54 protein-coding genes (1 of these 54 running past the window's edge) are annotated in these 55,041 nt (G+C 69.2%); 21 read left to right on the forward strand and 33 right to left on the reverse strand.

Translation table 11 applies throughout. The features are described from left to right. The 5 genes from ACFC14_RS03390 to ACFC14_RS03410 all read right to left on the reverse strand — a co-directional run. Positions 1-367, reverse strand: partial view of a VOC family protein gene (locus ACFC14_RS03390; RefSeq protein ID WP_376101218.1) — the 5' portion only. The gene continues 215 nt to the left of window position 1, outside the view; the window shows 367 of its 582 coding nt (coding positions 1-367); its start codon is at positions 365-367; its stop codon lies off the left edge, out of view. A 250-nt stretch (positions 368-617) separates the two neighbouring features. Continuing rightward, complete coding sequence (locus ACFC14_RS03395; RefSeq protein WP_136043261.1) at positions 618-1,619, reverse strand: ABC transporter substrate-binding protein; 1,002 nt, start codon at positions 1,617-1,619, stop codon at positions 618-620. A 157-nt stretch (positions 1,620-1,776) separates the two neighbouring features. After that, positions 1,777-2,811 (reverse strand): ABC transporter permease, encoded by a 1,035-nt coding sequence (locus tag ACFC14_RS03400; protein ID WP_205820392.1) that lies wholly within the window; start codon positions 2,809-2,811, stop codon positions 1,777-1,779. After that, positions 2,811-4,313 (reverse strand): sugar ABC transporter ATP-binding protein, encoded by a 1,503-nt coding sequence (locus ACFC14_RS03405; protein ID WP_376101219.1) that lies wholly within the window; start codon positions 4,311-4,313, stop codon positions 2,811-2,813. The genes ACFC14_RS03400 and ACFC14_RS03405 overlap by 1 nt, the downstream gene beginning before the upstream one ends. 200 nt (positions 4,314-4,513) lie before the next feature. Further along, positions 4,514-5,383, reverse strand: a complete 870-nt coding sequence (locus tag ACFC14_RS03410) for a sugar phosphate isomerase/epimerase family protein (RefSeq protein WP_376101220.1) — start codon at positions 5,381-5,383, stop codon at positions 4,514-4,516. Positions 5,384-5,577: 194 nt separating this feature from the next. Here ACFC14_RS03410 and ACFC14_RS03415 point away from each other — a divergent pair, with 194 nt between their 5' ends. Next, on the forward strand, positions 5,578-6,579 hold the full coding sequence (locus tag ACFC14_RS03415; protein ID WP_376101221.1) for a LacI family DNA-binding transcriptional regulator: 1,002 nt from the start codon (positions 5,578-5,580) through the stop codon (positions 6,577-6,579). 23 nt (positions 6,580-6,602) lie between these two features. Here ACFC14_RS03415 and ACFC14_RS03420 read toward each other — a convergent pair whose 3' ends face one another. The 3 genes from ACFC14_RS03420 to ACFC14_RS03430 are packed head-to-tail and all read right to left on the reverse strand — an operon-like array spanning position 6,603 to position 9,347. Further along, positions 6,603-7,022 carry an RbsD/FucU family protein gene (locus tag ACFC14_RS03420; RefSeq protein ID WP_376101222.1) on the reverse strand — a complete coding sequence of 140 codons (420 nt, stop codon included), beginning with the start codon at positions 7,020-7,022 and terminating at the stop codon, positions 6,603-6,605. A 44-nt stretch (positions 7,023-7,066) separates the two neighbouring features. Then, entirely contained in the window at positions 7,067-8,065 is a 999-nt protein-coding gene (locus ACFC14_RS03425; protein ID WP_376101223.1) for an aldo/keto reductase, read from the reverse strand. Beyond that, on the reverse strand, positions 8,052-9,347 hold the full coding sequence (locus ACFC14_RS03430; RefSeq protein WP_376101224.1) for an L-fuconate dehydratase: 1,296 nt from the start codon (positions 9,345-9,347) through the stop codon (positions 8,052-8,054). The genes ACFC14_RS03425 and ACFC14_RS03430 overlap by 14 nt, the downstream gene beginning before the upstream one ends. Before the next feature lie 124 nt (positions 9,348-9,471). Here ACFC14_RS03430 and ACFC14_RS03435 point away from each other — a divergent pair, with 124 nt between their 5' ends. The 3 genes from ACFC14_RS03435 to ACFC14_RS03445 all read left to right on the forward strand — a co-directional run bounded on the left by ACFC14_RS03435 (position 9,472) and on the right by ACFC14_RS03445 (position 12,315). After that, the gene (locus ACFC14_RS03435) at positions 9,472-10,332 is read left to right on the forward strand and encodes a fumarylacetoacetate hydrolase family protein (protein WP_376101225.1); all 861 of its coding nucleotides are present in this window, start codon (positions 9,472-9,474) and stop codon (positions 10,330-10,332) included. After that, positions 10,314-11,084 carry an SDR family NAD(P)-dependent oxidoreductase gene (locus ACFC14_RS03440; protein ID WP_376101226.1) on the forward strand — a complete coding sequence of 257 codons (771 nt, stop codon included), beginning with the start codon at positions 10,314-10,316 and terminating at the stop codon, positions 11,082-11,084. Before ACFC14_RS03435 ends, ACFC14_RS03440 begins: the two co-directional genes overlap by 19 nt. 232 nt (positions 11,085-11,316) lie before the next feature. After that, positions 11,317-12,315: a DUF559 domain-containing protein gene (locus tag ACFC14_RS03445; protein WP_376101227.1), complete on the forward strand. Its 999-nt coding sequence runs from the start codon at positions 11,317-11,319 to the stop codon at positions 12,313-12,315. Positions 12,316-12,429: 114 nt separating this feature from the next. Here the strand turns inward: ACFC14_RS03445 and ACFC14_RS03450 are convergent, their stop codons facing one another. Continuing rightward, the gene (locus ACFC14_RS03450; protein WP_376101228.1) at positions 12,430-13,404 is read right to left on the reverse strand and encodes an amidohydrolase family protein; all 975 of its coding nucleotides are present in this window, start codon (positions 13,402-13,404) and stop codon (positions 12,430-12,432) included. Between the two features lie 46 nt (positions 13,405-13,450). On the opposite strand from ACFC14_RS03450, the gene ACFC14_RS03455 reads away from it, so the two are divergent. Continuing rightward, complete coding sequence (locus tag ACFC14_RS03455) at positions 13,451-14,128, forward strand: FadR/GntR family transcriptional regulator (RefSeq protein WP_136043272.1); 678 nt, start codon at positions 13,451-13,453, stop codon at positions 14,126-14,128. A 72-nt stretch (positions 14,129-14,200) separates the two neighbouring features. On the opposite strand, the gene ACFC14_RS03460 is transcribed toward ACFC14_RS03455, so the two are convergent. After that, positions 14,201-14,863 (reverse strand): transaldolase family protein, encoded by a 663-nt coding sequence (locus ACFC14_RS03460; protein WP_376101229.1) that lies wholly within the window; start codon positions 14,861-14,863, stop codon positions 14,201-14,203. 118 nt (positions 14,864-14,981) lie between these two features. Here ACFC14_RS03460 and ACFC14_RS03465 point away from each other — a divergent pair, with 118 nt between their 5' ends. Genes ACFC14_RS03465 through ACFC14_RS03485 form a run of 5 tightly spaced genes read left to right on the forward strand, consistent with a single transcriptional unit; the run spans position 14,982 to position 18,818 of the window. Further along, positions 14,982-15,944: a ribokinase gene (locus tag ACFC14_RS03465; protein WP_376101230.1), complete on the forward strand. Its 963-nt coding sequence runs from the start codon at positions 14,982-14,984 to the stop codon at positions 15,942-15,944. A 38-nt stretch (positions 15,945-15,982) separates the two neighbouring features. Continuing rightward, entirely contained in the window at positions 15,983-16,387 is a 405-nt protein-coding gene (gene rbsD / locus ACFC14_RS03470; RefSeq protein ID WP_376101231.1) for a D-ribose pyranase, read from the forward strand. After that, a complete protein-coding gene (locus tag ACFC14_RS03475; protein WP_376101232.1) occupies positions 16,387-17,199 on the forward strand; it encodes a GntR family transcriptional regulator in 813 nt (270 codons plus the stop codon). The genes rbsD and ACFC14_RS03475 overlap by 1 nt, the downstream gene beginning before the upstream one ends. A gap of 21 nt (positions 17,200-17,220) precedes the next feature. Beyond that, positions 17,221-18,279, forward strand: coding sequence for a PLP-dependent cysteine synthase family protein (locus ACFC14_RS03480; protein WP_376101233.1), 1,059 nt, complete (start codon positions 17,221-17,223; stop codon positions 18,277-18,279). A 23-nt stretch (positions 18,280-18,302) separates the two neighbouring features. After that, positions 18,303-18,818 (forward strand): glycine cleavage system protein R, encoded by a 516-nt coding sequence (locus ACFC14_RS03485; protein WP_376101234.1) that lies wholly within the window; start codon positions 18,303-18,305, stop codon positions 18,816-18,818. Positions 18,819-18,837: 19 nt separating this feature from the next. Here ACFC14_RS03485 and ACFC14_RS03490 read toward each other — a convergent pair whose 3' ends face one another. Continuing rightward, a complete protein-coding gene (locus tag ACFC14_RS03490) occupies positions 18,838-19,521 on the reverse strand; it encodes a FadR/GntR family transcriptional regulator (RefSeq protein ID WP_376101235.1) in 684 nt (227 codons plus the stop codon). Between the two features lie 178 nt (positions 19,522-19,699). Here ACFC14_RS03490 and ACFC14_RS03495 point away from each other — a divergent pair, with 178 nt between their 5' ends. From ACFC14_RS03495 to ACFC14_RS03510, 4 genes are read left to right on the forward strand one after another with little or no spacing between them, the layout of a single operon-like run. After that, entirely contained in the window at positions 19,700-20,935 is a 1,236-nt protein-coding gene (locus tag ACFC14_RS03495) for an aminotransferase class V-fold PLP-dependent enzyme (protein ID WP_376101236.1), read from the forward strand. A 58-nt stretch (positions 20,936-20,993) separates the two neighbouring features. Further along, positions 20,994-22,304: an ABC transporter substrate-binding protein gene (locus tag ACFC14_RS03500; RefSeq protein WP_376101237.1), complete on the forward strand. Its 1,311-nt coding sequence runs from the start codon at positions 20,994-20,996 to the stop codon at positions 22,302-22,304. A gap of 3 nt (positions 22,305-22,307) precedes the next feature. Continuing rightward, on the forward strand, positions 22,308-23,270 hold the full coding sequence (locus tag ACFC14_RS03505; protein WP_376101238.1) for a carbohydrate ABC transporter permease: 963 nt from the start codon (positions 22,308-22,310) through the stop codon (positions 23,268-23,270). Beyond that, complete coding sequence (locus ACFC14_RS03510; protein ID WP_376101239.1) at positions 23,267-24,187, forward strand: carbohydrate ABC transporter permease; 921 nt, start codon at positions 23,267-23,269, stop codon at positions 24,185-24,187. Before ACFC14_RS03505 ends, ACFC14_RS03510 begins: the two co-directional genes overlap by 4 nt. Before the next feature lie 110 nt (positions 24,188-24,297). On the opposite strand, the gene ACFC14_RS03515 is transcribed toward ACFC14_RS03510, so the two are convergent. The 3 genes from ACFC14_RS03515 to ACFC14_RS03525 all read right to left on the reverse strand — a co-directional run bounded on the left by ACFC14_RS03515 (position 24,298) and on the right by ACFC14_RS03525 (position 27,406). Next, positions 24,298-25,311 (reverse strand): aldo/keto reductase family protein, encoded by a 1,014-nt coding sequence (locus ACFC14_RS03515; protein ID WP_376101240.1) that lies wholly within the window; start codon positions 25,309-25,311, stop codon positions 24,298-24,300. A gap of 75 nt (positions 25,312-25,386) precedes the next feature. Next, positions 25,387-25,896, reverse strand: a complete 510-nt coding sequence (locus tag ACFC14_RS03520; RefSeq protein WP_376101241.1) for a hypothetical protein — start codon at positions 25,894-25,896, stop codon at positions 25,387-25,389. A 10-nt stretch (positions 25,897-25,906) separates the two neighbouring features. Beyond that, positions 25,907-27,406 (reverse strand): PLP-dependent aminotransferase family protein, encoded by a 1,500-nt coding sequence (locus ACFC14_RS03525; RefSeq protein WP_376101242.1) that lies wholly within the window; start codon positions 27,404-27,406, stop codon positions 25,907-25,909. A gap of 19 nt (positions 27,407-27,425) precedes the next feature. Here ACFC14_RS03525 and ACFC14_RS03530 point away from each other — a divergent pair, with 19 nt between their 5' ends. After that, complete coding sequence (locus ACFC14_RS03530) at positions 27,426-27,764, forward strand: hypothetical protein (RefSeq protein ID WP_376101243.1); 339 nt, start codon at positions 27,426-27,428, stop codon at positions 27,762-27,764. On the opposite strand, the gene ACFC14_RS03535 is transcribed toward ACFC14_RS03530, so the two are convergent. Then, positions 27,752-29,290, reverse strand: coding sequence for a DUF4407 domain-containing protein (locus ACFC14_RS03535; protein ID WP_376101244.1), 1,539 nt, complete (start codon positions 29,288-29,290; stop codon positions 27,752-27,754). The genes ACFC14_RS03530 and ACFC14_RS03535 overlap by 13 nt on opposite strands. Before the next feature lie 83 nt (positions 29,291-29,373). Then, positions 29,374-29,946, reverse strand: coding sequence for a TetR/AcrR family transcriptional regulator (locus ACFC14_RS03540; protein ID WP_376101245.1), 573 nt, complete (start codon positions 29,944-29,946; stop codon positions 29,374-29,376). A 66-nt stretch (positions 29,947-30,012) separates the two neighbouring features. On the opposite strand from ACFC14_RS03540, the gene ACFC14_RS03545 reads away from it, so the two are divergent. Beyond that, positions 30,013-30,636 carry an NAD(P)H-dependent oxidoreductase gene (locus tag ACFC14_RS03545; RefSeq protein ID WP_376101246.1) on the forward strand — a complete coding sequence of 208 codons (624 nt, stop codon included), beginning with the start codon at positions 30,013-30,015 and terminating at the stop codon, positions 30,634-30,636. Here the strand turns inward: ACFC14_RS03545 and rlmN are convergent. The 15 genes from rlmN to ACFC14_RS03620 all read right to left on the reverse strand — a co-directional run bounded on the left by rlmN (position 30,585) and on the right by ACFC14_RS03620 (position 49,426). Continuing rightward, on the reverse strand, positions 30,585-31,874 hold the full coding sequence (gene rlmN / locus ACFC14_RS03550) for a 23S rRNA (adenine(2503)-C(2))-methyltransferase RlmN (protein WP_376101247.1): 1,290 nt from the start codon (positions 31,872-31,874) through the stop codon (positions 30,585-30,587). The genes ACFC14_RS03545 and rlmN overlap by 52 nt on opposite strands. A gap of 59 nt (positions 31,875-31,933) precedes the next feature. Beyond that, positions 31,934-33,844, reverse strand: a complete 1,911-nt coding sequence (gene iolD, locus ACFC14_RS03555) for a 3D-(3,5/4)-trihydroxycyclohexane-1,2-dione acylhydrolase (decyclizing) (protein ID WP_376101248.1) — start codon at positions 33,842-33,844, stop codon at positions 31,934-31,936. Further along, entirely contained in the window at positions 33,841-34,755 is a 915-nt protein-coding gene (gene iolB / locus ACFC14_RS03560) for a 5-deoxy-glucuronate isomerase (RefSeq protein WP_376101249.1), read from the reverse strand. The genes iolD and iolB overlap by 4 nt, the downstream gene beginning before the upstream one ends. A gap of 22 nt (positions 34,756-34,777) precedes the next feature. After that, positions 34,778-36,301, reverse strand: a complete 1,524-nt coding sequence (locus tag ACFC14_RS03565) for a CoA-acylating methylmalonate-semialdehyde dehydrogenase (RefSeq protein ID WP_376101250.1) — start codon at positions 36,299-36,301, stop codon at positions 34,778-34,780. A 33-nt stretch (positions 36,302-36,334) separates the two neighbouring features. After that, the gene (locus ACFC14_RS03570) at positions 36,335-37,225 is read right to left on the reverse strand and encodes a hypothetical protein (protein ID WP_376101251.1); all 891 of its coding nucleotides are present in this window, start codon (positions 37,223-37,225) and stop codon (positions 36,335-36,337) included. Between the two features lies 1 nt (position 37,226). Further along, a complete protein-coding gene (iolC, locus tag ACFC14_RS03575) occupies positions 37,227-38,183 on the reverse strand; it encodes a 5-dehydro-2-deoxygluconokinase (protein ID WP_376101252.1) in 957 nt (318 codons plus the stop codon). Positions 38,184-38,245: 62 nt separating this feature from the next. Then, positions 38,246-40,933 (reverse strand): hypothetical protein, encoded by a 2,688-nt coding sequence (locus ACFC14_RS03580; RefSeq protein WP_376101253.1) that lies wholly within the window; start codon positions 40,931-40,933, stop codon positions 38,246-38,248. Then, positions 40,923-42,239 (reverse strand): CehA/McbA family metallohydrolase, encoded by a 1,317-nt coding sequence (locus ACFC14_RS03585; RefSeq protein WP_376101254.1) that lies wholly within the window; start codon positions 42,237-42,239, stop codon positions 40,923-40,925. Before ACFC14_RS03585 ends, ACFC14_RS03580 begins: the two co-directional genes overlap by 11 nt. Beyond that, the gene (locus tag ACFC14_RS03590; protein WP_376101255.1) at positions 42,239-43,312 is read right to left on the reverse strand and encodes an ABC transporter ATP-binding protein; all 1,074 of its coding nucleotides are present in this window, start codon (positions 43,310-43,312) and stop codon (positions 42,239-42,241) included. Before ACFC14_RS03590 ends, ACFC14_RS03585 begins: the two co-directional genes overlap by 1 nt. Continuing rightward, positions 43,312-44,166 (reverse strand): carbohydrate ABC transporter permease, encoded by an 855-nt coding sequence (locus tag ACFC14_RS03595; RefSeq protein WP_197021025.1) that lies wholly within the window; start codon positions 44,164-44,166, stop codon positions 43,312-43,314. Before ACFC14_RS03595 ends, ACFC14_RS03590 begins: the two co-directional genes overlap by 1 nt. Next, positions 44,163-45,110, reverse strand: coding sequence for a carbohydrate ABC transporter permease (locus ACFC14_RS03600; RefSeq protein WP_376101256.1), 948 nt, complete (start codon positions 45,108-45,110; stop codon positions 44,163-44,165). Before ACFC14_RS03600 ends, ACFC14_RS03595 begins: the two co-directional genes overlap by 4 nt. Positions 45,111-45,112: 2 nt before the next feature. Beyond that, positions 45,113-46,522 (reverse strand): extracellular solute-binding protein, encoded by a 1,410-nt coding sequence (locus ACFC14_RS03605; RefSeq protein ID WP_376101257.1) that lies wholly within the window; start codon positions 46,520-46,522, stop codon positions 45,113-45,115. A gap of 62 nt (positions 46,523-46,584) precedes the next feature. Continuing rightward, the gene (locus ACFC14_RS03610) at positions 46,585-47,748 is read right to left on the reverse strand and encodes a Gfo/Idh/MocA family protein (protein WP_376101258.1); all 1,164 of its coding nucleotides are present in this window, start codon (positions 47,746-47,748) and stop codon (positions 46,585-46,587) included. Continuing rightward, positions 47,745-48,653, reverse strand: a complete 909-nt coding sequence (locus ACFC14_RS03615; RefSeq protein WP_376101259.1) for a sugar phosphate isomerase/epimerase family protein — start codon at positions 48,651-48,653, stop codon at positions 47,745-47,747. The genes ACFC14_RS03610 and ACFC14_RS03615 overlap by 4 nt, the downstream gene beginning before the upstream one ends. Positions 48,654-48,724: 71 nt before the next feature. Next, positions 48,725-49,426: an MgtC/SapB family protein gene (locus ACFC14_RS03620; protein WP_051662376.1), complete on the reverse strand. Its 702-nt coding sequence runs from the start codon at positions 49,424-49,426 to the stop codon at positions 48,725-48,727. Between the two features lie 172 nt (positions 49,427-49,598). Here ACFC14_RS03620 and ACFC14_RS03625 point away from each other — a divergent pair, with 172 nt between their 5' ends. The 5 genes from ACFC14_RS03625 to ACFC14_RS03645 all read left to right on the forward strand — a co-directional run bounded on the left by ACFC14_RS03625 (position 49,599) and on the right by ACFC14_RS03645 (position 53,178). Next, on the forward strand, positions 49,599-50,360 hold the full coding sequence (locus ACFC14_RS03625) for a GntR family transcriptional regulator (RefSeq protein ID WP_376101260.1): 762 nt from the start codon (positions 49,599-49,601) through the stop codon (positions 50,358-50,360). Positions 50,361-50,407: 47 nt separating this feature from the next. After that, positions 50,408-50,965 carry a hypothetical protein gene (locus tag ACFC14_RS03630; RefSeq protein ID WP_376101261.1) on the forward strand — a complete coding sequence of 186 codons (558 nt, stop codon included), beginning with the start codon at positions 50,408-50,410 and terminating at the stop codon, positions 50,963-50,965. Between the two features lie 84 nt (positions 50,966-51,049). Beyond that, positions 51,050-51,688, forward strand: a complete 639-nt coding sequence (locus ACFC14_RS03635; protein WP_376101262.1) for a bifunctional 4-hydroxy-2-oxoglutarate aldolase/2-dehydro-3-deoxy-phosphogluconate aldolase — start codon at positions 51,050-51,052, stop codon at positions 51,686-51,688. Positions 51,689-51,736: 48 nt separating this feature from the next. Then, positions 51,737-52,432 (forward strand): ankyrin repeat domain-containing protein, encoded by a 696-nt coding sequence (locus ACFC14_RS03640; RefSeq protein ID WP_376101263.1) that lies wholly within the window; start codon positions 51,737-51,739, stop codon positions 52,430-52,432. Beyond that, positions 52,429-53,178, forward strand: coding sequence for a sulfite exporter TauE/SafE family protein (locus ACFC14_RS03645; RefSeq protein WP_376101264.1), 750 nt, complete (start codon positions 52,429-52,431; stop codon positions 53,176-53,178). The genes ACFC14_RS03640 and ACFC14_RS03645 overlap by 4 nt, the downstream gene beginning before the upstream one ends. Positions 53,179-53,304: 126 nt before the next feature. On the opposite strand, the gene ACFC14_RS03650 is transcribed toward ACFC14_RS03645, so the two are convergent. Then, positions 53,305-54,135: an SDR family oxidoreductase gene (locus ACFC14_RS03650; RefSeq protein ID WP_376101265.1), complete on the reverse strand. Its 831-nt coding sequence runs from the start codon at positions 54,133-54,135 to the stop codon at positions 53,305-53,307. A 147-nt stretch (positions 54,136-54,282) separates the two neighbouring features. After that, the gene (locus tag ACFC14_RS03655) at positions 54,283-55,041 is read right to left on the reverse strand and encodes an SDR family NAD(P)-dependent oxidoreductase (protein WP_376101266.1); all 759 of its coding nucleotides are present in this window, start codon (positions 55,039-55,041) and stop codon (positions 54,283-54,285) included.

Below are 55,041 nucleotides of genomic sequence, written 5' to 3' on the forward strand. Positions count from 1 at the left end.
AGAGGTTTCCCGAAGGATCGGCGAAGCGCGAGAACGTGTCTCCGAAGAAGTCCGTCGGCCTCGTCACGATACGGGCGCCGAGTCCGACGGCTCGTGCGAGCGTTCCCTCGACGTCGTCGACGTACACCTGGATGAATCCCGGGGTGAAGGGCCAGTCGGGCTTTCGGTCGGCGACGGTGATGACGGAATCGCCGATGCGCAGCTCGGAGTGCAAGATCAGGCCGTCGGTGTCGACGGTGCGGGCCTCGGGGACGTCGGTCGCCTCGAAGACCTCGATCACGAAGTCGATGATGCGGGCGGCGTCATCGGTCATGAGGAAGGGGTTGACGGTGTTCGATCCGGCAGGGAGGGCGGGTGTGCTGCTCATGGTGGGTGTCCTTTCGTCGAGATCACTCTGACAGCCGCCCCGGACAGATCCTGACCTCGATTCCCGGACTCGATCGTCGAACTCCGACCACCGGCCCGTGCACCCGTCGGGAGAAAGCACACATATCGGGCGAATCGCCGGGGCCCCTTCCTGCATCCGGGAATCCTTCCGACATCCGTCCCCACACATCCACCCGGACGCGAAGAAGCCCCCCACCCGACGGTGAGGGGCTTCTTCGTTCAGCGGGGTGTCACTCGTAGAGCACCGCGGCGATCTTCTCGTCCTCGATGTTGCTCTTGTCGTACCAGTACGAACCGGTGTCGTAGAACTCCTCGACGTCGTCGCCGTTGGCCGCGTCGTATGCGGCCTGGACGACCTGCTCGCCGATGCCGATCGGGTCCTGCGTGATCGCGCCGGCCATGGTGCCGTCCTTGATGGCGTTGATCTGCGCGGCACCGGAGTCGAAGCCGACGATGGTGATCTTGCCCTTCTCCAGGCCCAACTCGTTGACGGCGTTCACGACGCCGATCGCGGAGCCCTCGTTGGTGCCGTAGATGCCCTTGAGGTCGGGGTGGGCGGCGATGATCGTCTTGGCGATGTCGGCCGACTTCAGGTGGTCGCCGTCGCCGTACTGGATGTCGACGATCTCGATGTCGGGGTAGTCCGCCTCGATCTTCTCGACGAAGCCGTCACGACGCTCGACTCCGGTCGAGTTGATCTGCGAGTGGCCCACGATGGCGACCTCGCCCTCGCCGCCGATCAGGTCGGCCATGTGCTCGGCGGCCAGCGCTCCGGCGACCTTGCTGTCTGTGGCTGCGAGGCTCAGGCCCACGTCGCCGTTGCAGGGTGCGTCGAAGTACACGACGGGGATGTCCTTCGACTTCGCCTGCTCGAGCGGAGCGACGCACGCCTCGGGGTCGAGTGCGGCGTAGGCGATGGCATCCGGGTTCTTGTCGATCGCGGCGGTCAGCATCTCGAGCTGCTGTGCGATCTCGGTCTCGGCGGCGGGGCCGTCGAAGGTGATCGTCACCCCGAGCTCCTCGGCCTTCTGCTCGGCGCCCTTCTTGACGGCCTGCCAGAACTGATGCTGGAAGCCCTTCGAGACGAGGGCGATGTACATCTCGCCGTCGCCGCTGCCGGTGTCGCCGCCGGAGCCCTCCTCGATCACGTCCCCGCCGCCGGCACAGCCGGCGAACACCAGCGCGGATGCGGCCACGAGGGCCGCGAATGCGGTCTTCTTCCCGAATTTCATGAGAACTCCATTGTTTGAATACGAGTCGGATGGTTCTGTGTGGTGCCGGCCAGGCCGACGTGATGGGACATTCCTGGTGCCTGTGCGGATCGCTCCGCGGTTCCGGACGGGTCCGGGTGGGACGGCAGCGGGCACGGGTTTCGCCGCCGCCCTGGTCTCAGGTGCGCTGCCGGTTGCGCAGCGAATCGAGGAAGACGGCGAGCAGGACGACGACGCCGACGACGATGTTCTGCCACTCGGGTTGGATCGACATGATCCGCAGGCCGTTGACGAGGACGCTCATGATCAGCGCGCCGATCACGGTGCCGAGGATCGAACCGCGTCCACCGAGCAGCGATGTGCCGCCGATGATCACGGCCGCGATGGCCTGCAGCTCGTACCCGGTGCCGATCTGCGGCTGGGCGGAGTCGAGGCGGGCCGCGATGACGATGCCCGCGATGCCGGTGAAGGCGCCGGCGAACATGTAGATGAGGATCGTCCAGCGGCGGGTGTTCACGCCGGAGAGGCGGGTGGCCTCCTCGTTCGATCCGATCGCGAAGGTGTAGCGGCCGAGGAGGGTCTTCGACAGCACGAGCCAGGCGACGATCGCGAGGGCGGCGGTGATGAGCACGGCGTTCGGGATGCCGGGGATGATCACGCCGAGGGCGATCTTCTTGAAGTCGGGAGCCGAGGTCGAGAAGTAGATCGGCGCGACGTTCGAGATCACGAGGGCGAGGCCGCCGGCGATCATCATCATGGCCAGCGTCGCGATGAACGGAGGCAGCCGCAGGAACGTGATGTTGACGCCGTTGATCAGCCCCATCAACACGCCGGTCGCGATACCGCCGATCACCCCGAGCCAGACCGGGAGGCCGAGGTTGGTGACGATGACCCCGGTCATCACGGCGCACAGCGCCATGCCCGTCCCGATCGACAGGTCGATTCCGCCGGTGATGATGACGAACGTGGTGCCGAGGGCGAGGATGCCGATGACGGCGGTCGACAGCAGCACGGTGGCGATGTTGCTGAAGGTGAAGAAGTTCGGGCTGGCGATCGAGAAGAAGATGACCAGCACGATGAGTGTGCCGAACGCGAGCGACTGCTGGAACTGCCGCTTCAGGAATGCTCCGACATCCCTCTTGTCCGTGTTCTCGTTCACGGCGGTCTGGATGATCGTCGTCGTCGACGATCCGGGCTGCTGCGGGGTGCTCATCAGTCTTCCTCCCCATGGGCTGCGAGTTGCATGATCTTCTCCTGGCTGGCTTCCTCGTTGCGGAGCGTCCCGGTGATGCGACCGTTCGCGAACACGGCGATGCGGTTCGCGACCCGGAGGATCTCGGGGAGCTCGGACGAGATGACGATGATGGACTTGCCCGCGTCGGCGAGCTGCTGCATGAGGCGGTAGATCTCCTCCTTCGCGCCGACGTCGATCCCTCGGGTCGGCTCGTCGAAGATGAGGATGTCGCAGTCGCGCATCAGCCACCGGGCGATGACGACCTTCTGCTGGTTGCCTCCGGAGAGGAGCTTGACGACCTGGTTCACCGACGGCGTCTTGATGCGCAGCTGCTGCACGTAGTCCTTGGTGCGGTTCTTGGCCTTGCTGTCGCCCATCCATCCGATGCCGTTGGCATAGGAGCCGAGCGAGGCGAGCACGGTGTTGAACGTCACGTCCTGCTCGAGCATGAGACCGAGCAGTTTGCGGTCCTCCGAGAGGTAGCCGACGCCGTGATGCACCGCATCCGCCGGCTGGGCGATCCGCACCGTGCGACCGTCGATGGAGATCGTGCCGCTGTCGCGGTGGTCGGCCCCGATCACGGCCCTGGCGGTCTCCGTGCGCCCCGCGCCCATCAGCCCGGCGAAGCCGAGGATCTCGCCCTTGTGGAGCTGGAACGAGACGTCCTTGAGGAGGGTCTTGGTCGACAGCCCCTGCACCTCGAGGACCACCGGATCGTTCGCGTGCTCGCGGGCCTGGGGGCGCGTTCCCTCGTCGATCACCCGTCCGACCATCATCTCGATGATCGTCGGGATGGTGATCTCGGCCCTGTCGAGTGATCCGATGTATGTGCCGTCGCGCAGGACGGTCACGCGGTCGGCCAGACGGCGCAGCTCGTCCATGCGGTGCGAGATGTAGACGATCCCGGTGCCCCGCGCCTTGAGCTGCTCGATCAGCACGAAGAGCGTCTCGACCTCGGTGTCGGTGAGGGCCGAGGTGGGCTCGTCCATGATCAGGACCTTGGCGTTGAAGGACAGAGCCTTGGCGATCTCGACCATCTGCTGCTCGGCCACCGTGAGCTCGCCGACCAGCTGCCGGGGATTCAGGTGGATGTCGAGGCGCTGCAGCAGCTCGGCCGTCTGCGCGTTCAGCTTGCGCTCCGACAGGAACGGCCCCGTGGTGGGCTCTCGGCCCACGTAGATGTTCTGCGCCACGGTCAGATCGGGCATCAGGTTGAGCTCCTGATGGATGATCGTGATGCCGAGCTCCTGCGCCTGGAGGGGGCTCGTGAGCTCGACTTCCTGGCCCTCGAACGTGATCGTGCCCTCGTCCTTGGTGTAGATCCCCGAGAGGATCTTCATCAGGGTCGACTTTCCCGCGCCGTTCTCGCCCACGAGCACCAGCACCTCGCCGGCGTGCACCTCGAGGTGCACGTCCTTCAGCGCCTGCACGCCGGGGAATCCTTTGCTGATCCCCTCGACCCGGAGGATGGGTCCACTCATGCGCTCACCTGCTTCCTTGAAGGTCATGCTTCGACGTCGACGGATCATTCCGTCGCAAACATCGGATCAATTCTGCTTCCTACGCTACGGGCAGCGCAAGTTGTATCTGAATGTATCTAAAGACGGCCGGATGCGGAAGACCTGTAATGACATCTTGATCTTCCGTCTGTCGCTTCGCTGTTCCGGCCCGGGAGTCCCGCTCAGTGGAGCCGGATCGAATCGACGGCCACGAGCTTGTCGCGGATATACGCGTTGGCATGGGCGCCGAGCTCGACGTTGTCGGTCCAGAGGTTCCGCCAGATGCCGAGCATGCGGCTGAGGTCGGGGGCGACGACCGCCGACGAGAACGATTCGAAGACGATCGGGCCGTCGTACCCGATACGACCGAGCGCCTTGAAGAAAGTGTCGAAGTCGACGGTCCCGGTACCGAGATAGCCCCGGTGGCTCTCGCCGATGTGCACGTAGCGCAGGGCGGGGGCGGCGTCGAGCACCGGCGCGAACATATCCGACTCCTCGATGTTCATGTGGTACGTGTCGAGATGGATTCCGAGGTTCGGGCGATCGACCTCGGCGACGTAAGCCAGGGCCTGACGCGCCGTGTTCAGCACGTTCGTCTCATAGCGATTCACGACCTCGAGCGAGACCGAGACGCCGCGCCCGGCGGCGTGGTCGGCGACCCGCGCGATCGCGGCGCGGCTGCTCGCGAGCCCCTCGGCGGTCACCGGCTCCATGTACTTCTTCATGGCGCTGTAGATCACGCCGCAGAAGTGCTGGCCGCCGAGATCCGCGAGCACGTCGACGGCCTTGATGAGCAGTGCTTCGCCGGCCGCGACGATCGCGGGGTCGACGCTTGTGACATCGGTCGCCTCGGAGAGCCCGAGTGATGCGCTGACGGCGAGGTCATGCTCCTCCAGCGCATCCTTCGCGACGGAGACGTCGAACGAGAACGGGTCCATCAGCGGGAACTCGATGAGATCGAAGCCCGCCTCCTTCGTCTTCCGCACCGCCAGTCGGATGCCCTCGGCATCGAAGTTCCCTGTCCAGACGAGCCCGTGGCAGCCGATGTTCATGAGGCCTCTCCCAGCGGGTGTGCGGCACCGTCGCCGTCCAGAGTTGGCACGTGCCAACTCCGGTGTGCGAGTCACGCTACGTCGGGCGGGAGAACCCTGTCAAGAACTTTCTTGGCACGTTGCAACTCCTCCGATATCCTGAGGCCGCCGGCCGGGCGGGAAGCCCGACCGACGCGGCCAGACGAAGGAGACCCATGCCCGCGAGCGTCAAGGACGTCGCCGCCCTCGCCGGGGTCTCCTCCTCCACCGTCTCGAACTACCTCAATCACCCGCACGTGCTCGGAGCGGCAAGCCGGGAGCGGGTGCGGGCGGCGATCGAGCAGCTCGGCTTCGTGCCGAACGAGTCCGCTCGGCAGCTGCGTGCGGGTGCGAGCAAGGCTCTCGCGCTCATCCTGCTCGACGCCTGGCTGCCGTACTTCCACGACCTCTCCCGCGGGGTCGAGGACGTGGCGCGCGAGGGCGGCTGGTCGCTGTTCTTCAGCAACAGCAACCGCGACGACGCGCAGGAGCGGCGCAACCTCGACATGTTCGAGGCGCACCGAGTGCAGGGCATCGTCATCTACCCGCTCGGCGACGTGGTGCCGCGTCTGGAAGCGCTCGCCGATCGCGGCATCCGCTCCGTCGTGGTCGGCCCGATCCCCGATTCGTCGAAGGTCGCGTCGGTGCTGTTCGACGATCGCGCGGGCGGGCGACTCGCAGGAGAGCATCTCGTGGAGCTCGGCCGGAGGCGCATCCTGTTCCTCGGCAGTCCCGCGGTGAGTCAGTCGAACGACCGCCTCGCCGGGCTTCGCGAGGCGGCGGCAGGGACCGACGCGATCGTGTCGACCCTCGACGTGCCGCACCTGGCGACCGAAGACGGCCTGCAGGCCGGGGCGCAGATCATCGCGATGCCCGCCGCCGAGCGGCCCGACGCCGTGTTCGCCGCGAACGACATGGTCGCGCTCGGCGTGCTGACCCAACTCCTGCGCCACGGCATCCCGGTGCCGGAAGACATCGCGCTCGTGGGGTTCGACGATGTCGCCCAGGCGCACCAGGGCGTCGTGCCTCTCACGAGCGTGCGGCAGCCCGGCTACGAGATCGGCCGCGCCGCCGGGGCCGCCCTCCTGCAGCAGCTCGCCGATCCCTCGGCTCCCCCACCCGCGACGACGCCGTTCCCCGCCGAGCTCATCGTGCGGGAGTCGACGATAGGTCGCTGAGGCGGGCCGTCCTCCCTCACGCCTCACGCGGAGGGGTGCCCGACGACCCCCTTGCGCAGCAGCGCGTTGCCGTACTTGCGGGTCTCGCCCGTGCGCACCAGCAGGTACGCGGCCTTCGCGACCTCGTAGTACGCGAACCGCTCGACGAAGGCCGTCGTGTCGACGGCTGTGCCCGCCGCCGCCATGAGCTCGTGCTGCACATCGAGCACCTCGCCGTCCGCTGAGGTCATGAGATCGATGCCCGGCGCGTCGTCGAGGGGCAGCACGGTGCGGATGGCCGCGACGACCTCGGGCGTCGTCGTGCCGGGGAGGTCGATCACCCGTGCGCCCAGGCCCCATGCGGGGAAGTGCGCATCAGCGACGACCACGGCGTCGGAGTGCCCCATGCGGTCGAGGTACAACAGCAGCTCTCCGGTCAGCAGGGGATGGATTCCTTCGAGCACGAGTGCTCCTTTCGTCGAGCCGACGGGGGGCTGCGGCGGGTGATTCAGGCGGCGGGCGGGTCAGCGGGGATGAGCCCCTCCGCTGCCAGGTTCTCCCACAGCGCCGTCGGGATCTCGAGCGCGGCGTACTCCGCATTCTGCCGCAGCTGCGCGGGGCGACTGCCACCCACCACGACCGAGCGCACGACGTCGGACTGCAGCGGGAACTGGATCGCCGCCGCGGGCAGCGGCACGTCGTGCTCGGCGCATACGGCGGCAATGCGCACGAGCCGGTCCCACAGCTCGTCGGGAAGCTGCCCGTACTCGTAGCGCCCGTCACGACGCGGCTCGCTCGATGCGAGCAGCCCGGAGTTGAAGACGGATGCCGCCACTACCCCGGTCCCGGTCTCCCGGCAGGCGGGCAGCACGTCGACCGCGGCCGGCTGCTCGAGCAGCGTGTACCGGCCGGCCACCATGATGAGGTCGAGGTCGGCCGAACGCACGGCGGCCGAGAGCGCGTCCGACACCATCGAACCGATGCCGATCGCGGTCACCTCACCGTCGGCGCGCAGCCGTTCCATCGCGGGCAGCGCCTCGGCGAGCGCGAGGTCGAGGTCATGCCGCTCGGGGTCGTGCAGGTAGAGCAGGTCGATGCGCTCGATGCCCAGGCGTTCGCGGGACTCCTCGATGCTGGTGCGGATGCCCGCGGCCGAGAAGTCCCACACGCGCTGCAGGTCGTCCGGCACGTGGAAGTCGTTCGCGGTGTCGAGGCCGCCGGTGCGGTCGGGGTTCGGTCGCAGCAGACGCCCGGCCTTGGTCGAGAGCACGTAGTCCTCTCGCGGCTTGGTCTGCAGGAAGGCCCCGAGCCGACGCTCCGAGAGCCCGAGTCCGTAGTGCGGCGCCGTGTCGTAGAAACGGATGCCGCTCTCCCACGCCGCATCCAGCACGGCCCACGCCTCGTCGTCGGTCAGCGGGCGGAACAGGTTGCCAACGTTCGCGGCTCCGTAGCCCAGCGGGGGAACCGACAGACGCTCGGGCACTCCGCTCCGATCAGGCGCCGACATGGGCACCCTTCCAGGTAAAGGTCGCGATGCTTTCGGCCTTCATCTCCATACCGTTGCCCGGCGCGGTCGGCGCCATGTACGAACCGCCCTGGATGTCGGTGGGCACGACGAAGTGCTCGTGTAGGTGGTCGACGAATTCGATCATGCGGCCCTCGCGGGTGCCGGTCACCGCGACGAAGTCGAACATCGACAGGTGCTGCACCGCCTCGCACAGACCCACCCCACCTGCGTGCGGGCAGACCGGCACGCCGAACTTCGCGGCGAGGAGCAGGTTCGCAATGTTCTCGTTGACGCCGGCCACGCGCACGGCGTCGATCTGCATGACGGAGATCGCCTCGGCCTGCAGCAGCTGCTTGAAGATCACTCGGTTCTGCGCGTGCTCGCCGGTGGCGACGCGGATCGGCGCCACACCGCGGGCGATCTCGGCGTGACCGAGCACGTCGTCGGGGCTGGTGGGCTCCTCGATCCACGCGGGGTGGAACTCGGCGAGCGCGTTCACCCACTCGATCGCCTCCGAGACCTCCCACCGCTGGTTGGCATCGATCGCGATCGGGAAGTCCGGCCCGCACACCTCCCGCGCCTTGCGGAAGCGACGGATGTCGTCGTCGAGGTCGGCGCCGACCTTGAGCTTGATCTGGGTGAAGCCGTCGGCCATGGCCTCGCGGGCGAGGCGCTCGAGCTTCTCGTCGGAGTAACCGAGCCAACCCGGGCTGGTCGTGTAGCCCGGATATCCGGTGTCGAGCAGCTGCCGCTCGCGCTCGGCGCGACCGGGCTCGGCGGCTCGCAGGATCGCGAGAGCATCCTCCCGTGTGAGGGCATTCGTCAGGTAGCGGAAGTCGACCAGGTCGACGAGCTCCTCCGGCGTCATGCGCGCGAGCAGCTGCCAGAGCGGGAGCCCGGCGCGCTTGGCCTTGATGTCCCACAGCGCGTTGATGACCGCGCCGATGGCCATGTGCATGACCCCCTTCTCGGGTCCCAGCCAGCGCAGCTGCGAGTCGCCGATGATGTCGCGGAACGTGCCGCCCATGTCGTCGAGCAAAGGCTCGATCTCCCGCCCCACGAGGTGCCCCGCGAGCGCATCGATGGCTGCGACCTGCACGTCGTTGCCGCGACCGATCGTGAAGACGAACGCGTGCCCCTCGTTGTCGTCGCCGGCGTCGGTGCGCACGATGACGTACGCGGCCGAGTAGTCGGGGTCGGGGTTCATCGCATCTGACCCGTCCAGGCTCAGGGACGTGGGGAAGCGGATGTCGGTGGTGTCGAGGGCGACGATACGGCTCACGGGATTCCTCTCCATGCACGGCCTGTTGCTTCCGTGCGGATCCCTTGGAGTGTAAACATCGGATGTCTATACTGTCAACGAGACCGGCCGCCTCATCGCGGCCTCCCGACCGATCAGGAGAAACATGAAGTTCGCGCGGCTCGGCACCCCCGGGAATGAGATCCCCGTCCTCGTGGAGGGCGACCGATACCTCGACCTCCGCTCCGTGACATCCGATGTGAACGGCGACTTCCTCGCGGGCGACTTCGCCTCCCGCGTGACGGCCGCCCGGGATGCCGGCGAGCTGCCCGAACTCGCTGATGCCGCGTCGATGCGCATCGGCGCCCCGATCGCCCGCCCGAGCGCGGTGATCTGCATCGGCATGAATTACGCGGCCCACGCGGCCGAGTCGGGTTCGGAGCCGCCCACCATCCCGATCCTCTTCCTCAAGACGCCCAACACGGTGGTCGGCCCGAACGATTCGGTCACGATCCCCCGCGGCAGCGAGAAGACCGACTGGGAGGTCGAACTCGGCATCGTGATCGGCGCCCGCGCCGCCTACCTCGACTCCCCCGAGGAGTCGCTCGCCCACGTGGCCGGGTTCGTCGCCGCGAACGATGTCTCCGAGCGGGCGTTCCAGATCGAGGTGTCGGGCGGTCAATGGTCCAAGGGCAAGATCGCGCCCGGGTTCAACCCCACCGGCCCCTGGCTGGTCACCCCCGACGAGGTCGACCACCACGCGCTCGGCCTTCGCAGTTTCGTGAACGGCGAGCCGCGCCAGGACTCGAACACGAGCGACATGATCTTCACGGTCGAGCACATCGTGCACCACCTGTCGCAGTACGTGACCCTCGAGCCGGGCGACCTGATCCTGACCGGCACTCCGCAGGGCGTCGCCCTCTCGGGCAAGTACCCCTACCTCGCCGCCGGCGACGTGGTCGAGATCGAGATCGACGGCCTCGGCCGTCAACGGCAGGAGTTCGTGGCATGGGAGGCCCGGAAGTGAGCGCGGATGGACTGAACGGGCTGGTGGCGATCGTCACCGGCGGAGCATCCGGAATCGGCGCGGCCATCGCCCAGCGTCTGCACGTCGGCGGCGCGATCATCGCCGTCCTCGACCGTGACATCGCCGCGGCCGACCCTGCCTTCGCTGCCTTCACCGCCGACGTCTCCGACCGCGCGAGCGTCGAGGCTGCGGTGGGCGCCGTCGCCGAGAGGTTCGGGCGCATCGACATCGTCGTCAACAACGCCGGCATCGGCGCGCAGGGCGACATCACCGCGAACGACGACGACGAATGGGCCCGCGTGCTCTCGGTCAACGTCACCGGCATCGCCCGCGTGACCGCTGCGGCGCTGCCCTGGCTGCGGAAGTCTCCGTCGGCGGCGGTGTGCAACACGGCATCCATCGCCTCGACCACCGGACTGCCGCAGCGGGCGCTCTACAGCGCATCGAAGGGAGCCGTCGCAGCCCTGACCCGCGCGATGGCCGCCGACCACCTCCGCGAGGGCATCCGCGTGAACGCGGTCAACCCCGGCACGGCCGATACCCCGTGGGTGGGACGCCTGCTCGACTCGGCAGCCGACCCCGCCGCCGAGCGTGCGGCCCTCGAAGCCCGCCAGCCGCACGGTCGCCTGGTCAGCCCCGACGAGGTCGCCGCCGCGGTCGCCTATCTCGTGGGCCCCGGTTCCGGCTCGACCACCGGCACCTTCATCGAGGTCGACGGCGGCATGGCTCAGCTGCGCCTGCGCGCGGAGTAGCCCCCTTCCGCCTTCCGCCTTCCGCGTTCCGCCTTCCCCCTTCCGCCTTCCGCCTTCCCCCTTCCGCCTTCCGGTCGCAGTTGACGCCGGTCAGCCCAGCTCACGCACGTTCCGGTCGCAGTTGACGCCGCGTCCACCGCGCGAGGACGGCAACAACTGCGACCGGAGCGCAGCACCGCCGCCCCTGTGGAAAGCCGCAGCAGCGTCCGAGCAACCCTGCAATCGTGGCGCGATGACTTCGTCTCGCCCACTTCCTGCGCATCTCGGCGCGTCGTTCTCCGTGCAACAGGCGCTGGATGCCGGGATCAACAAGGGCCGCCTGCGCCGACGCGACCTCGAGATCCCGTTCCGTGGAGTTCGGCGCCAGGTGCGCACCCCCGCCGATCGCGCCGATCTCGACCCGTTCGAGCGACAACAGGTCGAGAGACGCACCCGCGCCCACGAGTACGGCCCTCGGCTGCGCTCGGGTCAGTTCCTCAGTCACGAGAGCGCCGTCGCGATCTGGGGCGGTCCGATGCCTCTGGTGCTCACTGATGGACGGCCCGCCGACGGGCGCACACTCCCGGTGCACGTCACCACCCTCGGTTCGGGTTCACTCGTCCGCGCGGACGGAGTACGGGCTCATCGACTTCGTGCGCCTGTCGCCCGCATCCTCCGCCCATCTGGGCTGACGGTCGCCAGCCCGGAGCTGACGTTCGCCGGTCTCGGAACGTGGAGCCTGCTCGACCTCGTCGCCCTCGGTGACTACTTCTGTCGTGTCTGGCGAGTCGGATACGGCCGACCGCATGCGGGCAAGGCCTCCTACTCGACCGTCGATGGACTGCGCACCGCAGTCGAGCTCGGACGCCGTGTCGGCGCCACCCGCCTTCGACGGGCGATCGAACTCATCCGCGAGGACTCGTGGTCTGCGCGCGAGTCCACAGTGCGGTGTCGCATCGTGTGGGCAGGTCTCCCAGAACCGGAGCTCAACGTCGATGTCTATGACGACCACGGTCGGTTCCTCGCCTGCGTGGATCTCGCGTATCCGACCCGGAAGGTGGCGATCGAGTATCAGGGGCTCCGGCACGCCCAGCGCTACGCCGCCGATGTCGAGCGGATAGCCGCACTTCGGGCCGCGGGCTGGACGGTGATCGAGGTCACCAGCACCCTGTTCGCGCGCCCCGAGGAGCTGATCCTACGAATCCGACGTGCGCTCGTCGGGCACCCCGGCACCAGTTCCGGTCGCAGTTGACGCCGCTTCGGTCGCGCCAGCGCGGCAGCAACTGCGACCGGAACGCCGAGGCCGGCACCGCGCGGCAGCAACTGCGACCGGAACCACTGCGACCGGAACGCCGAAAGACGACCCTCAGCCGCGGTGGCCGCGGAGCCAGCCCCGGATGCCGGAGCGCGGAGCCTCGTCCGACGGGATATGCCGCGGTTGAGCGGTGCGATAGAACTGCTCGGCATTGCGCCACAGGAGCGCATCGAGGTCATGCCCTCGCGCATCCGCCCAGGCGACCACGGTGTCGGCCCAGCGCATGCGAGCCGTGGGCTGATAGGTCGGCGAGCCGTCGGCCGGCGCGTGCGGGTCGCCGACCTCGGCCGGTCCGATGACCGAGACCGGCCAATCGCTCCCCCACATCAGCCGCTCGATCCCGAACGCATCGGCCGCCACGTCGAGGAACGGTATGAGCTGCGCCGCGCTCCAGTCGCCGCCGGCCTCGCCGGGCAGCCCCGAGAGCTTGCAGAACGCGTTCGGGTGGCGCGACAGCTCGGTCAGGTCGCGCACCCATTCCGGGGTCGGAGCGAGCGGGGCGGCAGCCGTTCCCACCGCAGGCTTGCCGAGATGGTCGAGCACGATCTGCAGCTCCGGGATCGCACCGGCGAAGCGGGTGATGTCCGGGAGCTGGTCAGCGCGCACGCATGCGTCGAAGGTCAAGCCGCGCGCGGCGACCTCGCGCGCACCGGTCACGAACGCCGCCGACACCGCCAGTCCGTCCGGCTCTCCCTGCAGGTTGTGCCGGACACCCACGACGAGGGGCTCGGCCATGAGCCCCTCCAGGTGTGCGACCGTGTCGGTGCCGCGGTCGAGACGGATCCCGGCGACGATGCCGACGATGCCGAGCGCGGCGGCCCGGCCGGCGACCCACTTCACTTCGTCGAGGAAGTCCTCTGCGACGGTCTCGGCCTGCACGAAGACCGACTTCTCCGGCTGCGCCCCGGGTAGACGGGCGTGCTCGAGCTCCAGGTCGGCGAACCGGTACGCCATCGGCCCCTCGAGCCAGGTGTAGGTCAGAGCCTCCGGATCCCAGAGGTGCAGATGTGAATCGAGAACGCGCATGGCTCCATCCTGCCGGAGACATCCGATCAATCGCTAGGATGACGCCATGGCAGTCACCGACGAGGCGATCGAGAAGATCAAGGCGATGATCGTCGCGGGCGAGCTCGCCCCCGGTGATCGACTTCCCCCCGAGAAGGAGCTGTCCGAGCGACTCGGCCTCTCCCGCAGCTCGATGCGTGAGGCGGTCAAGGCGCTGGAGGTCATCCGGGTCCTCGACGTGCGACGCGGCGACGGCACCTACGTGACGAGCCTCGAACCGCATCTGCTGCTGGAGGCGATCTCGTTCGTCGTCGACATGCACGACGACGACTCCATGCTCGAGATCTTCGCGGTGCGTCGGATGCTGGAGTCGCAGGCGACAGGGCTCGCGGCCACACTCGGCACCGACGAACAGATCGCCGAGTTGCAGGACGAGGTCGATTCTGTCGATGCCGCCGTCACGATCGAGTCTCTGGTCGACCATGACATCCGCTTCCACCGCGAGATCGTCGCGATGTCCGGCAATGCATACCTCGCGAGCCTGATCGAGCACCTCAGCAGTCAGACCGTGCGCGCTCGCGTGTGGCGCGGCCTCACCGAGGGTGGCGCGGTCGAGCGCACCCTGTCGGAGCACCGGGCCATCGCCGACGCGATCGCCCAGCACGACTCGGCTCTCGCGATCTCCCTCGCCACCGCTCATATCGCGGGCGTGGAGCGCTGGCTGCGCCAGGCGGCGGCGAGCTGACCCCGCCCAACGGAGTTCAACAGAGCGGGTTCAACAGACGGGGTTCAGCAGACCGGGTTCAACAGACGGGGTTCACGCGCCCAGGCGCACCATCGCGGCGTCGAACTCCGCCGCTGAGCTGTCGCTCACCTCGTGGAAGAGCACCCGGTCGAGCACGTCGGGCGCGGCGGTGAAATAGGGCACTCCCGCCAGTCGCAGGCCGGTGATGTCATCCGGCGAGCGCAGGGATGCCGCGAGCACGTTCGAGTCGCTCCCTGCGCACACCGCCTGCATCCGGGCGATCGTCGCGTCGCCGTCGAGTCCCGCATCGCGCATCCGTCCGAGATACGGGGCGATGTACTGCGCGCCGATCGAGGCGCACGCCAGCGCCTGCGCGACCGAGTACACGGCCGTGACGAGCACCGTGGCGCCGTCGCGCACCAGAGCGGATGCCGCGGCGAAGCCTGCGGCCGTGGCCGGAACCTTCACGGCCACCCGGTCGCCCAGCGCACGGATGCCCTCGGCGTTGCGGAGGAACGAAGCGGTGTCGCCGCCCCAGGTCTGGAAGAAGATCTCACGCGCTCCCTCCGACTCCCACCGGGCGTAGAGCTCGGGGATCTCGGCGGCGGTGCGGCCTCCCCGTTCGAGGATGGTCGGGTTCGTGGTGACGCCGTGCACCACACCCGCAGCGAGCAGCGGGGAGACGCGGTCGACATCGGCGCTGTCGACATACAGGCGTGGCGCGATCGGGTTCATCGGGGTCTCCTCCCGGGCAACCTGTCGTTACAGGTGCGGATTCGGCTAATGTAATGACAGCCACCGCGGTCTGTCAAAGCGTCGGCTACGCCTGCCGTCGAGGAAGATCAGGAGCGAGATGACCCCCGCACACCCCGAGGACCGCACCGGCGTCGTCATCGTCGGCAGCGTCACCGCCGACGTGACCACTTTCTCCCGACGCCTGCCCGCCAGGGGCGAGACGATCCTGGGCGACGAGTTCACCCTCATGCTCGGCGGCAAGGGCGCGAACCAGGCCGTCGCCGCCGGACGCTCCGGTGCGCGCACGAGCTTCGTCGGCTGCGTGGGAGACGACCTGTTCCACGACCTCGTCGTGGACGGACTGACGGCCGCGGGAGTCGACCTCGCACACCTGCGCACGGTTCCGGGCCCCACCGGCGTCGCGCACATCCGCGTCGACTCGTCGGCGCAGAACGACATCGTGATGGTGCCGCTCGCGAACGCCGCGCTGAGCGCCGCGCAGATCGACGAGGCGCTGGCGGCCCTCGCCCCCTCGACCTCGGTGCTGCTCACCCAGCTCGAGACGCCGTCCGCGCTCACCGCCCACATCACCGCGCGCGGGCGCGAGCACGGCATGACCGTGATCCTCGACCCGGCTCCGGCCGCCGAGCTCGACGCCGAGATCTGGCGGAGCATCGACATCGTCACCCCCAACGAGACCGAGGCGACCCTGATCAGCGGCATCGAGGTGACGGATGCCGCGTCGGCCGAGCGCGCCGGACGCTGGTTCCTCGCCCAGGGGGTCGGTGCCGCCGTGATCACCCTGGCGGGCCAGGGCTCGTGCGTCGTGACGGCCGAGGGCGCATCCGTGATCCCGCCGTTCCCGGTGGAGGCGGTCGACACGACAGCGGCGGGCGACGCGTACGCCGGCTACCTCGGTGCCGCTCTCGCGAACGGCAGCACTCTGGCGGATGCCGTTCGCCTGGCCACCGCGGCCGGCGCGCTGACCGTCACGAAGCAGGGGGCCTCGCCGAGCCTGCCGCACCGCGCCGACGTCGACGCATTCCTGACGGCCCGCACGGCCGCCCCCGTCGCGAGCTGAACCAGCGAACCCGAGCACCCGGAGAACCGAGGAGACACATGCGCAAGACAGCCACCACGATCAATCCTGCGCTCTCCCGCGTGATCAGCGAGACCGGGCACACCGACATGATCGTCGTCACCGACGCGGGCCTGCCCATTCCTCCGGGTGCCGAACGCATCGACCTGGCCTATCGCCCCGGCGCTCCGGCATTCCTCGACGTGCTCGACACCGTGCTCGCCGAGCTGGTGGTCGAAGGAGCGACCGTCTCGGCCGAGGTCGCCCAGAAGAGCCCGGAAGTGCTGGAGGCGCTGCGGGAGAGGTTCGCCGGCACGGGGTTCGAGATCGAGCTCATCCCGCATGCGGAGTTCAAGAAACTCAGCCAGGGCGCCCGCGCGTTCGTGCGCTCCGGCGAGTTCACCCCCTACGCGAACGTGATCCTGCACGCGGGGGTGGCGTACTGATGGCCATCGTCGACGACGCGATCGATCGGCATTCCGCCGCACCCATGTACGACCAGCTGCGCCAGCTGATCATCGACGGCATCGCCCGCGACGGCCTGCAGCCCGGCGACCCGCTGCCCGGCGAGCACCGGCTGTGCGAGCGGTACGGCATCTCGCGCACGGTCGTGCGCCAGGCACTCGCCCAGCTTGAGCACGAGGGGCTGGTCGAGCGGGTGAAGGGCAAGGGCACGTTCGTCTCACGCCCCCGCACGAGCGAGAGCCTCGTGCACACGCTGGTCGGACTGTACGACGACGTCGAGCGCCGTGGCGGACATGTGCACAGCGACGTGCTGCGGCACGAGCAGGCCACAGCCGACGAGGAGGTCGCGCTCGCGCTCGAGGTGCCGGTCGGCTCTCCGGTCGTGCTCCTGGAACGTCTGCGCCACGTCGACGGCGAACCCTGGTCGCTCTCGACGACCTGGATGCCGGAGGCCGTCGGCTCCGTCACTCTCGGCGCCGACCTGACCGAGGGATCGCTCTACCGACTGCTCGCCGACAACGACATCGTCGCAACGCACGGCGTGCGCTCGGCGGAGGCGACCGTGGCCACACATGAGCAGGCGCAGCACCTGGGGGTCAGCGCCGGCTCGGCCCTGCTGCGACTGCGCAGCATCAGCCGCAGCTCCGACGGCACGCCCATCGAGTACTTCATCGCGTATCACCGCGGCGACCGCTCGCGCTTCGAGTTCCAGCTGCAGCAGGAACAGGGGCAGGCCTCTCTCCTGCACGTCGACGGCGACGGTGGCGCCTCGCCCGCCGGGACGGTCGGCTGACCGGCCGGTAGTCTCGAGGGCATGAGCGACTGGACCAGCACCGCGATCGCCCTGCTGGAAGCCGACGCCAACCGCAGCGCCGACACGCACCTGCACCTCTTCCCGCTGCCGCCCGAGTGGGGCATCGACCTCTACCTCAAAGACGAGTCCGTGCACCCGACCGGGTCGCTCAAGCACCGCCTGGCGCGCTCGCTCCTCCTCTACGGACTGGTCAACGGCCGCATCCGCGAGGACACCACCCTCGTCGAATCGTCGAGCGGGTCGACCGCGGTCTCCGAGGCGTACTTCGCCCGGATGCTGGGCCTGCCGTTCATCACCGTCGTGCCGCGCTCGACCGTGCAGGAGAAGATCGACCTCATCGAGTTCTACGGCGGCATCTGCCACTTCGTCGACCGCGCCGAGGACATGTCGCCCGAGGCGCAGCGCCTCGCCTCCGATTGCACGGGCCACTACCTCGACCAGTTCACGTTTGCCGAGCGCGCGACCGACTGGCGCGGCAACAACAACATCGCCGAGAGCGTGTTCAGCCAGCTCGCGCAGGAGCGGCATCCGATCCCCGCCTGGATCGTCACCGGCGCCGGCACGGGTGGCACGAGCGCGACCTTCGGGCGGTACGTGAAGTACCGCCGGCACGAGACCCGCATCGCCGTGGTCGACCCCGAGGGCTCGGCGTTCTACGACGGGTGGGCAGGCACTGTCGACCCGCCGGCCGGGCGCCCCAGCCGCATCGAGGGCATCGGCCGGCCGCGGGTCGAGGCCTCGTTCGTACCCACCGTGATCGACGAGATGATCCGCGTCCCCGATGCCGGCTCCATCGCCGCGATCCGGATGCTGCGCGAGCGCACCCTGCACTGGGCCGGCGGCTCGACCGGCACGAACCTGTACGGCGCGTTCCAGCTCATCGCCCGGATGCGGGACGCGGGCGAGACCGGCAGCGTCGTGACCCTGATCTGCGACAGCGGGGTCCGCTACGCCGGCACGTACTACTCCGACGAGTGGGTGGCGGCGCAGGGCTGGGACCTCGCCCCGCACCGCGCGCGGCTGGATCGGTTCCTCGAGACGGGCGTCTGGGTGGAGTGAGACCCTCGGGCTACGCTGGCCGCATGACAACTCTGATCCTCACCGTCGCGGGTGCAGACCGTCCCGGCCTCGTGGCCGCCGTCGCCGATGTCGTGGATGCACACGGCGGCAACTGGGAGAACAGCTCGCTGGCGGAGCTCGCCGGAACGTTCGCGGGTGTGATCGAGGTCTCGGTCGCCGAAGACCGGGCGCCGGAGCTGAGTTCCGCGCTGCGCGGACTCCAGGGGCAGGGACTGCTGACTCTCGCCGTGCTCACCGGGTCGCCGGACGCGGATGCCGCCGACGACCGGCTGCTCCAGATCCAGGTGCTGGGCAACGACCGGCCCGGCATCGTGCGCGAGGTCTCCGGCGTGCTGAGCGCCCATGCCCTGAGCATCGAGGAACTCGCCACCGAGACGCGGGATGCCGCGATGGCCGGCGGCCGCCTGTTCGAGGCATCCGTGGTGGCGAAGGTCCCCGCCTCGGTCGACCTCGATGCCCTGCGCGACGACCTCGAGCGCCTCGCCGCCGAGATCCAGGTCGACATCACCCTCGACTGACCGGACGGAAGACCCGGCGTCAGTCCTCGAGCCCCGAGTACCGCCGCACCCAGTACTCCGTGTAGGCCACATGGGCAGAGGCCGCAGCACTCGCGGCGACGGGGTCGGCCGCGGCGAGCCCCCGCAGGATCGCGCGGTGCCCGGCATCCGAGTGCACCTTGAGCTCGGCGGCGTCCCCGGGTTCGGAGATCCGGTAGGCCCGCGAGCGTGACCGCAGCACGTCGATCAGGCTGGTCAGGGCCTCGTTGCCGGCGACGCCGGAGATCGCCATGTGGAACTCGTGGTCCAGCCGCGACTGCGCCTCGAAGTCGGTGGTCGCCTCGATCTCGGCGAGCACGCGGTCCAGCGACTCGACGGTCTCCCGATCGATGCGCGCTGCGGCGAGGGCGGCAGCATGGGGTTCGAGCACGCGGCGCAGCTCGGTGAGTTCGAGCACGCCCGCCATCGGCAGCAGCCCGACCGTGAGCGACAGGCTGCCGATCAGGTCGGCCGCCCGCAGCTCGCTCACGTAGCTGCCCGAACCATGCCGCGTCTCGAGCACGCCGAGGGCGGCGAGCATCCGGATCGCCTCACGGAGGGATCCGCGAGAGACGCCGAGTCGTTCGCAGAGTTCGCCCTCGCTCGGCAGCCGATCCCCGGGCCGTAGCGCACCATCGGCGATCAGCGCCCGCAACCCGTGCAGCGCCGTGTCCAACGCACCCATCGTCATCCTCCCCGACGCCGTCGATCTGACACCGCCGACTCTTCTGCGAGTCTGTCGGAACCGTCACGGCCGACAAACTCGTATGACAAGTATGTTTCCGTTTTGGGTCTTCGTGGCGTATATCGACAGTCTGTGGCAAAGTTGTGCAACAACTCGCCCGACTCATCGATGAGGACTGATGCCCGCACCGCTGTTCCCCGCACCGCTCACGCTGAACTCCGGCATGCGAGCACGCGACGCCTGGCCCCTGGACCCGACAGTGATCCACCTCAACCACGGATCCTTCGGCGCGGTCCCGTCGGTCGTCGTCGCGCATCAGGACGCCTTGCGCCGTCGCGCAGACCTCAGCCCGGTCGAGTGGTTCCCGCGCATCGCCGAGCGCGTGCAGGAGGCCCGCGAGCGCACCGCCCCGTTCGTGGGAGCCCGGGCGGAAGACAGCGTCTTCGTGCCCAACGCCTCGGCCGCGGCGACTGTGGTCTACAACGCGCTGCAGCTCGAAGCCGGCGACGAGATCCTCGTGACCGATCAGGGCTACGGCGCCATCACGATGGGAGCCGAGCGTCTCGCCCGCCGGTTCGGCGCCGGCGTCCGCACCGTCGCCCTCCCGTTGCTGTCGTCCGACGACGAGATCGTGCAGCTCTTCGTCGACCAGCTCACGCCCCGCACCCGCCTGATCGTGGTCGACCAGATCACGTCGCCGACCGCCCGGGTGCTGCCGACTCGGCGCATCGCCGACGCGGCGGCCGAGCGCGGCGTGCGCACGCTCGTCGACGGCGCCCACGCTCCCGGTCTGATTCCGGATGCCGCTGCCGTGGCGGGCGGCGACTGGTGGTTCGGCAACCTGCACAAGTGGCCGTGCGCACCGCGCGGCTCCGCCCTGCTGGTCACGTCCGCCGCCGACCGCGACGAACTCTGGCCGCTCATCGACTCCTGGGCCGCGCGCGAGCCGTACCCGGAGCGCTTCGACACCCAGGGCACGATCGACGCCACGACCTACCTGGCCACACCCACCGCGATCGACTTCATCGAGAGCGAGTTCGGCTGGGCGGCCGCACGCACCGCGATGGCGGAGATCGCGGATGCCGGCGCCGAGCTGATCGCCGAGGCCCTGCGCCCGTACGGCGATGAGGACCCGCTCACCCCGCTCCCCTCGCCCGTGCCGTCGATGCGGCTCGTGCGTCTGCCGCTCGGACTCGGCGCGACCCGCGAGGAGGCCGACGCCCTGCGCATGGACCTGCTCGACGCGGTCGGGGTCGAGACGGCGTTCACGAGCTTCCGCGGCGTCGGGTACTTCCGACTCTCGGCACACCTCTACAACGAAGCCGCCGATTACGAGGCCTTCGTCGAGCGCTGCATCCCGCAGATCCTGAGCCGTGCCGGCATCCGCCCCGCCGACTCCCTCATCGTCCCCTGACCGCACCCTTCCCACCCGACCGCAACACCCACCCCCAACCCCCACCGAGAGGCACATCGTGAGGAACAAGATCTTGACGACCGCAGCGGGATTCGGCACCGTCGCCGTCCTCGCTCTCACCGGCTGTTCCGCGAGCTCCGGCCCGTCCGCCGACGGCAGCGTCACCCTGCAGATGGTCGAGAGCCTGACCAACCCCGCCCGCACCGAGCTCCTGCGCGGACTGCTCGACGACTTCGAGAAGGCGAACCCGAAGATCACGGTCAACCTCGTCTCGCCCCCCACCGAGCAGGCTGACGCGAAGATCCAGCAGATGCTGCAGTCCGGCAAGGGCGTCGACGTGCTGGAGGTACGCGACATCACGGTCGGGCCGTTCGCGAACAACGGCTGGCTGTACGACCTCGGCCCCGACCTCGAGAAGTGGGACGGATGGGATGCGCTGACCGACAACGCCCAGTCCGCCTCGGTGGCCGAAGACGGCAAGAGCTACTTCGTGCCCTACGGCTTCTACGGCCTGTCGCTTTTCTACCGCACCGACCTCGTGGAGGAAGCGGGCTTCGACGGCCCTCCGCACAGCTGGAAGGACCTGCTGGAGCAGGCATCCGCTATCCAGGACCCGTCGAACAACATCTACGGCTACGCCTTCCGCGGCGGCCAGAACGCCAACAGCAACGTCGTCGCGGCCATCGAGGCGTACACGATCGACGGACTCGACGTCGACGACGCGTTCCTGATGGAAGACGGCTCGACGATCTTCGCCGCCCCCGAGGCGCAGGAAGCCGTCGACGACTACTTCGACCTGTTCAAGGAGGCTTCCCCGCCCTCGGCCGTCTCGTGGGGCTACCCCGAGATGGTCGCCGGCTTCACGAACGGCACGACCGCGTTCCTGCTGCAGGACCCCGAGGTCATCGCGACCGTGCAGGACTCTTCGCTGACCGAGGACCAGTGGGACACCGCGCCGCTGCTGGTCGGCCCGTCGGGCAAGGCTGCCCAGCCGCTCGCCGTCGCGGGCTGGGGCGTCGCCGAGAACAGCGAGAACAAGGAGGCATCCGTCAAGCTGGTCGAGTTCCTCTCGTCCGCCGAGCCCGCCACCGAGTTCGCACAGGCCAACAGCCTGGTGCCGATCATCTCGGCCGCGGCCGATGACGAGTTCTACTCGTCGGGCCCGTGGACCAGCTACGTCACCATGACCGAAGACCCGGAGACCTACGTCAACGTGCGCCAGCCGCGCGGTGTCAGCTGGTGGACCGAGTGGATCCAGAAGTCCGACCAGGACGTGCAGAACGTGCTGCTGGGCAACATGTCGACCAGCGACCTGCTGGCATCGTGGGATGCGTTCTGGACCGAGAAGTACGCCGCGGAAAAGGACTGACCTGTGGCCCGCACCGCTCAGAAGGGAGGCTCCGTCGGCACTGCTTCGCAGCAGACCGCCGCCGGGGCCTCCCCGACATCCCGCCGCCGCCCGTTCCGCGGCCGCCAGGCGTGGACGCTGCTGGCCTTCCTCGCGCCGGCGATCGTCTTCGTCTGCTGGTTCACCTACTGGCCGATGCTGCAGGGCGCGCGCATGGCCTTCCACGACTGGAACCTGTGGGACCTCACGTCGACGCCGTTCGTGGGCTTCGACAACTTCCTCGCGGTGTTCCGCGATCCGGCCTTCCCGACGGTGGCGTGGAACTCGGTGCTCTGGGTCGTCGGCTCGCTCGTACCGCAGCTCGTGATCGGGTTCCTGATCGCGCTGGCCCTGCGCAAGAAGTTCCGCTTCCGCGGGCTCTACCAGGCGCTGGTGTTCTTCCCGTGGGCGGTGTCGGGCTTCCTGATCGGCATGCTGTTCCGCTGGATGTTCAACGCCGAGTTCGGCGTGGTCAACGACCTGCTCATGAAGGCGGGGCTGATCGACGCCCCGCTCCCCTGGCTGGCCGATCCGAAGCTCGCGATGTTCGCCGTGATCGTCGCCAACGTCTGGTACGGGGTCACGTTCTTCGCGATCATGATCCTCGCGGCCCTGCAGTCGGTGCCCGACGAGATGCTGGAGGCGGCGAGCCTCGACGGCGCGGGCAAGTTCCGGCAGCTGTTCTCGATCATCATCCCGTACATCTCGATGACGCTGCTGCTGACGATCCTGCTGCGCGTGATCTGGATCTTCAACTTCCCCGACATCATCTACGCGATGACCAACGGCGGTCCCGCCAACCAGACGCACATCATCACGACCTGGATGATCAACTACACCCAGCAGGGCAACTACGGCTTCGCGAGCGCGATCGGCCTCATCGTGATGGCCGTGCTGTTCGTGTTCTGCGCGTTCTACCTGATGGCGATGCGGAGAGTGCAGCGATGACCATGACAGACGCCTCCCGGAAGGGATCCTCGATCACCGAGACACGGCGCATCACCGTGCCGGACCCGGCATCCGCACCGCGTCCGAAGCCTCGCGTCACGATCGGCGGCGTCATCCGCGTGGTCGGGCTCGGCCTCTGGCTCGTGATCACCCTGTTCCCGCTGTACTGGATCGCGCTGACATCGTTCAAGTCGCCGGGCACGATCAACCGCTTCCCGATCGAGTACTGGCCGAGCGAGCCCTCGCTCGAGAACTACGTCAGCCTGTTCGAGAAGAGCTCGTTCGGTGTCTTCCTCGGCAACTCGGCCCTGGTCGCGGTCGTCGGCGGTGCGGTGGCGACGCTCATCGCGCTGCTGAGCGCCTACGTGCTCGCCCGGTTCGAGTTCCGCAGCAAGGGCGCGATCCTGATCGCGTTCCTGTTGACGCAGATGATCCCCGCGTTCATCGCGCTGGGCCCGCTGTACTCGATGATGACCGACCTGGGGCTGGTCGACACCAAGCAGGGCCTCATCCTCGTGTACATCGCGATCTGCATCCCGTTCTCGACGGTCATGCTGCGCGGCTTCTTCGAGAACGTGCCGGATGCGCTCGAAGAGGCGGCGATGATCGACGGATGCTCGCGCCTCGGCGCTCTGTTCCGGGTGCTCGTCCCGGTGATGACACCCGGCATCATCGCGGCGTTCATCTTCAACTTCGTGAACTGCTGGAACGAGCTGTTCCTGTCGGTCGTGCTGATGAACACCGACGCGAACCGCACCGTGCCCTCGGCGCTGAACGGCTTCATCTCGACGTTCAACATCGATTGGGGTTCGATGAGCGCCGCCGCCGTGCTGACGATCCTGCCGACCATGGCGATGTTCGCCCTCGCGAGCCGCTGGATCGTGCAGGGCCTGACCGCCGGCGCTGTGAAGGAGTAGCCCCCGCATCTCCGCCGAGACCCCCCGTTACCGCCGAGACCCCCGCCTGCGAACGTCTGCAGACGGGGGTCTGGGCGCGAAACCGGGGCTTCAGCGAGAGTGCCCGAGAATCAGGTCAGGCGCGCCTTCGGCGACACCGAGTAGGTGTGCTCGGCGTCGCGGTTGACCGTGTCGCCCAGGGCCGTGTCGATCGCGGCCAGGGTGTCGGAATCGAGCTTCACTCCCGAGGCCTTGACCGTCTCGGCGAGCTGCTCCGGACGGGAGGCTCCGACCAGGGCTGCGGCCACGTTCGGGTTCTGCAGCACCCACGCGATCGCGAGCTGCGGCATCGACAGCCCCGCCTGGTCGGCGATCGGCTTCAGTCGCTGGACGGCGGTGAGGATGTCGTCCTGCAGGAAGCTCTTGATGAAGTCGGCGCCGCTGTGTGGATCGGTCGCGCGCGAGCCCTCGGGCACCGGCTGACCGGGCAGGTACTTGCCGCTGAGCACGCCCTGCGCCATCGGCGACCAGACGATCTGCGAGATGCCCAGCTCTTCGGATGCCGGCACGACCTTGCCCTCGATCACGCGCCACAGCATGGAGTACTGCGGCTGGTTCGAGATGAGCTGGATGCCGAGCTGCTTCGCGAGGGCGTGGCCTTCGCGCAGCTGCTCGGCCGTCCACTCCGAGACGCCGATGTAGAGCGCCTTGCCCTGGCGGACGACGTCGGCGAACGCCTGGAACGTCTCCTCGAGCGGAGTCTCGTAGTCGAAGCGGTGCGCCTGGTACAGGTCGACGTAGTCGGTGCCGAGGCGCGTGAGCGAGCCGTTGATCGACTCGAAGATGTGCTTACGGCTCAGGCCGGTGTCGTTCGGACCCTTGGGGCCGGTGGGGAAGTAGACCTTCGTGAAGATCTCCAGCCCCTCACGGCGCTGCCCCTCCAGAGCTTTGCCGAGCACGACCTCCGCAGCCGTGTTGGCGTAGGTGTCGGCGGTGTCGAAGGTGGTGATTCCGGCATCCAGTGCGGCGTGCACGGTCTTGACCGCGGCGTCATCACCGACCTGCGAGGCGTGGGTGACCCAGTTGCCGTAGGTGATCTCCGAGACCTTGAGACCGCTGTTGCCGAGATAGCGATAGTTGACCATGGAACAACGCTACTGGCTGCATGCGATGGTCGGGTTGGATGGGGGCCGGATGGGGGTCGGATGCGGGGCTCGGGGTCAGACCGACGCGGGAGCGGAGCGTGCACGGAGCACGGTGACGACCCCGCCGATCACCAGGGCAGCGGCGGCGAGTGCACTGACCGCGTAGAACGGTCGCACACCGGGAAGGGTCACGCCTGCCGAGATCATGAAGGTGTCGGCCAGCGCCATGCCCGGTCCGAAGGATGCGATGAAGAAGCCGGGGCCTCCGAGCATGAGGAGGCTCAGGAGACTCATCGCGGGAACCACGGGATGGGCACGCGCACGCACGGCCACCACCGCGACGACCAGGGAGAGCACGACCCCGACACCGAGGATCGCGATGGTCATGCCCACGCTCATCGACTCACCGGCGTCGCTCAGTTCTCCTCTGATCTGATCCAGCGAGAGCCCTGGCGCTGCCGCAAGGGGCGTCCACACCAGTATCTGCACGGCGGCGAGCGCCGCGTAGGCCGTGACCGCGAGCACGCCGGCGATCGAGATCCACAGGGTCTGAGTCCACAGGGTCCGGCGCTGCATCCGAGTCATGCGCGTCATCCTAGGAACGCATCCCGAGAGTCTCCCGATACTCACGCCAGGCGGCGCCGAGCCGGCGGATGCCCTCGGTGAGCACATCGTCGGGCGCGGTGAAGGGGATGCGGATGTGGTCGTCGGGCGAGACGGAGACAGCGAACGCCGCGCTCCCGGCGATCGAGACCCCGTGCGTCGCGGCGACCCTCGCGAGCGCGGCGGCGGAACCCACCGGAACCCGGACCCACAGCGACAGTCCACCGCGGGGCGCCTCGACCCTCCAGTCGGGCAGATGCTCGGCCATCAGCTCCTGCAGCAGACGCAGGCGCTCCTGGTGGATGCGGCTGTTCGCCCGGCGAAGGTCGTCGGCGCGGGCGATCAGGTCGAGGGCGAGCAGCTGCCCCGGCACGCTCGTGGATTGGTCGGCGAGCTGGCGGGCCCCGCGCAGCCGGCGCACGAGCACGGGGTCGGCGCGCAGCCATCCGATGCGCAAACCCGCCCACACCCACTTCGACACCGACTCCACGACGATGATCGGGGCGTCCGCCCGTTCGGCGGCGAGGGTCGGCGGCACCACCCCGTCGAAGGAGATGCCAGCCACGACGCGGTCCTCGATCACGGGCACGCCGTACTGGGCGGCGAGTTCGGCGACGCGATGCCGCGCGGCAGCGGGAAGGCGCGACCCCGTGGGGTTCTGGTGGTGGGGGTTGAGGGCGACGAGCACGGGTCGCAGGCGAGCGAGGGCCTGTTCGAGCGCGTCGACGTCGAGCCCGTCCGGACCCATCGGGACGCCGTGCACCGTGCCACCGCGCAACCCGACCGAGTCGGTGACGCCCGGCCAGGTGATCTCCTCGGCGAGGACGACGTCGCCCGGGCTGACGAGAGCGTTGACGACGAGGCTGATGGCCTGCTGCGCGCCGTGCGTGACGAGGATCTGCTCCGGCGTCGTCGGGGTGCCCTCGGCGATGTACATGTCGGCGATGAGGGTGCGCAGCGCGGGGAGGCCTGCGGGGTCGGTCTCGGGCAGCAGCGCCAGCTCGAGCCGCGGCGTGTGCTCGCTGATGAGCTGCACGCCCAGCTCGGAGATCTGCGGCACGGTGCGCAGCAGGTCGATCGCATTGGGCAGCGCCGAGAACAGCGCCTCTCCCCGCCCCTGCCGCTGGACGGGAGCCACGGATGCCGCGGCACCGGCGATGCGCGTGCCACTCCCCTGCCGCCGATCCACCAGACCGCGCTCGGCGAGGTCGGCGTATGCGGCGACGACGGTGCCGCGCGACACGGAGCTCGCCGCGGCGAGAGCGCGCTCGGCCGGCAGCCGATCGCCGGAGCGCAGTTCGCCGCCCGTGATCAGGGACTCGATGCCGCGGGCGAGCCGAGTGGCGAGCGTGCCGTCGCCATGCGTCCAGCGACCGAGTCGCGCCGCGAGCACGTCGGATGACACCTCGCCGCCGCGCACGAGAGCCGGAGAGGCATCCGTAGCCGATCCGTGGTCCAGTGGCCACTTATTGGCCCTGTCATCCGTGCTCATGAGACCTGATTCTGGACCAATGAACACGCCATTGACCACCCTCGCCCGCGATCTTGAGCCAATTGATCCGAATTGGACCATAGCTCAGCTCGTCGAGTGGCTCAGTGACGATGCTCGTCAGCATGATCCGGCGTTGCAACGGCCGCTGGCCCTGATCGAAGCGGCCCTCACCGGATCCGAGTGGTCGCGCTCACCGTCGACGATCGCCCTGATCCGCTCGCTGACTCTGGCTGCCCCGCGTCGTCCCGGGTCCGTGATCGCCGACGCCCTGCTTCCGGTCGCAGTTCCTGCCGCTCATCGCGTGGGCGGACGGCAGAAACTGCGACCGGAAGGAAAGCCGCAGCGTCAGGTCGCCTGAGCCTGGGAAGCCGACGCAGGGGCAGGGGCAGGCGCAGGGGCAGGCGCGGGCGCGGGGGCAGGGGTCGTGACGATATCGGCGCGGTCGCGGAAGCCCTCGGCGGTCACCCGGTCCAGGGCGACCTGCTTGCGGATGGCCGCGGCCTTCTCGTAGAGGCTCGGGTCGCCGTAGCTCGTGAGCACCTTCACCAGCACGGGCAGCAGCTCGATCATGAAGAACAGCGCGGCGATGAGGATGTGCGCCCACAGGATGGTGGGCTCCTTCTCGCTGAGGCGGTTCAGTCCGCTGATCTGGCTGAGCAGTCCGACGGCTCCGGCGTTGCCCTGGGCCACGGCATCCGCGCGCGCATTGTATGCGGCGAGCGCCTGGTCGTAGGTGTCGCGCGCGGCCGGCAGCTGGGACTTCGCCTGCTCACGGTTCGTCGACTCCGAGGTCGAGGTGTTCTCCTTGGCGGCGGTGCCGGCGGCGGCGAGCTCCTCGTTCGCGGTGCGCAGCTGTGCGGCGAGCGCGTCGTACGTCTGCTGAGCCTCGGCGAGCTGCGCCTTGGCGGCATCCGAGCTCGCGCCCTCACCGTTCACCCCGGTGCAGCCGGGGACCGTGCCCGCGCCCTCACCGGTCAACTCGCACTGGTAGAGCACGCGCGCCTGATCGATGACCTTCTGCTGCTCGGTCATCTTCGCGGTCACGTCGTCGACCGTGGCCTGGGCGGCCGACTCGGTCGCCGAGGAGGATTCCGTGCCCGCGACGATGCCGGTCGCGGCCTGGTTCTCGAGTTCGGCGACCTTGGCGGTGGCGGCATCCAGCGCGATCTTCTCCGGCCCGCTTTCGAGTGCCTCCTGGTCGGACTGCGACTGCGTGATGTTGGTCGATGCGACCTCGCGCGCGATGTCGTTGTGGAAGATCTGCAGCACCAACGGCTCGGCGACGACGAAGCCGATGATCGCCGCCATGATCACACGCGGGATCGCGAGGCCGATGAGGCGCCAGACGTTCCGCGTCGAGCTCATGGTCGAGGTGAGGAAGCGATCGAGGTTGAAGATGATGAGCGCCCACACGAGCGCCAGCGGCACGGCCAGCCAGATCGCTGCCTGCACGCCGGTGGTGAGGGCGAAGAGCATCGAGATCGCAGAGACCAGCGCAGTGCCGGCGAGCACGAAGAACATCTGCACGAAGCGGGGCGTCTCGCCGGGGACGCGGTCGAGGATCTCGCCTTCCGCTCCGCCGAGGATCGCGAGGGCCCGGGCACGGGAGCCGGGCGTGCGCGGCGCGCGCTTCCGGCGGGGTCTGCGAACGCGGGGTTCGCGCGGGGGCTTCACCGGGGAGGACTCGTCGGCGGCGACCGCATCGGCGATCGGGGTCGCCTCCGCAGGCTCTGCGACGGGCACCTCGCGGGTGGCGTCGTCGGCGCCGGTCGGCTCGAATTCGCGCAGGAAGTCGAGGTCATCGGTGACGGCGTCGGATTCGCCGTCGATGATGATCCGACCCTGCGAGTCGTAGCGACCCGGTCGATGGGCGGAATAGGGCATCCGAACAATCTACGAAACATCGCCTGTGGATAGCGTGGAAGAGTCCTTGGAACGCCTCCCAGCTTCCGTGCCGCCCGGTGGATTCAGGACGCCGGGAGCAGGCGGTCGAGAGCGGCGGCGTAGGCGGACAGACCCTCGTCCAGCGTGAAGTGTCCGGCGGCGGCGAGGGTGCCGAGTCCGTGGATCAGCCCCCACAGCGCCACGACATCGGTCGGTCGGTCGAGCCCCGCCGCAGCCGCGCCCTCGGCGAGCACGGTTTCGAGCCCGTCGATCAGGGGCGCCATCGTCGCGGTCGGGGATCCGGGGACGCAGACGGTCGGATCGTAGACGGCGTCGAAAGCGTGCGGATGCTCGACCGCGAAACGGACGTACGCCGAGCCGCCGTCCGTGAGCGCCGCCCGCGGCGTCGATGCCTTCTCGGCGGCCGCACGGACCTGGTCGAGGAGGTCGGCCATGCTGCGCTCGGCGATCGCTTTGAGCAGTCCAAGCCGATCGGAGAAGTGGTGGTACGGCGCGTTGTGGCTGACGTTCGCCGCCCGTGCGACCTCGCGCAGGCTGATCTCGGCCGCCGGCATCCGCTCCAGCAGTTGCATGGCGGCGTCTTCCAGGGCCCGGGCGAGATCGCCGTGGTGATAGCCGTCCTTCGAACTTGACATGAGCAACATTGTCTCCTATCTTGACACTGTCCACCAGCTTGACACTGTCCAGATAGGAACAAAGCCATGTCCGCTCTCGTGATCGACGGCCACCCCGACACCCGCTCCCTGACCGCCGCGCTTGCCCGGCGCTATGCCGCGGGGCACGGCGATGCCCGGGTGCTCGCCCTGCGCGACCTCGACTTCGACCCGAACCTGCACTTCGGCTACCGGGAGCGCATGACGCTCGAGCCCGACCTCGTCGAGGCGAAGCGCGCGCTGCAGAGCGCCGACACGATCGTCATCACGACGCCGCTCTGGTGGGGATCGGTGCCCGCTGTGCTCAAGGGCTTCTTCGACCGAGCGCTGCTGCCGCAGCAGGAGTACCGCTACACGAAGCTCGGTCTCCCCGAGGGACTGCTGCCGGCGCGCAACGGGCGTCTCCTCCTGCTCGCGGACACGCCCTGGTACTTCGCGCCGTTCACCGGGCTCCCCGCGCAGACCCACGTCGCCCGCGGCACGATGCGCTTCTGCGGCATCCGCTCGGTGCGCACGCACCGCATGCTCGGCGTGAAGGACGCGAGCAACGCCACGATCACCCGCTGGCTCGACCGCACCGAGCAGCTCGGCGCCATCGACGCCCGCCGCGCGGGTGCGCCTCAGGCCATCGCCGCGGAGGCTGCCTCGTCTTCGGTGGTGGCGACGAGCTGACCGCAGGCGCCGTCGATCTCCTTGCCGCGGGTGTCGCGGAGGGTGGTCGGGATGCCGGCATCGTTCAGGCGGCGCACGAACTCGTTCGTGACGTCCTTCTCGGATGCCGTCCAGATCGAACCGGGCGTCGGGTTCAGCGGGATCGGGTTCACGTGCACCCAGCCGCGTCCGCGCTGGTTGAGCTTCTCGGCCAGCAGGTCGGCGCGCCAGGCGTGGTCGTTCATGTCCTTGATGAGCGCGTACTCGATCGAGACTCGACGGCCGGTCTTGGCGTAGTAGTCGTAGGCGGCATCCAGTGCCTCATCGACCTTCCAGCGGGAGTTCACCGGGATGAGCTCGTCTCGCAGGTGATCGTCCGGCGCGTGCAGCGACAGCGCGAACGTGACCGGGATGCCCTCGTCGGCGAGCTTCTTGATCGCCGGCACCAGGCCGACCGTCGACACCGTGATGCCGCGGGCGCTCATGCCGAGGCCGTCGGGCTGCGGGGCGACCATCGACCGCACCGCATCCATCACGCGCTTGTAGTTGGCGAGCGGCTCACCCATCCCCATGAAGACGATGTTGGAGACGCGCTCCATGCTGTGGTCGTCGGACTTCTTGCCACCCAGGCCACCCTCGGCGATGAGCCGGTTGGCGCGCACGATCTGCTCGATGATCTCGGCGGTAGACATGTTGCGGGTCAGCCCCGCCTGTCCGGTCGCGCAGAACGGGCAGTTCATTCCGCAGCCGGCCTGGCTCGACACGCACAGCGTGATGCGGCCGGGGTAGCGCATGAGCACCGACTCGACCAGGGCGCCGTCGTGCAGGCGCCACAGGAACTTGATCGTGTCGCCGCGGTCGGTCTCGAGTCGGCGGACCTCGGTGAGCAGCGGCGGCAGCATCCCGGCGACGAGCTGCTCGCGGGTGTCGGCCGGGAGGTCGGTCATCTGCTCGGGGTCGGAGGTGTAGTGACGGAAGTAGTGCGTCGACAGCTGCTTCGCGCGGAACCCGGGGAGCCCGAGCTCCTTCACTTTCTCGATGCGCTCGGCCGGCGTGAGGTCGGCCAGGTGCACGGGCGGCTTGCCGCGCTTGGGGCTCGCGAACTGCAGGAGCGGACGCCCCTCGGCATCCTTCTGCTGGGTCCACCCCTCGGTCGCCGGGCGCACCTGTGGCTTCTTGGTCTCGCGGACGGCCCCCGAACGGGACGACGCGGGCGCTGCCTGTGGGCGCGTCTCGCGCGTGCGGGGAGTCTCAGTCATACCCTCCAGGGTACGCGGTGACGGATGGGAAGCGCCTGGGGTGGGCGCGACCGGCATCCTCACCCCAGCAGCGGGCGCTGTGCGGCACGCTGACCTTCGTACTCCTCGCGCGCCCGTCGAGCGGTCTCGGTGCTCGAGACCGCGGCCACCGGCACGTCCCACCAACCCTCGCCGTCGGGACCGTAGACCGTCGGATCGCTCTCGACGTGGATGAGCGTCGTCCGCTCGGAGGCCTTCGCGGCGGCGACCGCCGCACGCAGATCGTCGACCGCCGCAGGACCCTTCGCGATCTCGATCACGTCGACGCCGTAGCTGCGCGCATTCATGGCGAGGTCGACCGGCAGCACGTCGCCGCGTTGGAAGTTGCGCGCCTCGTCATCGTAGCGGCGATACTTCGTGCCGAAGCGTTCCGAGCCCACCGTCTCCGAGAGGTGACCGATCGAGGCGTAGCCCTGGTTCTGGATGAGCACGACGATGATCTTGATGCCCTCGGCCACCGCGGTCGCGAGCTCGGAGCTCAGCATCAGGTACGAGCCATCGCCGACCATGACGACGACGTCGCGCTCGTCACCGGATGCCATCAGCCCGCGTTTGACGCCGAGACCTCCCGCGATCTCGTACCCCATGCAGGAGTACGCGTATTCGACGTGATAGCCCAGCGGATCGCTGACGCGCCACAGCTTGTGCAGGTCGCCGGGGAGCGAGCCGGCCGCCTGCACGATGACGTCCTCGTCGGCGACGGCCCCCCGCACGGCGCCGATGATCTCGGGCTGGCCGGGCAGCTCGCGGCCCGTGGGGGCGAGGGCCTGGTCGACCACCGCATCCCAATCGCGCTTCTCGTCGGCGATGCGCGTGCTGAGGCTCTCCGCGACCCGGAAGCCACGGAGCTCCTCGACCAGCGCGAGCAGTGCCTCGCGGGCATCCGCGACGACGGGCAGCTGCGAGCCGTGCTTGTAGGCGTCGAAAGCCGCGACGTTGATGTTGACGAACACCGCACTGGGGTTCTGGAAGGCCGTGCGGGATGCCGTCGTGAAGTCGCTGTACCGGGTGCCGACACCGATGATGACGTCGGCCTCCGCCGCGATGCGGTTCGCCGCGGTGGTGCCGGTCGCGCCGATGCCGCCCAGGTACTGCGGGTGATCCCAGGGCAGGGCGCCACCGCCCGCCTGCGTGGTTCCGACCGGGATGCCGGTGGCCTCGACGAACGCGCGCAGCGCCTGTTCCGCTTCGGAGTAGATGACGCCGCCGCCCGCGACGAGGATCGGCTGCTTCGCGCCGCGGATCGCCGCGACGGCCCGGGCCAGCGGTCCGCGCTCCGGAAGCGGGCGGCGGATGTGCCACTCCCTGTCCTGGAGGAACTCGAGCGGGACATCCAGCGCTTCGGCCTGCACGTCTTCGGGCAGGGCGATCGTCACCGCCCCCGTCTCGGCGGGGTCGGTGAGCACGCGCATCGCGGCCAGCGCGATCGAGAACAGCTGCTCGGGGCGCTGCACCCGGTCGAAGAAGACCGAGAGCGGGCGGAACGCGTCGTTCACGGTGAGCCCGATGTCGTGCGGCCGCTCCAACTGCTGCAGCACGGGGTCGGCCACGCGCGTGGCGAAGGTGTCGCTCGGCAGCAGCAGTGCCGGAAGCCGGTTGGTGGTCGCGAGCGCCGCGCCGGTGAGCATGTTCGAGGCGCCGGGACCGACCGAGGCTGTGCTCGCGAACGTCGCCCTGCGGCGATGCATCCGGGCGAAGCCCACGGCCTGGTGCACCATCGCCTGCTCGTTGCGGGCCTGGTAGTACGGCATCAGGTCGGGCTGCTCGAGGTTGTACTGCTGCAGCGCCTGACCGAGACCGGCGACGTTCCCATGTCCGAAGATGCCGAACATGCCGGGCACTGTGCGTTCGCGCAGGTCGCCGTCGACCGTCCACTGCCGGGAGAGGAACTCGACCAGTGCCTGGCCGACCGTCATCCGTCGCGTCTTCATCGGTGTTCTCCGTCTGCTCGGTAGGGAAGCCGCGGATCGATGTCCTGCCCGCTCCAGCTGTCGCGCACCCACGCGTGCGCGGGGTCGTCGGTGATGAGCCAGGCCCGCTCCCGGTCGGGGCCGGCCATGACGTTGAGGTAGTAGAGGTCGTAGCCGGGGGCGGCCACGGCAGGGCCGTGGAACCCGAAGGGTACGAGGGCGATGTCGCCGGTGCGGACCCGTTCGGCGATGTCGATCTCGCCGGCGGCCGAGGAATAGGTCGCGAACATCCCGAATGCCGCGTCGGCTGCCGCGACGTCTCCGCCGGAGCGCGTGGGCGCCGCCTCGAAGTAGTAGATCTCCTCGAGCCGCGATTCCCGCCCCGGCGCGTGCTCGTCGTGCTTGTGCGGCGGGTACGACGACCAGTTCTCGGCGGGCGTGATGACCTCGCACACGATGAGGCGCTCGGCGTCGAGCGCCTCTGGCGTGCCGAAGTTGTGCACCTGCCGACTGGAGGCGCCGGCGCCTCGGAGCTCGACCGGGGTCTCGGCCGCGCGGATGTGCCGCGTTGGGTGCACGACGGACGTGGGGGACGAGGCCACGGCCACTCGACCGGTGCCCGTGATGACGGCCGTGGCCGCCGCCGAGAGGTAGAGGACGTCCGTTGGACCGTCGAACACGGAGCGGCGCCCGGCGAGCGGCGTCTCGGTGGTCGCGCCCTCCTCGGTGTGCGCGACGGCGAACGATCCGGAGAGCGGCACGATGATGCGCTCCACCCCGGTGTCGGCGAGCGCGAGGCTCTCCCCCGCACCGATCTCGCCGATGCGGACGCCGGTGTGCGCCCAGCCGGGTGTCGCGTCGTCGATCACGCTCTCCCAGCCGTCGCGGCCGATCGTGCCGCGACGATGGAACCAGTTCCCGTCCTCGGTCATGGCGCCTCCTGCCCGCATCCGCTCAGCTGTTCTGGGGAAAGCCGAGATCGATGCCGCCGTGGAGGGCGGGGTCGAGCCACCGGCTGGTGATCGCCTTCTCGCGGGTGAAGAAGTCGAAGCCATGGACACCGTACGCCTTCGCATCGCCGAACAGCGACGCCTTCCAGCCGCCGAACGAGTGATAGGCCACGGGGACCGGGATGGGCACGTTGATGCCGATCATCCCGACCTGCACCTCGTGCTGGAAGCGGCGAGCCGCCCCGCCGTCGTTCGTGAAGATCGCCGTGCCGTTGCCGAACCGGCCGGAGTTGATCAGGTCGACCCCCTCCTGGAAGGTCTGCACCCGCACCACCGACAGCACCGGCCCGAAGATCTCCTCCTGGTAGGCCCGTGAAGAGGTCGGGATCTCGTCGATGAGCGTCGGCCCGAACCAGAAGCCGTCCCCGTTCCCGTCGACGGTCAGACCTCGGCCGTCGACCACGATGCGCGCGCCGTCGGCCTCGGCGATGTCGACGTAGCCCGACACCTTCGCGCGGTGCTCCGCGGTGATCAGCGGACCCATGTCGGGTTCGCCGTCGGCACCGCCCGCTCCGTCGCCGATGCGCAGCCCCGCGATGCGCTGGGAGATCCGCGCGATCAGCGCGTCCGCAACGGGCTCGACCGCGAGGACGACGGACACGGCCATGCACCGCTCCCCCGCCGCGCCGAATCCCGCGTTCACGGCCTGGTCGGCGACCAGGTCGAGATCGGCATCCGGCAGGACGAGCATGTGGTTCTTCGCGCCGCCGAGCGCCTGCACCCGCTTGCCGTGGCGCGACGCGGTCTCATAGATGTACTGGGCGATGGGCGTCGAGCCGACGAACGAGATCGAGGCGACGTCCGGGCTCTCCAGCAGACCGTCCACCGCCTGCTTGTCGCCCTGCAGCACGGTGAACACACCGTCGGGCAGGCCCGCCTCGGCCCAGAGGGCGGCGATCCAGAGCGCGGCGGACGGATCCTTCTCGCTGGGCTTGAGCACCACGGCGTTGCCCGCGGCGATCGCTACCGGGAAGAACCACATCGGCACCATCGCCGGGAAGTTGAACGGCGAGATGATGCCGACGACGCCGAGGGGCTGCTTGAGCGAGTACACGTCGATGCTGGTCGACACGTTCTCCGAATACGCGCCCTTGATCAGGTGCGGGAACCCGGTCGCGAGCTCCACGACCTCCTGACCGCGCAGGATCTCGCCCATCGCATCGGAGCGGACCTTGCCGTGCTCGGCGGTGATGATCGCTGCCAGTTCACCCTTGCGCGCGTTCAGCAGTTCACGGAACGCGAACATCACCGCCTGGCGACGCGCGATCGAGTAGGCGCTCCACACCTGGAATCCGCGCTGGGCGGAGGCGATGGCATCCGCGATCTCGGAGTCGTCGGCCAGGGCGACATGCCCGGTCACCGCACCCGTCGCGGGGTTGTGGACGGGAGCGGTGCGACCGCTCGCGGAGGCGCGGGCGGCGCCGTCGATCCAGTGGCCGATGACGGGGACGTCGGAAGCGGAGGTCATGCGTGTCCTTCTGCGGAGAGGGCGGTCAGGCGGTCAGCCCGGGTGGACGAGGGAGGCCGCGACGTCGATGGCGGATGCCACGTCGATGTCCGACGAATAGAGGAGCGTGCGGCCGACGGTCAGGCCGCGCACACCGGGGAGCGACAGCGCGTCTTCCCAGGACGAGAACGTGTCGTCGGGGTCGGCGCCCGCGTCGCCGCCGAGCAGTAGCACGGGCAGCGTCGTCGCCGCGAGCACACGCTCCATGTCGTCGACGACCGGGAGCTTCAGCCAGGTGCTCGCACTGCTCGCACCGAGACCGCTGGCGATCGCGATCGACAGCATCACGGCATCCGGGCTCAGGTCGTTGACGACCCGTCCGTCGACACGGCGGCTGAGGAAAGGCTCGAGCATGATCGGCAGGTCGGCCCTGGCTGCGGCGGTCACCGCGTCTGCCGTCGAGGCCAACGTGGGCGCCGTGCCGTCGTCATCGAGGTTCACCCGCAGCAGGGCCTTGGCGAAGTCGATGCCGGAGTCCACCATCGCGGGCACGTCGTACCCGGTGTAGCGGTCGTCCATCTCGAAGGTCGCTCCGCGCAGGCCGCCGCGGTTCATCGATCCGACCACGATCTTGTCGTCGAGCAGGCCGAGCATCGCGAGGTCATCGATGATGTCGGGGGTGCCGAGCACGCCGTCCACACCCGGATGCCGCAGGGCGATCGCGAGCCGATCGAGCAGCTCGTAGCGGTCGGCCATGGCGAACGGCGATCCGCCGACCGCGAGCGCGCCGCGCGCAGGATGGTCGGCTGCGATGATGAACAGCCGCCCATCCCCGCGGATGATGTCGCGGCGTCGGCGGCCGGCCAGCGTCTCGCGGATCGTGTGCGGCGACTCCGCACGCACCGTCCGGAGCCGGTGGAAGTCCTCTTCGGTCAGGGCTGTCATCTCACGCATCTCCGTTCACGACCTCGGCGACCTCGCGCTCGGTCGGCATCGCCGTCGAGCATTCCCTACGGCCGGCGACGATGCCGCCCGCCGCGTTCGCGTAGGTCAAGGTCTTCTCCAGCTCCCATTCGGCGAGCAATCCGTGGCAGAGCGCACCGCCGAACGCGTCGCCGGCACCGAGTCCGTTCACGACCTGAACCGCGGTCGCGGGGATCTCGACCTGCCTCGACCGCGTCTTGGCGAGCACGCCGCGGGGGCCCTGCTTCACGATCGCGAGTTCCACGCCGAGCTCGAGGAGCGCATCCGCGGCACGCTGCGGGTCGGTCTCGCCGACCGCGACCTCGCACTCCTCGCGGTTGCCCACAGCGACAGTGGCGAAGCTCAGCGCCTGCTGGATCTGCACGCGGGCTTCGTCGGGCGTGGCCCAGAACATGGGGCGGTAGTCCAGGTCGAACACCGTGTGCGCACGACGCCCGCGTGCGTGGAGGAGGTCGAAGTGCGTCTGCCTGCTCGGCTCCTCGCTCAGGCCGGTCGCGGTGAACCAGACGAGCGCGGCCTGCCGCACCGCGGCCTCGTCGACATCCTCCGGCCGGATCTGCAGGTCGGGAGCGGACGGTTCGCGGTAGAAGTACAGCGGGAAGTCGTCCGGCGGGAAGATCTCGCAGAATGTGATCGGGGTCTTGTACGTCGGGTCGGTCGCGACGAACCGGCTGTGCACCCCGAGGCGCTCGAGCTCGGTACGCAGGTACTGCCCGAAGGGGTCGTCCCCGACACGGGAGAGCAGCGCGGTGTCGTGGCCGTACCGTGCGGCGGCGACCGAGACGTTGGCGGCACTGCCGCCGAGGTACTTGCCGAAGCTGGTCACCTCGCCGAGGCCGACGCCGTCCTGCAGCGGATACAGGTCGACGCCCAGGCGCCCGATGGCCAGGATCTCCGGGACCGGTGATTGCTCGGTCATCGCGCCTCCTCTCCCTCGCTCATTTGTCTTAACATTAGCACTTAGTTGCCTTCTTGCCGAGATCAGTCGATCGCCCGACGGATGCTGAGCATCCCGCCGCCGACCGCACGAGCAGCTGCCGCGTCGAAGGCTCCGTCCTGGACCTCACCGGCCAGGTCGACCCGCGCCCAGTCGCCGGGCGACGCGAACGCCAGATCGCGCTCCTCGGACAGGTAGTTCACGAACCGGAGCTCGGCCTCGGCGCCGACGCGCCGCGCCGACTCCAGCACGACATCGCCCGAGAGCCGCACGGGGAACGCCGCCTCGGGAAGCGGGCCGTCGGTCTCGCCCGAACCGCGGACCACGAGCGGGTCGTGCCGGAAGAGATCGGCGGCGCGCACCGCGGTCGCGTCGTCCGCGCCGACCAGGATCGCCAGGTCGGTGTGCACTGCGACGCCCAGGTACTGCGCGCCCGGCACGGGGATCTCGGATCCGGCCGGCTCGTCGCGCAGCGGGTGCACGTTCACGCTCATCATCCCGACCGAACGCGACAGCGTGATCGCGAGAGCATCCGGAGCGTCCGTCGTCGACACGAGCTCGTACTCGGACAGCTTCTGCACCAGAACGGCGGTCGAGCCCGCGGCCGCGAAGCGATACGCCGGGTAGGTCGGCAGCGGGAACTCGCCCCAGCCGCCCTCGGCCTCGCGTCCGCGCATGGTCGTGCCGTACTGCCCGGCGCTGCGGGACGAGTCGAGTGCCGCGCCGTCGACCGGCACCAGCACCCGGAGGCGGTGGTCGGAGGCGGTGTTCACGTAGTCGATGCCGACGCGAAGGAAACCCTCGCCCTCCCGCAGCTCGATCGTGGTCTCGGTCACCAGCGGCACCGTCGCGGTCGAGCGCCGCCGGTCCGCGTCCAGGCGCTCGGGCAGGTCGTAGACCCGGCGGATGCGGATGCGGCCGCGCAGCGGACCCTCCTCGAGCACGGTCACCTCGACCGACGAGGGCGCCGAGACGGCGGATGCCGCATCGACCGGGCCGTAGTTGTACGAGTCGCCGCAGTCGCCATCGTCGACGAGAGCCAGCGCGCCGTCGATCGACGAGCCGTCCGCGCCGTCGATGCGGACGGTGCCGTCGGCGTTCACGGTCGCTGTCAGCGTCCGGTTGGAGAGCGAGCCGGTCGTCACGATGACCGGGTCGGCGGATGCCGGCGCCGTGGCCTCGCCGACCGCGGCGAGCGCGAGCCCGTCGACGTCGACGGCCAGGAGCGCCCGGTGCCGAGGGTCGGCGATGGTCTCGACGTGCCAGACGTCGTCGCCCGCGGCATCCGCGGCGACGCGCTCCTCGAGCTCGACGGTGAACGTCGCCAGGTCCCACACGCCCTCGGGACTCTCGGCGACCTGGAAGCGCAGCGACCGCTCGCCCCACTCGTATCCGTTGATCTGCTGGCCGAAGAGCTCGCGACCGTGGATGCGGCGGAGGATCTTGGGCAGGTCGGCCGTGCGCATCCGCTCGTCGCCGAGCACGGTCGTCAGCGGGTCGAGCAGCTGCACGCCCGCGGAGAGGGAGCCGGCGTCGACACCGTGCAGCGTGACCTCGACCTGCGCGCGCCGCGCGAAGCCGGAGGGGTTGAACACGAGGTGCTGCGCGGGCGAGACGGCCGCCGAGACGTCGCGGAGCACGGTGTCGATCACACCGCGGGCGATGTGGCCGGCGGTGTGGATGCGCGTGCCCACCTGCTCGGCCGTCGCGTCGACGCCGCATCCGGTCACGGAGTCGTGCGCGGTGCTCTCCACGATGCGGTACCAGGCCGTGTCGAAGAACGAGCGGTGGTCGCGGGTGCCGTACATCAGGTCGAGGCGCTCGGCGGCCGTGAGCGCCTGCTCGGAGCGGGCCATCTCGCGCTTGAGGTTCGTGCGGATCGAGAAGACGCCGGGGAGGAGGTTGCCGCGGGCGTGCGAGCGCATCTCACCGTGCACCTGCGGCAGGGCGGCGAGGGCTGTGGCATCCGTCTCGTAGCGGGAGAGGTGCCCGTCGAGCGTCGCGATCGACAGGTGCGGCTCGCGCCCGCCCGCGTCGTAGTCGCGGATGACCTCGGCGAGGTCCTCGGGCGGAGCCGAGTGGTCCGTGCCCAGCATCGCGAGCACCGGGTCGTCGCCGTACCAGGATGCGGTGCGGGCGGCGTAGTCGGGGGCGAGCTCGGGAAGCTGCCCCGGCAGGGCGAACATGTCGAGGCCGTTTCCGTAGCCGTCGAAGAGGTATTCGCACCGCACGGCGTCTCCGTTGGGGGCGACCCAGGAGAAGGCGTGTTCGGCGACGTCGGCGGGGACGCCGCGCCAGAGGGCGCTGTGGCGGATGCCGAAGCCGGACAGGATCTGCGGCATCTGGGCCGCGTGGCCGAACATGTCGGGGAGGTATCCGACGGGCATCGTCCGACCGAGGCGTGCGCTCGCGGCACGGCCGAGCTCGAGGTTGCGGATGATCGTCTCGCCGTCGCAGCCGAACTCGTCGAGGAGGATGAGGAACGGGCCGACGCTGAGCTGCTCCCGCTCGACCAGCGCCACGACCCGGTCGCGCATGTCCGGGCGCATCTCGAGGTAGTCCTCGATCGCCGCGGCCTGTCCGTCGAGCGTGAACCGGTACTCCGGCTCCGCCTCCAGGATGCCGATCAGGCGGTCGAGCATGTGCACCAGGCGGAGGCGGAACACATCGTGCGGCTCGTACCACTCGCGGTCCCAGTGGGTGTGGGGGACGACGACGATCTCACTGGTCACGGGCGGGGACTCCTGATTCTCTGGGGGAAGGTGTGGGGCGTGCGGCCGGTGAGGCACACAGGGCCGCGATGCTGCGGTCGGGGTGCAGCAGGTAGTGGGGGCCGGCGGAGCGCTCCGCCGGGAACGCGACGCGATCGCCGTGCACCGAGCGGCGCTCACCGGTGCCGTCGACGAGGATCAGTCCGTCGGCGTCGATGGCGAGCAGTTCGTCGTCGATGCGCAGGAGTACGGGGGCGGTGAAGAGGTCCGGTGCGCTGAGGCCGTCGCGCACGGTCACTCCGCCCATGATGGCGGTGCGACCGGCGGCGACTCCGGCGAGGATCGCCTCGGGCGAGGCATCCTCCGCCGCGACCCAGGTCGTCGGAGTGCCCGGGCCGATGCCCTGGCTCTGCATGTGGAAGTCGGCGCCGCCGAGGAGCACGGCATCCTTGTCCCACCTCTCGTGGAAGGCGAGCGGCGAGGTCGCGATGAGCTCGCGGTACCAGGTCGAGTGCCACAGCTCGATCGCCCGCGGGGTGCGCTCCAGCGGATGCAGCCACGAGCAGTCGCCCGAGATCGGGTGGTTCACGCTGAGCACGCCGCCTCGGCGCTCGACCTCGTCGACCCACTCCTGGGCGGGGCGGCGGAAGTCGATCCAGCCGATGTCACCGAAGGCGTTCGCGTGACCGCGGTGCGTGGTCACCTCCTGCCCGGGGAGCAGTGTGATGGCGTGCTGCATCCCCACACTCGGAAGGTGCGCGTGGTGGCTGGTGGTGTTGTGGTCGGTGACGGCGAGGAAGTCGAGCCCGGCCCTCGCGCCCAGCGCGGCGAGCCCCGAGATGCTCTCGCGGCCGTCGGAGTGGAGCGTGTGCGCGTGGAAGTCCCCGGCGAACCAGCGCAGGCCGGTCGGCGCCGGAAGGTTCCTCGAGCTCCCCCGAGCGACCCCGGTCACGGGTGCCGCATCCGGGCCGTGATCGATCGTCGATTCCGCGGGGAGGGAGATCTCGACCGTGATGTCGGCGCCGCCGGCACTCAGCCGGTGCACGCCGAGGATCACGTTCCACTCCCCCTCCTCGGGACGCCCCGGCAGGTACCCGGGCGTGGCGTCGTCGGTGCGGATCACGTAGGCGGTCCGCGCTCCGCCCGACCATCCGCGCCACCCTGCGGCGCCCTCGCAGCCGAGATCGATCACCGCCGCCTCGCTGTCATACGAGATGCGCACCTCGAGCGAGTCGGTGCCCGCGGGCACGTCGAACGGCACCCGCACGTAGCGGTCGGCGTTCTGGATCTCGTGGGTGAGGTGCAGGGTGGTGCGGATGGTGCCCATCAGCCGATCCGCTCGGTGCTCTCGGCGTCGAACAGCAGGACGCGGTGGAGCTGCGGGACGATCCAGCCGCGGTCGCCCGGCGCCGGCTCCTGCTCTTCGGGGACCACGACCTGCAGCTTGTGCTCTCCGGCGCTCACCAGCACCAGGCTCGTCGCACCGAGGGTCTCGGTCACGACGACCTCGGCGGCGATGCCGCCCTCGACGGGCTCGGTCGACCAGCGCAGGTACTCGGGGCGGATGCCCCAGATCACGGTCTGCCCGTCGCGCGCCGAGGCGGCGGCTTCCGTGGGCACCGCCACCTCGGACTCGCCGATCCGAACGGTTCCGCCCGAGACCGCGGTCTCGAGCAGGTTCATCGGCACCGAGCCGATGAACCCGGCGACGAAGGTGTTGTTCGGGCGGTGGAAGATCTCGCGCGGCGAGCCGATCTGCTGGAGCTTGCCCGACTTCATGACCGCGATCCGGTCGGCGAGTGCGAGCGCCTCGGCCTGATCATGGGTCACGAACACCGTCGTGACGCCGAGGTCGCGCTGCAGCTCCTTGAGGAACGTCCGCGCCTCGAGGCGAAGCCGGGCGTCGAGGTTCGACAGCGGCTCGTCGAGCAGCAGCACGTCGGGTCGGGTCGCGACGGCGCGGGCGAGGGCCACGCGCTGCTGCTGTCCGCCGGAGAGCTGGCCGGGGCGGCGCTCGATGAGTCCGTTCAGTGACAGCCCGTTCGCCACCGACTCGGCCGTCGTGCGACGTTCGTTCTTGCCCACGCGGCGGATCCGCAGCGGGTAGGCGATGTTGTCGCCGACATCCATGTGTGGGAACAGCGCGTAGTCCTGGAAGACCATCGCGACGCCGCGCTCGCCCGGCTCCGCGTTCGTGACGTCCTTCTCGCCGATCGTGAGGTTTCCGGAGGAGATGCTCTCCAGCCCGGCGATCGACCGCAGCAGCGTGGTCTTCCCGCAGCCGGAGGGGCCGAGGAGTGCGAAGAACTCGCCGTCCGCGATCTCGACGTCGACACTGTCGACGCCGCGCACCCCGCCGGGGTACTCCTTGACGAGTTCGGTTGCAATGATGGCGGCCATCAGGACTTGATCCCTCCGTGGAAGCGGAAACCGTAGCGACGGTTCACAAAGAAGTAGATGAGCAGGACAGGCACCGAGAACACCAGCGAGAACGCCGAGATCAGACGGAGGTCGGCCTGGCCGCTCTCGGTGTAGAAGGTGTACATGAGCACGGCGGCCGGCTGCATGTCGGGCGTGCGCAGCAGCAGGAACGGGACGAGGAAGTTGCCCCAGACCTGCACGATCGTCCAGATCGCGATGAATGCGAGACCCGGTCGGGCGATCGGCACCACGATGTCCTTGAGGATGCGGAACGGGCCGGCGCCGTACAGTCGCGCCGACTCCTCGTACGACTTCGGGATCGAGTCCATGAAGTCCTTGAGGATGAAGATCACCGTCGGCAGGATCCCGCCCGCCAGCACCAGGATGACGCCGACGTGGGTGTTGATCAGCTGCAGCTGGTTGATCAGCTGGAACGTCGGAACCATGGCCGCTGTCCCCGTCACGATCGACGAGAGCAGCAGCAGTCCGTAGAGGATGCCGTCGCGGCCGGGGATGCTGATCCGGCTCATCGCATACGACGCCAGGGCGCCGAGGACGATCACGAGCGCCATGGTGCCGACCCCGAGGATCAGCGAGTTGAGGATCGACTTCATCGCGTAGGGGTTCTCGACCAGACGCGCGAAGTTGTCGAGCGTCCAGTCCGGCCACGACACCGTCAGCGACGGCGTCGCATCGAACGGCGCCAGGATCAGCCACACCATCGGCAGCGCGAAGAACAGCGACACGATGACGAGCACGACCGTGAACAGGATCCGCGAGACGAAGTGGGTCACCGAGCGGTCGCGCACGACCGTCTTGATGGTGGTCATCATGAGGTCACCTTCTTCTTCTTGGTGCTCTTGCCCCGCGAGACGCGCGTGTACATCAGCGCGATCACGAGGTTGATGAGGAGCATGATGAGCGAGATCGCCGCACCGAGGCCCAGCTGCCCGCCGGGGATGGCGGTCTGGTAGATGTACACCGAGAGGATGTCGGTCTGACCGTTCGGCCCGCCCGCGGTGAGCAGGTAGGGCGTGAAGGTGTTGAACGTCCACAGCGTGATCAGCAGGGTGTTGGTCAGGAGGTGACCCTTGATGTTGGGCAGGATGACGTCGCGCAGCTGCTGCCAGGTGTTGGCGCCGACCATGCGGGCGCTCTCGAGCTGCGACGGCGGCACCGCGCTGATCGCCGAGGAGAACAGCTGCATCGAGAACGCGGTCCCGACCCAGATGTTGAAGATGATGATGCACTCCATCGGGTGCTCGATCAGCCACGCGGCGCCCTCGGTACCGAGGAGGGCGTTCAGGGTGCCGGTGCGCCGGTCCAGGAGCGCGAGCCAGAGGAACGAGGCGACCGAGGCGGGGATGACCCAGGCGGCGAGCACGAGCGTCTCGACGAAGGTCTTCACCCCGGCACGGACGTTGCGCAGCATCCAGGCGAGCGCGAAGCCGAGGATCGTCTGCCCGATGATCCCCGAGACGAGGACGAACACGAGCGTGAGCCACAGCGAGTTCCAGAACCGTGGATCGTTGAGAGCCGTGGCGAAGTTGTCCAGGCCGACGAACTCCGGGTTGGCGGCCGCGAAGCCGGTCAACCGATAGTTGGTCATCCCGAGGTAGACGGTCCAGATCGCCGGGAAGAGGAGGAACAGACCGATCAGGAGCAGACCGGGTGCCGCGAAGAGCGTGGCCCTGGCCCGACCGAGACCCGCGACATCCTCTGCGCGGCGCCGGCGGGGAGCGGTGACGCTCCCCGCCGGCATCGTTGCTTGCGTCATGGTCACTCGGAGATCGCGTCCGGACCCACGACGCCTTCGAGACCACGGACGTAGGTCTTCAGTGCGTCATCGACCGAGGTTCCGGTGGCGACGTCGAGCGTGGCCTGCTGCAACAGCACCGACACCTGCGGGTAGGCCGCGAGTCCCGGGCGGTAGGCCGTGATCGGCAGCACCTCTTCGCTGACGAAGGTCAGCATCGGGTCGGAGGAGAGCAGTTTCTCGTTCACGTCGTTGCGGGGCGAGATCGCCAGGGTGCCGGCAGCACGCGCCTCGTACGCCTCAGGAGAGTTCATGAAGGCGAGCAGCTCCCAGGCGAGTTCGGCGTGCTTCGAGTTGGGGTTGAGCACACGGCCGGTTCCGCCGGACATCGAGACGAAGTCCTGGCCGTCGATGCCCTCGCCGGGCTCGACCGCCGGGATCTTGGCGTAGCCGACGGCCCTGTCACGGTCGGCCATGGGGGCGGTTCCCACACCCTCCTCGGGGTTGATCACGGAGCGCCAGAAGTAGTCGCCTTCGAGGAGAATGCCGATCTTGCCCTCCGCGAAGAGCTGGAACGAGGTGTCGCGCCCCGAGGCCTCCTGCTGGAGGACCGGGTCACCGAGGCCCTCGTCGACGTAGATGGTCTCGTAGAGGTCGAGCGCCTTCTCCATGCCGTCGGTGGCGCCGATCCACTTTCCGTCCTCGTATACCTGCTCGCCGGTGCCGACCAGCATCGGGAGCAGCCCCTGCATGGTGGTCGCCTCGCCCATCGCCGTGCCGGCGTTGAGCTGGATCGGGGTGACGCCGTCGAGCTTCTTGAGGTCGCGCGACGCATCGAGGATGTCGTCCCAGCTCTCGGGAGCCCAGTCCTCGTCGAGTCCCGCCTGCGCGAAGAGGTCCTTGTTGTAATAGAGCACGCGGCCATCGGCGCCCTGCGGCACCCCGTAGCGGTCGCCGTCGAACGAGAGGGCGTTCTGCACAGCATCCGGGATCTGCGCCCAGCCGTCCCAGTCGTCGACCGCGTCTCCGCCGACGTCGGCGAGCGGCTTGATGTACCCGGCCTCGGCGAACTCGCCGACCCAGATGCCGTCCATGCCGATGATGTCGGCGCCCTTGCCGGACTGCAGGTCGAGGGCGATCTTGGTCTTGTAGTCCTCGTCGTCGACGCCCTGGGGCTGGAACTCGACGGTGACGTCCTTGTCCTCCGCCTTCATGGCCTTCTCGAACTCGGGGATGACCCAGTCCGCGATCCAATCGGCCTCGGCGGCGTTCTTGCCGCCGGTGATGGAGTTGGTCGTGAGGGTGAGGGTGACCGGTCCGGATTCCTCCTCGGCCTCCGGCTCTGATCCTCCGGAGCAGCCGGCGAGGACGACCGCACCGACAGTGGTGAGGGCGAACGCCGCAAGAAGGCGGCGCTTTCCATTCGTGACCATTTCTGGACCTTTCTGTGTCGCTGATCGCCGAGCGGATGCCGCTCGGTCTCGGGTGGGGGTGACTACTGCGCGGCTTCGGCGCTCGGGTCGAGTGCGAAGCCCTTCGAGAGCGCGAGCGCGCGGATCATCCGCTGCCCGACGCGCACATCGGCGATCGACTCCTCGACGCTCGCCCCGTCGGGGCGTTCGCCGCGGACCAGGGCCGCCAGCGCGAACAGCTCGTTCTCGAAAGCTTCTTGCTGCATCCAACGCGACTCGCTCACGCGGATACCCAGCTCCGGGTGGTTCTCGGTCACACGGAGGATCGTGGGGAGGTTGGTCACGTACGGCACTCCGAACACCAGCTCGATCGAGCCGGTCTCGTGGTGGAAGGTGACGGTCTCCTGGTAGTCGGGGTAGGCGTCGATGTAGTGCCAGTCGAGGGTCCACGGGGTCTCGTCGCGGGCGAGGGCACCGCGCAGGTGCACCGAACCGGGCATCTTCGGTCCCCAGTGCTGGGCGAAGTCGACCTCGCCCAGACCCCCGACGAGCATGCGCAGCAGTCCGACGTCGTGGACGATCGAGCCGAGCACGACGTTCGTGTAGAGCGTGCGCAGATCGACGGGGAGGTCGGAGCCGACGGCCGAGTCGACGATCGCGGCGGTGGCCTCGATGAGCGGCGCGAGCGTGTCGCGGGAGACGTCGCCGGTGGGCGCCGCGAGGCGGGCGAACTCCAGCTGCGAACCGTCCAGCGGGTGCATCACCTGCACGCTCACCGCGCGCAGGTCGACATCGGCGAGGAGCTCCTTCGCACGGCGGGATGCGAGGTCATACTCCTTCATGTAGCCGACGCGCACCCAGTCGCGCAGTTCGATCCCCGCCTCGGCGGCGTGGGCGGCGAGCGCGTCGAGTTCTGCGAGCGAGTACGCGAGGGGCTTCTCGGCGAGGACCCGGATGCCGGCCCGCACGAGGCGCAGCGTGTCGCCGGCGTGGGAGCCGGTGGTAGCGAGGATGGCGGCGTCGATCGCGAGCACGCCCTCGTCCTTCGCGGCGATCAGGGCGTCGACGGAGGAGAACCGGCGGTTGTCGGCGACCCCGTAGCGGGCGGCCATGTCGGCGGTGCGCTCGGCGGAGAGGTCGACGAGGGCAGCGATCTCGAAGCTCTCGGCGTTCCTGCGCAGCAGCGGCAGATGGACGCTCTGGCTGATCGCACCGAGGCCGATGACGGCGACGCGCGTGACGTTCATGCGAACCACTTCCGGAGGGCGTCGCGATTGGCGATCTGCTCTTCCTTGGCATGCTCGACCTCGGCGGCGGAGCGGGGGACGACGTCCTGCTCCACGATCAGCCAGCCGTCGTATCCGCTGCCGATGATCTCCTCCACGAGTTCATCGACCGCCAGGTCGCCTTCGCCCAGGGGAACGAAGACGCGCTTCTCCCACACCGACCGCATGGGGTCGTCGGTCTGCAGCGCCTCGCGCAGGATCTGCGTGCGCGCATCCTTCAGATGCAGGTGGTTGATGCGGTCGCGCCAGCGACGGTAGTCGGGCAGCGGGTCGCCGCCTCCGATGAGGAGGTGGCCGGAGTCGAAGGTGAGCCCGACGTCGGTCGACGCGAGCAGTGCGTCGACCTCTTCCGGTGTTTCGACATAGGTGCAGGCGTGGTGGTGGAACGTGGGCTCGAGGCCGCGGTCGCGCACCCGGGCGGTCGTGAGGTTCACGCGATCGGCGAACCGGGCCCAGTCGTCGCCGCGGAGCGTGAGCTCGGGAGCGCCACCGGGGCGTGCCTTGCGCTCGGCGCTGCCGGAGTCGGCGAGGGTCGGGAGCGGGGCGAGGACGGGACCGGTCTCCGCGGCGGCGACGAAGACGTCGAGGATGCCGTCGAGGTCGGCGAGCGCGCGCTCGAACTCGTCATCGGTGCCCGCGAAGGGCAGATCGATCCATCCGCCGGCGAGTTCGAGGCCGTACCTCTGCAGGCGATCCGTGAGATCCGTCCCGCGACCGAGCAGGCCGACCGGACCGAGGTCGATGCCCTGGTAACCGGCTTCGCTGATCCAGCGCGCGAGCTCCTCCCCTTCGGGGAGAGCGACGAGATCCGGCCGAGCCAGCTCGAAGACTCCGTAGCTCACCGGCGCATTCGCGATACGGATCACTCGATTTCCTTTCTCCATTGAACGGTGGACCCGAGGCCCGGTGAAAATGTTAGCAGGTAATTACATATGCATCAATCGTCGTCCGAGAAGCCCTGAACGACGACCGACCGCACCCCGTCGAGCCGCGCGATCGCGTCGATCAGCTCCGACCGCATCTCGGGCGAAGCCTCCGCGAACTCGAGCGTCGCGCGCATGTCGGAGTCACCGTGGATCCGTGCGGCACCGAGGAGAGTGGCGGGAAGACCGCGGCGTTCGGCGGCGGCGAGCACCTCACGGATGGCACCGCGCTCAGACTCGTACTGCAGCGTGACGCGCAGCCGCTCCGGCTCGGGGCGCACGCGGTCTCGCACCCGCGACAGGGGACCGACCGTCAGCAGATGCAGCCCCGTGCCGGCGATTGCCAGCAGCGGCATGTTGGCCCCGCACGCCATGCCGATCGCCGCCACGACCCAGATGGTCGCGGCGGAGGTCAGCCCGGAGACGGCGTTGTTGCGCACGAAGATGACACCGGCGCCGAGGAAGCCGATGCCGGAGACCACCTGCGCCGCGATGCGGGAGGGATCGACGGCCACGTCCGGACCGAGCACGCCCTCGAATCCATACGCCGAGATCAGCGTGAATATCGCCGACCCGATGCCCACCAGAACGTGGGTCCGCAGCCCCGCGCTCTTGAGCTTGCGCGACCTCTCGACTCCGACGGCGAGCGAGAGCACGAACGCCAGGGCGAGGAGACCGAGCTCCACGAGCAGGTGCGGATCCCCCACGATGCTCACGACAACTCCACCATGTCCGAACAATAGCACTTTATGCATTTTGCGGACCCCGGCCGGCTCGGAAACAGAAGAATCTGCGCGCCTCACCGCCAGGATCCGCCGGAAAAGAGGAGGTCGGGCCGATCGTATGATTGTCGCTACAATATGACTCCCTCACAGAAAGCGGAGCACCATGGCCGATCTCGTCACTCCGTGGCCGAACGATCTGTTCGCCGACATCGACCGCACGGGACCCGTCCCGCTCTACTTCCAGGTGTCGACCCGACTCCAGAGCGCGATCCAGTCCGGAGCCATCCCCGCCGGCGCGCGCCTCGAGAACGAGGTCTCCATCGCCGAGCAGCTCGGCCTGTCACGACCCACCATCCGACGCGCCATCCAGGAGCTCGTCGACAAGGGCCTGCTCGTGCGGCGCCGCGGGATCGGCACCCAGGTGGTGCAGGGCTCCGTCACGCGCCAGGTCGAACTCACCAGCCTGTTCGAAGACCTGCAGAGCGCCCACCACGAACCCGGGACGCAGGTGCTCACGCACGAGGTGATCGCGGCATCCGACGAGGTCGCGGCCGCTCTCGCGCTCGCCCCCGGCACCGAGGTGCTGCACCTGCGCCGACGACGCAGCACCGACGGCGTCCCCGTCGCCGTGCTGGAGAACTACCTCCCGGGCGAGTTCGCGAGCATCTCCTCGGAGCAGCTCGAATCGCGCGGGCTGTACCAAGTTCTCCGAGCTCGGGGCGTCGCCATCCGCGTCGCCAAGCAGAAGATCGGAGCCCGGAGGGCGGAAGCCGACGAGCCCGAGCTGCTGGAGATCGAAGCCGGCGGACCGCTGCTGACGATGGAGCGCATCTCGTTCGACCAGTCGGGGGCGGCGATCGAGTTCGGGCACCACTGCTACCGGCCCGACCTCTATCGCTTCGAGACCACGCTCGTCGCCAAGTAGCCCAGAAGCCCCTGGGGCGGAGGATGACGCCTCCGTAGACTGACCCCATGGATGGCGTGCTGTGGATCGTCGGGATCGTCGTCGGGCTGATCGTCGTCGTCGCGATCCTGACGCTCGCGCTCCGCGGAATGCGTCCGAAACTGCCCGAACCACAGGTCTTCACGCCGACAGCCGTGACACCGCGCAGCGCTCCCGCCTCCTCGGCATCCGCACCCTCCTCCGGGCTGACGCCCGACGTCGTCGCCGAGATCGACCGGCTTGTCGCCGCCGGGCAGAAGATCCACGCCATCAAGCTCTACCGCGACCGCACCGGCGTGGGCCTGAAAGAGGCGAAGGATCGCGTGGAGCACTGGTCGGCCAGCACCACCGCCCCTCATCTCGCAGCGGTGTCGAACGCCACCGCCGCGCACTCCTCGATCACGCCGGCCGCTCTCACGCCGTCGACCGTGCGCGCCTCGCTGCCCGCATCCGTGTCGTCCGAGATCGATGGTCTCATCGCCCGAGATTCGCAGATCGCCGCGATCAAGCTGCTCCGACAGCAGACCGGGCTCGGCCTCAAGGAGTCGAAGCTGCTCATCGATGCCTGGATTCCGCCCCGCAGCTGAGCGCGGCAGTCCGACAGCCGCGGCGGGCGGATGCGGCCTTCCCCGCGGGGGAGAATGGATGCGTCCCCGACCGCAAGGAGCCTCATGTCCGACCGTCTCGACCGCGCCCGCAGCACCGGCGTCCTCGCCGTACTCCGCGCCTCGTCCCCCGAGCTGGCCCTGGAGGCCTCCGAGGCGATCATCCGCGGCGGGGTGACCGGCGTCGAAGTGACCTTCTCGACGCCCGACGCGCCCGCCGTCATCCGTGAGCTCATCGCCCGCCACGGCGACGCCGCCTACATCGGCGCCGGGACCGTGACCACCGCCGCGCAGGCAGCAGCGGCGGCGGATGCGGGGGCGGAGTTCCTCGTCAGCCCCGGCACGCTCCCGCACCTGACCCGCTCGATGCTCGACACCGGACGCGTCGTGATGACCGGAGCCATGACCCCCACCGAGGTCATGAGCGCGCTCGAGCTCGGCGTCGACGTCGTGAAGATCTTCCCGGCGTCGCTCGGCGGGCCGTCGTACCTCGGCGCGCTGCGGGGCCCGTTTCCCGATGCCCCGCTCATGCCGACCGGCGGCGTGAGCCCCGACAACCTGGCGGCCTGGTTCGCGGCGGGTGCGGTCGCGGTCGGCGCCGGTGGCGACCTCGCCAACGGCGCGTCGATCGCGGCCTCCGACTGGGCGGACATCGAGCAGCGCGCCGCACGATTCGCGGCAGCGCTCACCGCCGCACGAGGCTGATCGCCCGATCGCCCGATCGCATTCAGCATCGTTTGGTATACCAGACGCATGCGACGGAACATTCTCGTGGGCGCACTCGTGGCCGCCCTGCTGACCACGACGGCGTGCACCGCGAACCCCGACGCGTCCGCACCGACACCGACACCGGAGGCCTCCATGACCGACGCCACGCAGGATCTGCTCCTCGCCGCCACCACCGGAGACGCGGATGCCGTGCGCGCTGCACTCGGTGACGGCGCAGACCTCGAGGCGCGGGGCGACGGCGGAATGTCGGCGCTCGTCGCCGCGACCAAGGCGAACCACGTCGACGCCGCGCAGGCCCTCATCGAGGCCGGCGCCGACGTGAACGCCAAGGACGACATCCAGGACTCCGCCTACCTGTACGCCGGCGCTCGCGGGCACGACGAGATCCTGCGCCTGACGCTCCAGAACGGCGCCGACCTGACGAGCACGAACCGCTTCGGGGGCACCGCGCTGATCCCGGCCTCCGAACGCGGACTGTTGCCGACGGTCGAGATCCTGCTCGAAGCGGGCGTCGACCCGAACCACGTCAACAACCTGAACTGGACCGCGCTGCACGAGGCGATCGTGCTCGGCGACGGCTCCTCCCGCTACGTCGCGGTCGTGCGCGCGCTCGTCGACGGTGGAGCGGACATCGGCATCCCGGACGGCGACGGGGTGCTGCCCGTCGACCTCGCGAGGAGCCGCGGCTACGACGCGATCGTCGCCGAGCTCGAACGGTGATCGCCCTCGACCCGTGGGCATGGGCCGCCCTCGCCGTGGCCGCGGTGACGATCGGCATCTCGAAGACGGCGCTGCCCGGCGGCAGCATCCTGGCCATCGCCCTGTTCGCGGCGGTCCTGCCCGCCCGCACGTCGACGGCCGCGACCCTGCTTCTGCTCATGGTGGGCGACCTGTTCGCGCTCTTCGCCTACCGCCGGCATGCCCACTGGCCGACGCTGCTGCGCCTGGCGCCCGCGGTCATCGCGGGACTCCTCGTCGGATTCGCGTTCCTCGCACTCGCCGGCGACGGGGTGGTCCGCCGCGCGATCGGCGTGATCCTGCTGCTGATGATCGCGGTGACCCTCTGGCGGCGGTGGCGGCAGAGCAAGGCCGACACACTGACCCCGCCGTCGGGCGGCATCCTGCTCGCGGGGGCCTACGGCACGCTCGGCGGCTTCACGACCATGGTCGCCAACGCGGGCGGACCGGTCATGTCGATGTACTTCCTGGCCACCCGCACGCCCGTGCAGGTGTTCCTCGGGACCTCGGCGTGGTTCTTCGCCATCATCAACGTGATCAAGGTGCCGTTCCTCGCGGGCCTGGGGCTGTTCCACGCACCGGTGCTGCTGATGGATGCCGTGCTCGCCCCGCTCGTGGTGATCGGGGCGCTGCTCGGCCTGCGGGTCGCGCGCCGGATGAACCAGCGCGTGTTCGACCGCATCGTGATCGTGCTGACGATTCTCGGCGCGGTGTACCTGCTGATCTGAGCGCTCGGGCCACACCCACTGCTGAGGGGTCGAGACACGCCGCACACCGCTCGCGCGATGGGGCGTGTCTCGACCCCTAGCGCATGAGGGCGCGGGCGGATGCGGATGCGGGCGGACGGGAGCGTCTCAGTCGAGGAAGATGTCCGGGAAGAGCGCACTGTCGGGCGTGCCGGGGATCGCGGCGTACCCCGAGAAGTCGGTCACTCCGTCGGCCTCGAGCACGTCTTCCACGATGAGCGACTGCCCCGTGTACGACGCCGCGGGCTTGAGGAGCACGGCATACGCGGCATCAGCGTAGATCTCGGGTGTGCGGCTCGCGGCCATGACCTTGTCGCCGCCGAGCAGGTTCTGCACCGCCGCCGTCGCGATCGTGGTGCGGGGCCACAGGGTGTTGGCGGCGATCCCGTCGCGCGCGAACTCCGCCGCGAGGCCGAGCGTCGCCAGCGTCATCCCGAACTTCGCGAGCGTGTACCCGGTGTGCGCGCCGAGCCACTTCGGCGTCGGGTTCAGGGGCGGCGAGAGGGAGAGGATGTGCGGGTTCTCGGCATCCTTCAGGATCGGCACGGCCGCGCGGGAGAGCATGAAGGTGCCGCGCACGTTCACGTCCTGCATCAGGTCGTACTTCTTGGCGCCCAGGTCGAGCGAGCGCGAGAGGTCGATGACGCTGGCGTTGTTGATGACGATGTCGATGCCGCCGAACTCGCCCTGCGTCTTCATGACCGCTTCGGTGATGTCGTCGTCGTCGCGCACGTCGCCGACGATCGGGAGCGCGTTGCCCCCGGCCGCCCGGATCTGCTCGGCGGCGGTGTGGATGGTGCCCTCGAGCTTCGGATGCGGGGTGTCGGTCTTCGCGAGCATCGCGATGTTCGCACCGTCGGCGGCCGCCCTCAGCGCGATCGCGAGTCCGATTCCGCGGCTGCCGCCCGACATCAGGATGGTCTTTCCGGCAAGGGACATGGTTTCTCCTGGGTTCTTGTCGCGAGTTCTGACGTGTTCCGGTCGCACTTTCTGCCGCTTGTGAGCTGCGAGAGCGGCAGAAACTGCGACCGGAGCGAGGGGATGTGGGGTGAGGGGATGCGGGGATGTGGGGGTGGGGGGTGCGGGTCAGCGCGGCGCCATGCGGATGGCGCCGTCGAGACGGATGGTCTCGCCGTTGAGGTAGCCGTTCTCGACGATCTGCTGCACGAGGGCGGCGTACTCGTCGGGGCGGCCAAGGCGGGCGGGGAAGGGCACCTGCTGCCCAAGGGAGTCCTGCGCCTCCTGCGGGAGACCCATCAGCATCGGGGTCTCCATGATCCCGGGCGCGATCGTGCACACCCGGATGCCGTGGCGCGCGAGCTCCCGCGCCACCGGTAGGGTCATCGCGTGCACGCCGCCCTTGGACGCCGAGTAGGCGGGCTGACCGATCTGGCCGTCGAAAGCGGCGACGCTCGCGGTGTTCACGATGACGCCGCGCTCCTCGTCGTGCAGCTCGTTCTTCGCGATCACGGCGGATGCCTGCGAGATGACGTTGAACGTGCCGACGAGGTTGATGCGGATCACGCGCTCGAAGTCGGCGAGCACGGCGGGGTTGCCCTCACGGTCGAGCACCTTGGCGGGCGGCGCGATGCCGGCGCAGTTCACGACGACGCGCAGCGGTGCCGCGGACTGCGCGGCCGCCACGGCAGCCTGCACCTCCTCGGCGCTCGTGACATCGGCCGCGACGAAGAGTCCGCCGAGTTCGTCCGCGATCTCCGTCCCCTTCGACGAGGGGAGGTCGATGATCGTGACGTGCGCTCCGGCCGCGACGAGCCGGCGCGCGGTGGCGAGTCCGAGACCGGAAGCCCCTCCGGTGATGAGTGCACCCTGACCGCTGATCTGCAT

Source organism: Microbacterium sp. NPDC055988, from assembly GCF_042269505.1.
Lineage (GTDB): Bacteria > Actinomycetota > Actinomycetes > Actinomycetales > Microbacteriaceae > Microbacterium.

Bases quoted from the DNA above. Each gene is read 5' to 3' on its own strand.
- ACFC14_RS03635 (WP_376101262.1), top strand. From the start codon at position 51,050: ATGTCCGACCGTCTCGACCGCGCCCGCAGCACCGGCGTCCTCGCCGTA.
- ACFC14_RS03655 (WP_376101266.1), bottom strand. From the start codon at position 55,041: ATGCAGATCAGCGGTCAGGGTGCACTCATCACCGGAGGGGCTTCCGGT.
- ACFC14_RS03445 (WP_376101227.1), top strand. From the start codon at position 11,317: ATGACTTCGTCTCGCCCACTTCCTGCGCATCTCGGCGCGTCGTTCTCC.
- ACFC14_RS03515 (WP_376101240.1), bottom strand. From the start codon at position 25,311: ATGGTCAACTATCGCTATCTCGGCAACAGCGGTCTCAAGGTCTCGGAG.
- ACFC14_RS03585 (WP_376101254.1), bottom strand. From the start codon at position 42,239: ATGGGCACCATCCGCACCACCCTGCACCTCACCCACGAGATCCAGAAC.
- ACFC14_RS03535 (WP_376101244.1), bottom strand. From the start codon at position 29,290: ATGCCCTATTCCGCCCATCGACCGGGTCGCTACGACTCGCAGGGTCGG.
- ACFC14_RS03525 (WP_376101242.1), bottom strand. From the start codon at position 27,406: ATGAGCACGGATGACAGGGCCAATAAGTGGCCACTGGACCACGGATCG.
- ACFC14_RS03545 (WP_376101246.1), top strand. From the start codon at position 30,013: ATGTCCGCTCTCGTGATCGACGGCCACCCCGACACCCGCTCCCTGACC.
- ACFC14_RS03495 (WP_376101236.1), top strand. From the start codon at position 19,700: ATGCCCGCACCGCTGTTCCCCGCACCGCTCACGCTGAACTCCGGCATG.
- ACFC14_RS03440 (WP_376101226.1), top strand. From the start codon at position 10,314: ATGGGAGGCCCGGAAGTGAGCGCGGATGGACTGAACGGGCTGGTGGCG.
- ACFC14_RS03400 (WP_205820392.1), bottom strand. From the start codon at position 2,811: ATGAGCACCCCGCAGCAGCCCGGATCGTCGACGACGACGATCATCCAG.
- rlmN (WP_376101247.1), bottom strand. From the start codon at position 31,874: ATGACTGAGACTCCCCGCACGCGCGAGACGCGCCCACAGGCAGCGCCC.
- ACFC14_RS03630 (WP_376101261.1), top strand. From the start codon at position 50,408: ATGGATGGCGTGCTGTGGATCGTCGGGATCGTCGTCGGGCTGATCGTC.
- ACFC14_RS03405 (WP_376101219.1), bottom strand. From the start codon at position 4,313: ATGAGTGGACCCATCCTCCGGGTCGAGGGGATCAGCAAAGGATTCCCC.
- iolC (WP_376101252.1), bottom strand. From the start codon at position 38,183: ATGACCGAGCAATCACCGGTCCCGGAGATCCTGGCCATCGGGCGCCTG.
- ACFC14_RS03640 (WP_376101263.1), top strand. From the start codon at position 51,737: ATGCGACGGAACATTCTCGTGGGCGCACTCGTGGCCGCCCTGCTGACC.
- rbsD (WP_376101231.1), top strand. From the start codon at position 15,983: ATGCGCAAGACAGCCACCACGATCAATCCTGCGCTCTCCCGCGTGATC.
- ACFC14_RS03600 (WP_376101256.1), bottom strand. From the start codon at position 45,110: ATGACGCAAGCAACGATGCCGGCGGGGAGCGTCACCGCTCCCCGCCGG.
- ACFC14_RS03480 (WP_376101233.1), top strand. From the start codon at position 17,221: ATGAGCGACTGGACCAGCACCGCGATCGCCCTGCTGGAAGCCGACGCC.
- ACFC14_RS03395 (WP_136043261.1), bottom strand. From the start codon at position 1,619: ATGAAATTCGGGAAGAAGACCGCATTCGCGGCCCTCGTGGCCGCATCC.
- ACFC14_RS03540 (WP_376101245.1), bottom strand. From the start codon at position 29,946: ATGTCAAGTTCGAAGGACGGCTATCACCACGGCGATCTCGCCCGGGCC.
- ACFC14_RS03590 (WP_376101255.1), bottom strand. From the start codon at position 43,312: ATGGCCGCCATCATTGCAACCGAACTCGTCAAGGAGTACCCCGGCGGG.
- ACFC14_RS03475 (WP_376101232.1), top strand. From the start codon at position 16,387: ATGGCCATCGTCGACGACGCGATCGATCGGCATTCCGCCGCACCCATG.
- ACFC14_RS03565 (WP_376101250.1), bottom strand. From the start codon at position 36,301: ATGACCTCCGCTTCCGACGTCCCCGTCATCGGCCACTGGATCGACGGC.
- ACFC14_RS03415 (WP_376101221.1), top strand. From the start codon at position 5,578: ATGCCCGCGAGCGTCAAGGACGTCGCCGCCCTCGCCGGGGTCTCCTCC.
- iolB (WP_376101249.1), bottom strand. From the start codon at position 34,755: ATGACCGAGGACGGGAACTGGTTCCATCGTCGCGGCACGATCGGCCGC.
- ACFC14_RS03510 (WP_376101239.1), top strand. From the start codon at position 23,267: ATGACCATGACAGACGCCTCCCGGAAGGGATCCTCGATCACCGAGACA.
- ACFC14_RS03455 (WP_136043272.1), top strand. From the start codon at position 13,451: ATGGCAGTCACCGACGAGGCGATCGAGAAGATCAAGGCGATGATCGTC.
- ACFC14_RS03520 (WP_376101241.1), bottom strand. From the start codon at position 25,896: ATGACTCGGATGCAGCGCCGGACCCTGTGGACTCAGACCCTGTGGATC.
- ACFC14_RS03650 (WP_376101265.1), bottom strand. From the start codon at position 54,135: ATGTCCCTTGCCGGAAAGACCATCCTGATGTCGGGCGGCAGCCGCGGA.
- ACFC14_RS03570 (WP_376101251.1), bottom strand. From the start codon at position 37,225: ATGACAGCCCTGACCGAAGAGGACTTCCACCGGCTCCGGACGGTGCGT.
- ACFC14_RS03490 (WP_376101235.1), bottom strand. From the start codon at position 19,521: ATGGGTGCGTTGGACACGGCGCTGCACGGGTTGCGGGCGCTGATCGCC.
- ACFC14_RS03425 (WP_376101223.1), bottom strand. From the start codon at position 8,065: ATGTCGGCGCCTGATCGGAGCGGAGTGCCCGAGCGTCTGTCGGTTCCC.
- ACFC14_RS03485 (WP_376101234.1), top strand. From the start codon at position 18,303: ATGACAACTCTGATCCTCACCGTCGCGGGTGCAGACCGTCCCGGCCTC.
- iolD (WP_376101248.1), bottom strand. From the start codon at position 33,844: ATGAAGACGCGACGGATGACGGTCGGCCAGGCACTGGTCGAGTTCCTC.
- ACFC14_RS03530 (WP_376101243.1), top strand. From the start codon at position 27,426: ATGAACACGCCATTGACCACCCTCGCCCGCGATCTTGAGCCAATTGAT.
- ACFC14_RS03465 (WP_376101230.1), top strand. From the start codon at position 14,982: ATGACCCCCGCACACCCCGAGGACCGCACCGGCGTCGTCATCGTCGGC.
- ACFC14_RS03450 (WP_376101228.1), bottom strand. From the start codon at position 13,404: ATGCGCGTTCTCGATTCACATCTGCACCTCTGGGATCCGGAGGCTCTG.
- ACFC14_RS03610 (WP_376101258.1), bottom strand. From the start codon at position 47,748: ATGAACGTCACGCGCGTCGCCGTCATCGGCCTCGGTGCGATCAGCCAG.
- ACFC14_RS03595 (WP_197021025.1), bottom strand. From the start codon at position 44,166: ATGATGACCACCATCAAGACGGTCGTGCGCGACCGCTCGGTGACCCAC.
- ACFC14_RS03625 (WP_376101260.1), top strand. From the start codon at position 49,599: ATGGCCGATCTCGTCACTCCGTGGCCGAACGATCTGTTCGCCGACATC.
- ACFC14_RS03460 (WP_376101229.1), bottom strand. From the start codon at position 14,863: ATGAACCCGATCGCGCCACGCCTGTATGTCGACAGCGCCGATGTCGAC.
- ACFC14_RS03605 (WP_376101257.1), bottom strand. From the start codon at position 46,522: ATGGTCACGAATGGAAAGCGCCGCCTTCTTGCGGCGTTCGCCCTCACC.
- ACFC14_RS03410 (WP_376101220.1), bottom strand. From the start codon at position 5,383: ATGAACATCGGCTGCCACGGGCTCGTCTGGACAGGGAACTTCGATGCC.
- ACFC14_RS03435 (WP_376101225.1), top strand. From the start codon at position 9,472: ATGAAGTTCGCGCGGCTCGGCACCCCCGGGAATGAGATCCCCGTCCTC.